This is a genomic window from Pinisolibacter sp. DMC19 (genome assembly GCF_056313985.1).
Window position 1 is genome coordinate 56,705 of record NZ_JBQUZF010000008.1, and the last position, 56,882, is coordinate 113,586.

At 68.7% G+C, this 56,882-nt stretch carries 52 protein-coding genes and 1 pseudogene (2 of these 53 running past the window's edge); 34 read left to right on the top strand and 19 right to left on the bottom strand.

Going from position 1 to position 56,882, the window contains the following annotated elements:
• The 3 genes from torT to ACT53U_RS17420 all read left to right on the top strand — a co-directional run.
• On the top strand, positions 1-587 hold the 3' portion of the coding sequence (gene torT / locus ACT53U_RS17410) for a TMAO reductase system periplasmic protein TorT (RefSeq protein ID WP_476157069.1). Its footprint begins 493 nt before the window's first position; the window shows 587 of its 1,080 coding nt (coding positions 494-1,080); its start codon lies beyond the left edge, outside the window; its stop codon occupies positions 585-587.
• A 67-nt stretch (positions 588-654) separates the two neighbouring features.
• Positions 655-2,169: a sugar ABC transporter ATP-binding protein gene (locus tag ACT53U_RS17415; RefSeq protein ID WP_476157070.1), complete on the top strand. Its 1,515-nt coding sequence runs from the start codon at positions 655-657 to the stop codon at positions 2,167-2,169.
• The gene (locus ACT53U_RS17420; protein WP_476157071.1) at positions 2,166-3,194 is read left to right on the top strand and encodes an ABC transporter permease; all 1,029 of its coding nucleotides are present in this window, start codon (positions 2,166-2,168) and stop codon (positions 3,192-3,194) included. Before ACT53U_RS17415 ends, ACT53U_RS17420 begins: the two co-directional genes overlap by 4 nt.
• A gap of 54 nt (positions 3,195-3,248) precedes the next feature.
• On the opposite strand, the gene ACT53U_RS17425 is transcribed toward ACT53U_RS17420, so the two are convergent.
• From ACT53U_RS17425 to ACT53U_RS17440, 4 genes are all read right to left on the bottom strand, one after another.
• Positions 3,249-4,046 (bottom strand): IclR family transcriptional regulator, encoded by a 798-nt coding sequence (locus tag ACT53U_RS17425; protein WP_476157072.1) that lies wholly within the window; start codon positions 4,044-4,046, stop codon positions 3,249-3,251.
• A gap of 21 nt (positions 4,047-4,067) precedes the next feature.
• Positions 4,068-4,820, bottom strand: coding sequence for an SDR family NAD(P)-dependent oxidoreductase (locus tag ACT53U_RS17430; protein WP_476157073.1), 753 nt, complete (start codon positions 4,818-4,820; stop codon positions 4,068-4,070).
• Entirely contained in the window at positions 4,817-6,028 is a 1,212-nt protein-coding gene (locus ACT53U_RS17435; RefSeq protein WP_476157074.1) for an ABC transporter substrate-binding protein, read from the bottom strand. The genes ACT53U_RS17430 and ACT53U_RS17435 overlap by 4 nt, the downstream gene beginning before the upstream one ends.
• 67 nt (positions 6,029-6,095) lie before the next feature.
• Positions 6,096-6,494, bottom strand: a complete 399-nt coding sequence (locus ACT53U_RS17440) for a cupin domain-containing protein (protein ID WP_476157075.1) — start codon at positions 6,492-6,494, stop codon at positions 6,096-6,098.
• A gap of 94 nt (positions 6,495-6,588) precedes the next feature.
• On the opposite strand from ACT53U_RS17440, the gene ACT53U_RS17445 reads away from it, so the two are divergent.
• From ACT53U_RS17445 to ACT53U_RS17510, 14 genes and pseudogenes are all read left to right on the top strand, one after another.
• Positions 6,589-7,362 (top strand): SDR family NAD(P)-dependent oxidoreductase, encoded by a 774-nt coding sequence (locus ACT53U_RS17445; RefSeq protein WP_476157076.1) that lies wholly within the window; start codon positions 6,589-6,591, stop codon positions 7,360-7,362.
• 4 nt (positions 7,363-7,366) lie between these two features.
• Complete coding sequence (locus tag ACT53U_RS17450; protein ID WP_476157077.1) at positions 7,367-8,137, top strand: ABC transporter ATP-binding protein; 771 nt, start codon at positions 7,367-7,369, stop codon at positions 8,135-8,137.
• Positions 8,134-8,832, top strand: coding sequence for an ABC transporter ATP-binding protein (locus ACT53U_RS17455; protein ID WP_476157078.1), 699 nt, complete (start codon positions 8,134-8,136; stop codon positions 8,830-8,832). Before ACT53U_RS17450 ends, ACT53U_RS17455 begins: the two co-directional genes overlap by 4 nt.
• Before the next feature lie 11 nt (positions 8,833-8,843).
• Positions 8,844-9,722 (top strand): annotated as a pseudogene (locus ACT53U_RS17460) (branched-chain amino acid ABC transporter permease); the annotation flags it as partial.
• Between the two features lie 147 nt (positions 9,723-9,869).
• Positions 9,870-10,718 carry a branched-chain amino acid ABC transporter permease gene (locus ACT53U_RS17465; protein WP_476157148.1) on the top strand — a complete coding sequence of 283 codons (849 nt, stop codon included), beginning with the start codon at positions 9,870-9,872 and terminating at the stop codon, positions 10,716-10,718.
• Positions 10,718-11,083, top strand: a complete 366-nt coding sequence (locus tag ACT53U_RS17470; RefSeq protein WP_476157079.1) for a Dabb family protein — start codon at positions 10,718-10,720, stop codon at positions 11,081-11,083. Before ACT53U_RS17465 ends, ACT53U_RS17470 begins: the two co-directional genes overlap by 1 nt.
• Positions 11,084-11,249: 166 nt before the next feature.
• The gene (locus tag ACT53U_RS17475) at positions 11,250-12,866 is read left to right on the top strand and encodes an ABC transporter ATP-binding protein (RefSeq protein ID WP_476157080.1); all 1,617 of its coding nucleotides are present in this window, start codon (positions 11,250-11,252) and stop codon (positions 12,864-12,866) included.
• Positions 12,867-13,143: 277 nt separating this feature from the next.
• Positions 13,144-13,626 carry a MarR family winged helix-turn-helix transcriptional regulator gene (locus ACT53U_RS17480; RefSeq protein WP_476157081.1) on the top strand — a complete coding sequence of 161 codons (483 nt, stop codon included), beginning with the start codon at positions 13,144-13,146 and terminating at the stop codon, positions 13,624-13,626.
• 23 nt (positions 13,627-13,649) lie between these two features.
• Entirely contained in the window at positions 13,650-14,345 is a 696-nt protein-coding gene (locus tag ACT53U_RS17485) for an SDR family NAD(P)-dependent oxidoreductase (RefSeq protein ID WP_476157082.1), read from the top strand.
• A gap of 1 nt (position 14,346) precedes the next feature.
• Entirely contained in the window at positions 14,347-15,681 is a 1,335-nt protein-coding gene (locus ACT53U_RS17490) for an NAD(P)/FAD-dependent oxidoreductase (RefSeq protein WP_476157083.1), read from the top strand.
• An 84-nt stretch (positions 15,682-15,765) separates the two neighbouring features.
• Positions 15,766-17,403, top strand: coding sequence for a peptide ABC transporter substrate-binding protein (locus ACT53U_RS17495; protein ID WP_476157084.1), 1,638 nt, complete (start codon positions 15,766-15,768; stop codon positions 17,401-17,403).
• A 182-nt stretch (positions 17,404-17,585) separates the two neighbouring features.
• Positions 17,586-18,536 carry an ABC transporter permease gene (locus ACT53U_RS17500; RefSeq protein ID WP_476157085.1) on the top strand — a complete coding sequence of 317 codons (951 nt, stop codon included), beginning with the start codon at positions 17,586-17,588 and terminating at the stop codon, positions 18,534-18,536.
• Between the two features lie 54 nt (positions 18,537-18,590).
• Positions 18,591-19,448, top strand: coding sequence for an ABC transporter permease (locus ACT53U_RS17505; RefSeq protein ID WP_476157149.1), 858 nt, complete (start codon positions 18,591-18,593; stop codon positions 19,446-19,448).
• Between the two features lie 35 nt (positions 19,449-19,483).
• Complete coding sequence (locus tag ACT53U_RS17510; RefSeq protein WP_476157086.1) at positions 19,484-20,815, top strand: NAD(P)/FAD-dependent oxidoreductase; 1,332 nt, start codon at positions 19,484-19,486, stop codon at positions 20,813-20,815.
• A 69-nt stretch (positions 20,816-20,884) separates the two neighbouring features.
• On the opposite strand, the gene ACT53U_RS17515 is transcribed toward ACT53U_RS17510, so the two are convergent.
• Positions 20,885-22,975 (bottom strand): oxidoreductase, encoded by a 2,091-nt coding sequence (locus ACT53U_RS17515; protein WP_476157087.1) that lies wholly within the window; start codon positions 22,973-22,975, stop codon positions 20,885-20,887.
• A gap of 156 nt (positions 22,976-23,131) precedes the next feature.
• On the opposite strand from ACT53U_RS17515, the gene argE reads away from it, so the two are divergent.
• The 13 genes from argE to ACT53U_RS17580 all read left to right on the top strand — a co-directional run bounded on the left by argE (position 23,132) and on the right by ACT53U_RS17580 (position 37,731).
• Positions 23,132-24,286, top strand: coding sequence for an acetylornithine deacetylase (argE, locus tag ACT53U_RS17520; protein ID WP_476157088.1), 1,155 nt, complete (start codon positions 23,132-23,134; stop codon positions 24,284-24,286).
• 142 nt (positions 24,287-24,428) lie between these two features.
• Positions 24,429-25,949: a 4-hydroxyphenylacetate 3-hydroxylase family protein gene (locus ACT53U_RS17525; protein WP_476157089.1), complete on the top strand. Its 1,521-nt coding sequence runs from the start codon at positions 24,429-24,431 to the stop codon at positions 25,947-25,949.
• A 55-nt stretch (positions 25,950-26,004) separates the two neighbouring features.
• Positions 26,005-26,418 (top strand): RidA family protein, encoded by a 414-nt coding sequence (locus ACT53U_RS17530; protein ID WP_476157090.1) that lies wholly within the window; start codon positions 26,005-26,007, stop codon positions 26,416-26,418.
• 5 nt (positions 26,419-26,423) lie between these two features.
• A complete protein-coding gene (locus tag ACT53U_RS17535; RefSeq protein WP_476157091.1) occupies positions 26,424-27,098 on the top strand; it encodes a DUF1028 domain-containing protein in 675 nt (224 codons plus the stop codon).
• 67 nt (positions 27,099-27,165) lie between these two features.
• Complete coding sequence (locus ACT53U_RS17540; protein ID WP_476157092.1) at positions 27,166-28,656, top strand: aldehyde dehydrogenase; 1,491 nt, start codon at positions 27,166-27,168, stop codon at positions 28,654-28,656.
• A 67-nt stretch (positions 28,657-28,723) separates the two neighbouring features.
• Complete coding sequence (locus tag ACT53U_RS17545; RefSeq protein ID WP_476157093.1) at positions 28,724-29,674, top strand: LysR family transcriptional regulator; 951 nt, start codon at positions 28,724-28,726, stop codon at positions 29,672-29,674.
• A 299-nt stretch (positions 29,675-29,973) separates the two neighbouring features.
• Complete coding sequence (locus tag ACT53U_RS17550; RefSeq protein WP_476157094.1) at positions 29,974-30,957, top strand: ABC transporter substrate-binding protein; 984 nt, start codon at positions 29,974-29,976, stop codon at positions 30,955-30,957.
• A 118-nt stretch (positions 30,958-31,075) separates the two neighbouring features.
• A complete protein-coding gene (locus ACT53U_RS17555; protein WP_476157095.1) occupies positions 31,076-31,879 on the top strand; it encodes an ABC transporter permease in 804 nt (267 codons plus the stop codon).
• Positions 31,867-32,730, top strand: a complete 864-nt coding sequence (locus ACT53U_RS17560) for an ABC transporter ATP-binding protein (protein ID WP_476157096.1) — start codon at positions 31,867-31,869, stop codon at positions 32,728-32,730. The genes ACT53U_RS17555 and ACT53U_RS17560 overlap by 13 nt, the downstream gene beginning before the upstream one ends.
• A gap of 52 nt (positions 32,731-32,782) precedes the next feature.
• Positions 32,783-33,811, top strand: a complete 1,029-nt coding sequence (locus ACT53U_RS17565) for a histone deacetylase family protein (RefSeq protein ID WP_476157097.1) — start codon at positions 32,783-32,785, stop codon at positions 33,809-33,811.
• Complete coding sequence (locus tag ACT53U_RS17570) at positions 33,804-35,897, top strand: oxidoreductase (RefSeq protein ID WP_476157098.1); 2,094 nt, start codon at positions 33,804-33,806, stop codon at positions 35,895-35,897. Before ACT53U_RS17565 ends, ACT53U_RS17570 begins: the two co-directional genes overlap by 8 nt.
• A 14-nt stretch (positions 35,898-35,911) precedes the next feature.
• Positions 35,912-36,289 (top strand): cupin domain-containing protein, encoded by a 378-nt coding sequence (locus ACT53U_RS17575; protein WP_476157099.1) that lies wholly within the window; start codon positions 35,912-35,914, stop codon positions 36,287-36,289.
• 215 nt (positions 36,290-36,504) lie between these two features.
• Positions 36,505-37,731 (top strand): flavin-containing monooxygenase, encoded by a 1,227-nt coding sequence (locus ACT53U_RS17580; RefSeq protein WP_476157100.1) that lies wholly within the window; start codon positions 36,505-36,507, stop codon positions 37,729-37,731.
• Between the two features lie 70 nt (positions 37,732-37,801).
• Here the strand turns inward: ACT53U_RS17580 and ACT53U_RS17585 are convergent, their stop codons facing one another.
• The 5 genes from ACT53U_RS17585 to ACT53U_RS17605 all read right to left on the bottom strand — a co-directional run bounded on the left by ACT53U_RS17585 (position 37,802) and on the right by ACT53U_RS17605 (position 41,891).
• Positions 37,802-38,251, bottom strand: a complete 450-nt coding sequence (locus ACT53U_RS17585) for a PaaI family thioesterase (protein WP_476157101.1) — start codon at positions 38,249-38,251, stop codon at positions 37,802-37,804.
• Positions 38,248-38,913 (bottom strand): TetR/AcrR family transcriptional regulator, encoded by a 666-nt coding sequence (locus ACT53U_RS17590; RefSeq protein WP_476157102.1) that lies wholly within the window; start codon positions 38,911-38,913, stop codon positions 38,248-38,250. The genes ACT53U_RS17585 and ACT53U_RS17590 overlap by 4 nt, the downstream gene beginning before the upstream one ends.
• 77 nt (positions 38,914-38,990) lie before the next feature.
• Positions 38,991-39,707: an enoyl-CoA hydratase/isomerase family protein gene (locus ACT53U_RS17595; RefSeq protein ID WP_476157103.1), complete on the bottom strand. Its 717-nt coding sequence runs from the start codon at positions 39,705-39,707 to the stop codon at positions 38,991-38,993.
• Between the two features lie 106 nt (positions 39,708-39,813).
• A complete protein-coding gene (locus ACT53U_RS17600; protein ID WP_476157104.1) occupies positions 39,814-40,857 on the bottom strand; it encodes a zinc-binding dehydrogenase in 1,044 nt (347 codons plus the stop codon).
• A 266-nt stretch (positions 40,858-41,123) separates the two neighbouring features.
• Positions 41,124-41,891, bottom strand: coding sequence for a glucose 1-dehydrogenase (locus ACT53U_RS17605; RefSeq protein WP_476157105.1), 768 nt, complete (start codon positions 41,889-41,891; stop codon positions 41,124-41,126).
• Positions 41,892-42,023: 132 nt separating this feature from the next.
• On the opposite strand from ACT53U_RS17605, the gene ACT53U_RS17610 reads away from it, so the two are divergent.
• The gene (locus tag ACT53U_RS17610; RefSeq protein WP_476157106.1) at positions 42,024-42,497 is read left to right on the top strand and encodes a MarR family winged helix-turn-helix transcriptional regulator; all 474 of its coding nucleotides are present in this window, start codon (positions 42,024-42,026) and stop codon (positions 42,495-42,497) included.
• 144 nt (positions 42,498-42,641) lie between these two features.
• Here ACT53U_RS17610 and ACT53U_RS17615 read toward each other — a convergent pair whose 3' ends face one another.
• The 9 genes from ACT53U_RS17615 to gad all read right to left on the bottom strand — a co-directional run bounded on the left by ACT53U_RS17615 (position 42,642) and on the right by gad (position 53,030).
• Entirely contained in the window at positions 42,642-43,586 is a 945-nt protein-coding gene (locus ACT53U_RS17615; protein WP_476157107.1) for an electron transfer flavoprotein subunit alpha/FixB family protein, read from the bottom strand.
• A gap of 14 nt (positions 43,587-43,600) precedes the next feature.
• Positions 43,601-44,350, bottom strand: a complete 750-nt coding sequence (locus ACT53U_RS17620; RefSeq protein WP_476155962.1) for an electron transfer flavoprotein subunit beta/FixA family protein — start codon at positions 44,348-44,350, stop codon at positions 43,601-43,603.
• A gap of 79 nt (positions 44,351-44,429) precedes the next feature.
• A complete protein-coding gene (gene badI / locus ACT53U_RS17625; RefSeq protein WP_476157108.1) occupies positions 44,430-45,230 on the bottom strand; it encodes a 2-ketocyclohexanecarboxyl-CoA hydrolase in 801 nt (266 codons plus the stop codon).
• A 54-nt stretch (positions 45,231-45,284) separates the two neighbouring features.
• Entirely contained in the window at positions 45,285-46,913 is a 1,629-nt protein-coding gene (locus ACT53U_RS17630) for an AMP-binding protein (RefSeq protein ID WP_476157109.1), read from the bottom strand.
• 38 nt (positions 46,914-46,951) lie between these two features.
• On the bottom strand, positions 46,952-48,133 hold the full coding sequence (gene aliB, locus ACT53U_RS17635; RefSeq protein WP_476157110.1) for a cyclohexanecarboxyl-CoA dehydrogenase: 1,182 nt from the start codon (positions 48,131-48,133) through the stop codon (positions 46,952-46,954).
• 1,051 nt (positions 48,134-49,184) lie between these two features.
• Positions 49,185-49,619 (bottom strand): CHRD domain-containing protein, encoded by a 435-nt coding sequence (locus ACT53U_RS17640; protein WP_476157111.1) that lies wholly within the window; start codon positions 49,617-49,619, stop codon positions 49,185-49,187.
• A gap of 176 nt (positions 49,620-49,795) precedes the next feature.
• On the bottom strand, positions 49,796-49,939 hold the full coding sequence (locus ACT53U_RS17645; RefSeq protein WP_476157112.1) for a DUF3096 domain-containing protein: 144 nt from the start codon (positions 49,937-49,939) through the stop codon (positions 49,796-49,798).
• Between the two features lie 175 nt (positions 49,940-50,114).
• A complete protein-coding gene (locus ACT53U_RS17650) occupies positions 50,115-51,623 on the bottom strand; it encodes an amino acid permease (protein WP_476157113.1) in 1,509 nt (502 codons plus the stop codon).
• A 24-nt stretch (positions 51,624-51,647) separates the two neighbouring features.
• Positions 51,648-53,030 (bottom strand): glutamate decarboxylase, encoded by a 1,383-nt coding sequence (gene gad / locus ACT53U_RS17655; RefSeq protein WP_476157114.1) that lies wholly within the window; start codon positions 53,028-53,030, stop codon positions 51,648-51,650.
• Positions 53,031-53,491: 461 nt separating this feature from the next.
• Here gad and ACT53U_RS17660 point away from each other — a divergent pair, with 461 nt between their 5' ends.
• From ACT53U_RS17660 to ACT53U_RS17670, 3 genes are all read left to right on the top strand, one after another.
• Positions 53,492-53,872, top strand: coding sequence for a SpoIIAA family protein (locus ACT53U_RS17660; protein WP_476157115.1), 381 nt, complete (start codon positions 53,492-53,494; stop codon positions 53,870-53,872).
• A 60-nt stretch (positions 53,873-53,932) separates the two neighbouring features.
• Complete coding sequence (locus ACT53U_RS17665) at positions 53,933-56,458, top strand: plasma-membrane proton-efflux P-type ATPase (RefSeq protein WP_476157116.1); 2,526 nt, start codon at positions 53,933-53,935, stop codon at positions 56,456-56,458.
• 83 nt (positions 56,459-56,541) lie between these two features.
• On the top strand, positions 56,542-56,882 hold the start of the coding sequence (locus ACT53U_RS17670) for an ADP-polyphosphate phosphotransferase (protein WP_476157117.1). The gene runs 529 nt beyond the window's last position; the window shows 341 of its 870 coding nt (coding positions 1-341); the start codon lies at positions 56,542-56,544; its stop codon lies off the right edge, out of view.

Here is a 56,882-nt window from a genome sequence, read left to right on the forward strand (position 1 = left end):
TCTCCTTCTACACGATGGGCTTCCAGACCGGCGCCTATCTCGCCAAGCTGCATCCGGCCGGCGGCAAGCCCGCCAAGGTCGGCTGGTTCCCTGGCCCGGCCGGCGCCGGCTGGGTCGAGGCGGCCAACAAGGGCTTCCTCGAGGCGACCAAGGGCTCGGCGCTCACCGTGCTCGATCCGAAGTACGGCGACACCGGCAAGGAAGCCCAGCTGAAGCTGGTCGAGGACGTGCTGCAGTCGAACCCCGACATCGCCTATGTCGCCGGCACCGCCGTGACCGCCGAGGCCGCTCAGGGTCTGGTGCGCGAGCGCGGCCTCAAGGGCAAGCTCGGCCTCCTCGCCTTCTACATGACGCCCGGCGTCTACGAAGGCATCGAGCGCGGCTTCATCACCGCCGCCCCGGCCGACAGCATGGTCATCCAGGGCCGTATCGCCATCGATCAGGCGGTGCGCATCCTGGAGGGCAAGGAAGTCGTCAAGCACGTCGGCCCGAAGATCTTCGCGGTCGACGCCGCCTCGATCAAGTCGGTGGCCCGCGAGAACATCCTGCCGCCGAAGTCGTTCCAGCCGGTCTTCAAGGTCGACTGATCCGCCCCTCCGGCCGGCGCCGCCCGGCGCCGGCCGCCCCCTTTCGACCACGCCCCGGGAGACGACGATGACCGACTTCGGCCGCCCGCCGCTGGTGGAAGTGCTCCGACTGACCAAACGCTGGCCCGGCGTGGTGGCGCTCGACGGCGTCGACTTCTCCGTCCGGCCCGGAGAGGTGCACGTCCTCTTCGGCGAGAACGGCGCCGGCAAGTCGACGCTGATCTCGATCCTCGCCGGCGTCACCACGCCGAGCGACGGCACGGTGCTGCGCGACGGCGAACCGGTCGCCTTCGCCTCGGTCCGCGACGCGCGCGCCGCCGGCATCTCCGCCGTCTTCCAGGAATTCTCGCTGGTGCCGACCCTGACGGTGGCCGAGAACATGTTCCTCGGCGACGAGTTGGGCACCGGCCCCTTCGTCGACCGCGCCGCGCAGCGCAGCCGCGCCGTCGAACTGCTCGCCCGGCTCGACTTCGCCATCGACCCCGACGCGGTGGTCGCCGGCCTGTCGCGGGCCGAGCAGCAGATGGTGGAGATCGCCAAGTCGCTGCGCTCGGACCTCTCGGTGCTGATCCTCGACGAGCCGACCGCCTCGCTCTCCGACAAGGAGACCGATCACCTCTTCGCGGTGGTCGAGGCGCTGAAGGCGCGCGACATCGGCATCGTCTACATCTCGCACCGCATCCACGAGTTCGCCCGCATCGCCGACCGCATCACCGTGCTGCGCGACGGCCGCCTCTGCGCCACCGTGCCGGCGGCGGGCGTGACCGAGGAAACCCTGCTCGAGCTGATGGCCGGTCGCGCCGTCGGCGAGATCTATCCCGACATCCCGCGCCATCCGGGTGCCGTGCGGCTCGAAGTCGAAGGGCTCGTCGCCCGCTCGATCGACGGCGTCTCCTTCACCGCGCGGACCGGCGAAGTGCTCGGCATGGCGGGTCTCGTCGGCTCCGGCAAGTCGGAACTGTGGCAGGCGGTGCTCGGCCTCGTGCCGAAGAAGGCCGGCCGCATCGCCCTCGGCGAACGCGACGTCTCCGCCGGCTCGGTCGCCGATCTGGTCGAGGCAGGCCTCCACTACCTTCCCCCCGACCGCAAGGAGGACGGGCTGCAGCTCGCCGCCTCGGTCGAGGACAATCTGGTCTTCGGCCTGCTCGACGCGGAAGAGGTCGCGCGTCCGGCCGGTCTGGTGTCGATCGGCTCGGCCCGCCGCCTCGCACGCGCCATCGCCGATCGGGTCGAAGTCGCCCGTAGCCATCTGCCGCGCCTCGTCTCGCAACTCTCCGGCGGCAACCAGCAGAAGGTGCTGTTCGGCAAGGGGCTCGGCCGCGACTTCGACGTCTATGTCTTCGACGAACCGACCGTCGGCGTCGACATGGGCACCCGCGCCCAGCTCTACCGGCTGATCGACGGCCTCGTCCGCGCCGGCAAGGCGGTGATCGTCGTCTCCTCCGACCTCAACGAGGTGATGAACCTGTCGCATCGCCTGCTGGTCTTCGCCGACGGCCGCATCACCGCGGAACTCGAGGGCGACGCGATCTCGGAGACCGAAGTGCTGCGCCATTTCTTCGACGAAAGGACCCCCGCATGAGCCCCATCATCGATGACCGCCCGCCGCTGGGACCGTCCCTGATCGCACCGGTGCGCAGCCTGTTCCTGGCCGTCGGCGTGCTGCCCTTCTTCCTGGCGATCGCGCTCGTCGTCTTCTCGCTCGCCTCGCCGCAGTTCCTCGGGATCGACAATCTCGTCAACGTCGCGCGGCAGTCGGTCTATCTGATCCTGGTGTCGCTCGGGCAGATGCTGGTGCTGATGACCGCCGGCTTCGACCTCGCGGTCGGCACGGCGATCGCCCTGACCTCGGTGGTCTCGGCGATGGTGATGGTCCGGGTCGCGGCCTTCTTTCCGGACGCGGTCGGCGTGGCGATTGTCCTCGGCGCGCTCGCCGGTATCGCCGCGGCGCTGGTGCTCGGCATCGTCAACGGCGTCGGCGTCGCGAAGTTCGGCGTGTCGCCCTTCATCATGACGCTCGGCGTGCAGTCGATCGGCGCCGGCGTCTCGCTGTTCCTGACCGGCGGCGTGCCGATCTCCGGCCTGCCGCCGGAGTTCGCCGACACCTTCGGCTTCGGCCGGGTCCTCGGGCTGCCGGTGCCGGTGCTGGTGGCGATCGTCTGCATCGCGGCGGTCTGGGTCTTCGTCCAGCGCGGCCGGGTCGGGCGTCACATCCTGGCGATCGGTGGCAACCCGAAAGCGGCGCGCCTCTCCGGCATCGACGTGACGCGGACGCTGATCGTCGCCTACTGCCTGTGCTCGTTCCTCGCCTCGATCGCCGGCCTGTTGCTGACGGCGCGGGTGGAATCGGGAGAATCGAACCTCGGCGGCACCATCGCGCTCGAGTCGATCGCGGCCTGCGTCATCGGCGGCGTGTCGCTGCGCGGCGGCATGGGGCGGGTCGAGAACGTCGTCCTCGGCGCCTTCTTCATCGTCCTGGTGCAGAACGGCATGAACCTCGCCCAGATCGGCTCCTACATGCAGATGGTGCTGATCGGCCTCCTCCTGGTCGCCGCCGTGGTCGCCGACCAGATCCGCTATCGCCAGCTACTGGGCGCCCGGTCCTGACGACGACGTCTCGGTCGTCGCCGGCGACCGAGACCGAGGCCCGCGGGCCCCGTCTCACTTGGCGCTGCGTTCGGCGCTGAGCAGATCGGAGATGCGGCGCGAGGCGGTGCCGACGGTCTCGCGGATGGTCTGGAGCGCCGCGCCCTTCGCGGCGTCGTCGGCGACGATGGCGACGAGACTGCCGGCGACGCGACGCTCCGAGGCGAAGATCGGTGCGCCGACGCCGACCAGACCGGGGTCGATCTCGCCGTGGGTGACGATCACCTCCTCGCGGCGGAGCCGCAGGAGATTGGCGCGGAAGGCGTCCCAGTCGTCGCCGAGCCCGGCGGCGGTGATCTCGTCGCGCTTGCGCAGCATCAGGTTGCGCTGCTGATAGGGCGTCAGATGGGCGAGGATCGCCTTCGCCGTGGCGCCGAGGAACATCGGCATCGGACGGCCGCGCTCATAGCTCGAATGGACGTCGGGGTTGCTCCACTCGGTGTGCAGGCACATCACCTTGTCGCGGTAGAAGCCGCAGAGCATCAGGTTGAGGCCGGTCGCATCGGTCGTCTCGCGCATGATCGCGCGGGCGACGCCGACCAGCGGGTCGTGCAGGCGCAGCAGGCGGTCGAGTTCGGCGACGCGCGGGCCGACGCCGTAGCCCTCCTGGTAGGAGACGCTCAACAGACCCGCGTCGGCGAGACACTTCAGATGGCGATAGGCGGTGGCGCGCGAACAGCCGAAGGCGCGCACCACGTCGTCAGCCGTCACCACCATGGAGCCGTCGTCGAAGAGGTCGAGAATGGCCAGCATGCGCTCGAGGCTGCTGCCGGCGCCCTCACCCGCTTCGGTCTTGTCCTTGCGTTCCGTCACCGTCGAACCCTTCGTCCGTCGTCAGTGTATGTGATACCCGCCATTCACCTCCAAGACGATTCCGGTGCAATACGCCGAAAGCCCGCTGGCGAGATACAACGCCGCGCCGGCGACGTCGTCGGGCGTGGCGAAGCGTCCGAGCGGGATCGCCGCGCGCAACGCCTCCTCCTGTCCCGGCGGGAAGCGCCCGATCGTCATCGGCGTCGAGACGATGCCCGGAGCGACGGCGTTGACCCGGATGCCGCGCGGCCCCAGTTCACGCGCCAGCGCCTTGGTGAAGCTGATCAGGCCGCCCTTCGAGGCGGCATAGTGCGAGCCGCCGAGGAGGCCGCCGCCGCGCGAGGCCGACATCGACGCCATGTTGACGATCGCCGCCCCGCCCGCCTTCTCGAGGAAGGGCAGCGCGGCGCGCGTCAGGCGGTAGGTGCCGGTCAGGTTGACGTCGATCATCCGCTGGAAGTCCGCCTCGCGGAGATCGTCGAGGCGGATCGCCCCGACGATGCCGGCGTTGTTGACCAGCGTGTCGAGCCCGCCGAGCCGCTCGGCCGCCGCTGCGATGGCGGCGGCACAGTCGGCCTCCGACGTCACGTCGCAGACGGCGTAGTCGAGACCGTCTGCGAGGTCGGCGACGCCGTCGGGCGCCGCCATGTCGAGACAGACCACGCGGGCACCGTGGCGGGCGAAGGTCTCGGCGATCGCCCGGCCGATACCGGCCGGGTGCGCCGCGCCCGAGACGACCACGCGTCGGCCGTTCAGGAGATCGCCCGTCGTCATTTGGCCACCAGTGGGCAGCCGCCGGCGGCGAGCGGACGGAAGGCCTCTTCGGCCGGGATCGTGCGGAGCACGTGATAGTAGTCCCAGGGACGCTTGGACTCGCTCGGCTTCTTGACCCGGTAGAGGTAGAGGTCGCGCAGCACGCGGCCGTCCTCGCGGATCTTGCCGCCCTTGGTCATGAAGTCGTCGATCGGCGTCGCCTTCATCTTCGCCATGACCGGTCCGGCGGCGTCGGTGCCGACCGCGGCGATCGCCTTCAGATAGTGCATGGTAGCGGCGTAGTCGCTGGCGTGGATCATCGACGGCATCTTGCCGTTGCGCTTGTAGAAGCGCTCCGACCACGCCCGCGTGGCGTCGGTCTGATCCCAGTAGAAGGCGCCGACGAGGTTGACGCCCTGCGCCGCCTCGAGGCCGATCGAGTGGACGTCGGTGATCGCCATGTAGAGCGCGGCGATGCGCTGGCCGTCGTCGCCACCGATGCCGAACTCGCGCGCCTGCTTGATGCTGTTCACCGTGTCGCCGCTGCCGTTGGCCAGGCCGATCACCTGCGCCTTCGAGGCCTGCGCCTGGAGCAGATAGGACGAGAAGTCGGCGCTGGCGATCGGGTGGCGCACCGAGCCGAGCACCTCACCGCCGCGCGCCTTGACCACCGCGCTCGCGTCACGCTCGAGGGCGTGGCCGAAGGCGTAGTCGGAGGTGACGAAGAACCAGGTCTTGCCGCCGTCGGCGACCATGCCCGAGGCCACGGCCGAGGCGTAGGCATAGGTGTCGTAGGTCCAATGGATGCCGTTCGGCGAGCAGCTCTTGCCGGTCAGATCCGAGGTGCCGGCCGAGGTGAAGATCGCCACCTTGTCCATCTTGCGGGTCAGGTCCTGGACCGCCAGCGCGATGGCCGAGTTCGGCACGTCGAGGATCATGTCGACGCCGCCCTGCTCGTACCACTTGCGGGCGGTCGCCAGACCGACGTCGACCTTGTTCTGGTGGTCGGCGGAGACGACCTCGATCGGCTTGCCGAGCACCTTGCCGCCGAAGTCCTCGATCGCCATGCGCACGGCGTCGACGGCGAGCGAGCCGGACAGGTCGGCCATCATGCCGGACTGGTCGTTGAGCACGCCGATGCGGACCACGTCGTCGCCGACCTGGGCCGAGGCCGCCCCCGTCGACAGCGCGAAGGCGAGCGCCGCGAGGGCGGTGGAGCATTTCGTCATGACTTCCTCCCGTGTCGACCGTTTTCGGTCTTGTCGTCTTGTCGTCGAGATGCGGGGACGGCGCGGCTCACTCGAGCGTGGCGCCACCGAAGGCTTCGATGAAGCGGTTGGGCTTCAGGAAGAAGCACAGGACGAGCGCGCCGTTGGGCGCGCGGGCGATGTGGCGATTACCGGCGGGGCGCCAGACGAACTGGCCCGGACCGACCTCGCCCTCGTCGTCGACGATCGAGCCGGAGAGGACCCAGGTCTGTTCGATCTCGACGTGCTCGTGCAGCGGCAGTTCGGTGCCCGGCTCCCAACGGAACAATGCCGTCAGCAGCCCGGTCTCCTTGTCCTGAACGAGAATCTTCATGTCGACCCCGGCGACGGGGGTCGGCTTCCACGGCAGCGCGTCGACCTCGATGAAGCGCGACGCGAGCGGTCCGAGCGCGGCGGTACCCACCAGGCCGGGTGTTTCGAGCGCCATTCTCTCCTCCCGATCAATAATCTCACTATTGGCGACATACGGACAATCGCGTATGGTGAGATTACTGTCAAGAAAAACACGGAGGAGCCGCCACATGGAGAACCGAACGAGGGCCTCACGCTTCGTCGGCCGAACCGCGCTGATCACCGGAGGCGCCGGTGGGCTGGGATTCGCGATCGCGCGGCGCCTGGGCTCTGAGGGGGCGACCATCGTCGTCAACGACCTCGCCGCCGAAGTCTGTGCCGAGGCCTGCGCCCGGCTCGGCGAAGAGGGAATCACCGCCGTCCCGGCGCCCTTCGACGTCGCCGACGCGGGCGCGGTCGAGGCCACCTTCGCCGCGCTCGCCGCCGGCGGGCACGTCGTCGACGTCCTCGTCTGCAACGCCGGCAATCAGGTGCGCAAACCGCTGATCGAACTCAGCCCGGCCGAATGGCGGTCGCTGCAGTCGGTCCATGTCGACGGCGCCTTCAACTGCATGCACGCAGCCCTTCCCGACATGATCGCGCGCGGCCACGGCCGCGTCGTCGTCATGGCGTCGATCGCCGGCGAGGCGGCGATGCCCAACATCTCCGCCTATGCGACGGCCAAGGGCGCGCTGGCGGCGCTGACCCGGGCGGTGGCGGTCGAATACGGCGGTCGCGGCATCACCTGCAACGCGGTGGCGCCCGGCTTCGTCAAGACCTCCTTCACCGCGGCGCTCCAGACCAATCCGGACTTCGCCGCCTTCATGGCCTCCGCGGTGCCGGTCGATCGTTGGGCGACGCCCGACGACGTCGCGCCGCTCGTCGCCTTCCTCGCATCCGACGAGGCGTCCTATGTGAACGGTCAGGTCGTCGCCGTCGACGGCGGCCTGCTCGCGAGGATGTGACGCCATGGCCCAGACATCGACCATCGCCCTCTCCTGCCGCGATCTCGTCCGCAGTTTCGGCGGCTTCCGTGCCGTCGCCGGCGTCTCGCTCGACGTCCGACGCGGGTCCATCCACGCGCTGATCGGCCCCAACGGCGCCGGCAAGACCACCTGTTTCAACCTGCTGACGCGCTTTCTCGACGCCGACGCCGGCCGGATCGAGCTCTTCGGCGCCGACATCACGCGGGAGCGGCCGGAGGCCGTCGCCCGGCGCGGCCTGATCCGCTCGTTCCAGATCTCCTCCGTCTTTCTCGGCATGACCGCACGGCAGAACGTGCGCATGGCATTGATGCAGAAACACGGCCTCGGGCCACAGTTCTGGGCGAGCCCTGCCCGGCTCGCGCCCCTCGACGAACCGGCCCGCGCGCTCCTCGACGAGGTCGGCCTCGGCGACGTCGCCGAAACCCGCGCCGCGCTGCTGCCCTACGGCCGCAAGCGGGCGCTCGAACTCGCCATGACGCTGGCGCTCGAGCCGGCGGTGCTGCTCCTCGACGAGCCGATGGCGGGCCTCGGGCGCGAGGACATCGAACGCTGCGCCTCGCTCGTCCAGCGGCTCGCCGTCGACCGCACCGTGCTGATGGTCGAGCACAATCTCTCGGTCGTCGCCCGGCTCTGCGACCGCATCACCGTGCTGGCGCGCGGCGCGGTCCTCGCCGAGGGCAGCTACGCCGAGGTGTCGAGCGACGCCCGGGTGATCACCGCCTACATGGGCGAACGGCGCGAGGTGACGGCATGACCATGCTGACCATCGACGACCTCCAGGCCTGGTACGGCGAATCCCACGTCCTGCACGGCGTCACCTTCCATGTCGGCGAGGGCGAACTCGTCACGCTGCTCGGCCGCAACGGTGCCGGCAAGACGACGACGCTGCGCGCCGTCATGGGGATGATGGATCGGCGCACCGGCTCGATCCGCCTCGCCGGCACCGAGACGATCGGCCTTCCCGCCCATCGCATCCCCCGCCTCGGGCTCGGCTACTGCCCGGAGGAACGGGCGGTGTTCCGCAGCCTGACCGTCACCGAGAACCTGATGCTGCCGCCGCAGATCGCGCCGGGCGGCCTGTCGCTCGACGAGATCTACACGCTCTTTCCCAACCTGATCGAACGCGCCCGCTCGTCCGGCGGCAATCTCTCCGGCGGCGAACAGCAGATGCTGGCGATCGGCCGGATCCTGCGGACCGGCGCCAAGCTGCTGATCTTCGACGAGCCGACCGAGGGGCTGGCGCCCGTCATCGTCCGCCAGATCGCCGACGCGATCGTCGCGCTGAAGCGGCGCGGCTTCACCATCGTGCTGGTCGAGCAGAACTTCCACTTCGCCACCGAGGTCGCGGATCGCATGTACGTCATGGACCACGGCGTGATCGTCGACGAACTGACCCCGTCCGAAGCCCGCGCCGACGCGCGACGGCTCGAACGACACCTCGGCGTCTGAAAGGAACCTCCATGTTCGACCTGTTCGGGATTCCTGCCAACGCCTTGGCCGGCCAGCTGCTGCTCGGGCTGATCAACGGCGCCTTCTACGCGACCCTGTCGCTCGGCCTCGCCGTGATCTTCGGCATGCTCAACATCATCAACTTCGCCCACGGCGCCCAATACGCCCTCGGCGCCTTCGTCGCCTGGATCCTGGCGACGTACTTCGGCATCGGCTACTGGGGCGCGCTGATCCTCGCGCCGCTGGCGGTCGGCATCGCCGCCGTGGTGCTGGAGCGGACCGTCATCCGCCGCACCTACCGGATGGACCATCTCTACGGGCTGCTGCTCACCTTCGGTCTCGCCCTGATCATCGAGGGCACGCTGCGCCAGATCTGGGGCGTGTCGGGCCTGCCCTACGCCATGCCGGACGCGCTGCGCGGCGGCATCCGCCTCGGCTTCATGTTCCTGCCGTGGTATCGCGCCTGGGCGGTGGTGTTCTCGCTGGTGATGTGCCTCGCCGTCTGGCTGGTGCTGGAGAAGACGCGGGTCGGCGCGGTGCTGCGTGCCGCGACCGAGAACCCCGGCATGGTCAAGGCCTTCGGCATCGACGTGCCGCTGTGGATCACCGTCACCTACGCGCTGGGCACCGCCCTCGCCGCCCTCGCCGGCGTCGTCGCCGCGCCGATCTATCAGGTCAGCCCGCTGATGGGCTCCAATCTGGTGGTGGTGGTCTTCGCCGTCGTAGTGATCGGCGGCATGGGCTCGATCGGCGGCGCGATCGTCAGCGGCTTCGCCCTCGGCGTGATCGAGGGTCTGACCAAGGTGGTGTGGCCGGAAGCCTCCAACTTCGTGATCTTCGTCATCATGGCGATCGTGCTGCTGGTGCGGCCGGCCGGCCTCTTCGGGCGCAAGATCCAGGCGCAGAACGCGATCGCGGCGGAGGCGACGCGGCGCGGCTTCGACGTCTCGCCGAGCGCGCGGACCTGGTTCGTCGCCGCCGTCGTCGTGGCGGCGCTCGTCGCGCCCTATCTGCTCTATCCGACCTATCTCGCCAAGGTGCTGTGCTTCGCGCTCTTCGCCGGTGCCTTCAACCTGCTGCTCGGCTACGTCGGCCTCCTCTCCTTCGGCCACGCCGCCTATTTCGGCGCGGCGGCCTATGCGGCCGGCTGGGCGATGAAGAACTGGGGGCTCTCGACCGAGCTCGGGCTGCTCGTCGGCCTCCTCGCGGGCGCCGGTCTCGGCCTCGTCTTCGGCGCGATCGCCATCCGGCGGACCGGCATCTACTTCTCGATGATCACGCTCGCCCTGTCGCAGGTGGTCTTCTTCGTCGCCGTGCAGGCGAGCTTCACCGGCGGCGAGGACGGATTGCAGAGCGTGCCGCGCGGCCGCCTGTTCGGCCTCGTCCCGCTCGAGGACGCCCATGTCATGTACTATTTCGTGCTGGCGGTCTTCGTGCTCGGCTATGCGGCGATCCTCCGGATCCTGCGGTCGCCCTTCGGCGAGACGATCCGCGCGGTGCGCGACGACGAGCAGCGGGCGTTGTCGCTGGGCATTCCGGTCGCCCGCTACAAGCTCGCCGCCTTCGTCATGTCGGCGGCGCTCGCAGGCCTCGCCGGCAGCCTCAAGGTGCTGGTCTTCGGCGTCGCCTCGCTCACCGACGTCCATTGGCACGCCTCCGGCGAGGTCGTGCTGATGACGCTGCTCGGCGGCATCGGCACGCTCGCCGGGCCGATCGTCGGCGCCGCGGGCTTCGTGTCGCTGCAGAACTTTCTCGCCCCGCTCGGCTCCTGGGTGTTCATCGCCCAGGGCGTGATCTTCGTCCTGTGCGTGCTGTCGTTCCGCGAAGGGCTGGTCGGCCTCGCCGCCCGCGGCTGGAACGCGCTCGCCAACCGCGGGAGGGGCTGATGTTCATGCACGTGGTCCTGATGGAGATCGCGGCGGACGCGGCCTTCCACGCCGAGGTCGAGCAATGGTGCGACCGCGTCCGCCGCGAATGCGACGGCGTCCTCGGCTACGCCTACGGCGAGAACCGAGCCTCGCGCGCCGACGGGCTGAGCCACGCCGTCGTCGCCCATTTCGTCGACGAGGCCGCCCACGACGCCTACCAGACGAGCCCGGCGCACCAGGGTATGAAGGCCTTCATGGCACCGGAGATCCGCCGGATCGTCGTCTTCGACGGCGACGTCGCCGACCTGGTTCGGGCCGTGCCCGGTCGAGAGCCCCGATCGGCGGCCTCGCGTCGATCGGAAGAGAAGGCGCGCGGGGGCTAGGGCCGTCCCGGAGCCGGCTTCCTGCCTCCGGGACCTCCGCCTGCGGGTCCGATCCGACTTTCGGGGCGCGGCAGGGTTCTTGCTAAGCTCCGCGGGTCGGTCGACGGGAGACCCGGTCGTCCGACTGTTCGGCAAGCCGCTTTCGGAAGAGAGGGAGACATCGTCCATGACGCGATCCGCAGTTCTGTCGATCGAGAATCTGACCGTCGCGCTGCCGCGCGAGATGGAACGCCGGCATGCGGTCGAGGACATCTCCTTCGACCTCGAGAGCGGAGAGATCCTCTGCATCATCGGCGAGTCCGGATCGGGCAAGTCGGTGACGGCGTCCGCGATCATGGGGCTTCTGCCGAAGTCGATGAGCGTCGTCGGCGGCGCGATCCGCTTCCAGGGGCACGATCTCGTCGGCGAGGCGGACGACGTGCTGCAGAAGCTGCGCGGGCGCTCGATCGGCATGGTGTTCCAGGACCCGCTCTCCGCACTCAATCCGCTGATGACGATCGGCCGGCAGATCGCCGAGGTCATGGAGGCCCACGGGGTGGGAACGGCGGAGAGCCGCGCCGGCCGGGTCACGGCCCTGATCGAGGAGGTCGGCCTGCCCGATCCGGAGCGGATCCGGCATCAATATCCGTTCCGGCTCTCCGGCGGCCAACGCCAACGGGTGATGATCGCCATGGCTCTGGCGCTCGATCCGGATGTCCTGATCGCCGACGAGCCGACGACCGCCCTCGACGTCACGACCCAGGCGCAGATCCTCGAGCTGATCCGCAAGATCCAGCGCCGCAAGAACATGAGCGTCCTGTTCATCACCCATGATTTCGGCGTGGTCGCCGACATCGCCGACCGCGTCGTGGTGATGGAGAAGGGCCGGATGGTCGAGGCCGGACCGGCCGAGCAGGTGCTCTCGTCGCCGAGCCATCCCTACACGCAGCGCCTGATCGCCGCCGTGCCCAGGCTGGAGACGGGCCGCGAAGAGGCCTCGGCGCACAGGGTCAAGGTGCTGGAGGTCGAAGGGCTCCGCAAGACGTTCAGGGTCTCGCAGGGTCTCTTCGGCCGCTCCCGCGAGGTCTGCGCGCTCGACGACGTCGGCTTCTCGCTCGAAAAGGGCCGGACGCTCGGGGTCGTCGGCGAGTCCGGCTCGGGAAAGTCGACGCTGGGGCGTGTTCTGCTCAAGCTGATCGATGCGGATGCCGGTCGCATCCTCTTCGACGGACGCGACATCGCGGCCATGGCGGAAGACGAGTTCCGCGCGCTGCGCCCCTATGTGCAGATGATCTTCCAGGATCCGTTCGCCTCGCTCAATCCGCGGCAGACGATCGGCCGGATCCTCACCGCCGGGCCGGTCGCCCACGGCGTCAGCCCGAAGGAGGCGCGCACCAAGGCCCTGCGCCTGCTCGAGCGGGTGGGGCTCGGGGCCGGCAGCTACGACCGGTTCCCCCACGAGTTCTCCGGCGGCCAGCGCCAGAGGATCGGGATCGCCCGCGCGCTCATGCTCGATCCGGTCCTGCTCGTCGCCGACGAGTCCGTCTCCGCGCTCGACGTGTCGATCCAGGCCCAGATCCTCGACCTGCTCGACGAGATCCGGCGCGAGACCGGCGTGTCGATGATCTTCATCACCCACGACCTGCGTGTCGCCAGCCGGATTTCCGACGAGATCGCGGTCATGCACCGCGGTCGCCTGGTCGAACTCGGCACCCCCGACCAGATCTTCCTCGCGCCGGAACACCCCTATACGCGCCAGCTCGTCGCCGCCATTCCAGGGCGGCGCTGGGAGCCCGCCGCCTGAGACGGCCCTCCCCTCGAAACCACGATCGCCGTCGACCTCGCAGCACCCGTGTCGCTCATCCGAGCGGCACGGGTGCTGTGCATATGGCGCAATATTGAGCAGATATTCCAGTGGCTGAAAATTATTCGCCAGCGTCGAAAAAATGGTTGCAAATATCCACCATCGTGCAAACTATAAGCACTGTTACATAGAGACGTACCCAGATGTGCAGCCTTCACTCACGCGAAGCCCGCTTCGCGTGCCACGAAAACTCGTGCCTGGAAATCTCCGAAGCAAAATGAGCGACAAGAACAAGCCGCCAGTCTCGATAGACGAAATCGATCTCGACGTTCTGGAAGGAACGCTGAGCTTCTACATCCGTTCGATCAACATCGCCGTGTCCCGCGATCTCGACGAGAGGCTGCACGGTCTCGAGGTGGCGAAGGGGACGGGCAAGATCTCGACGCTGCTCCTGGTCGATTCCCATCCCGGCATCCGCTCCTCCCACCTGGCGCAGCTGACGCTCAAGGACCGCTCCGCCATGGGCCGGATCGTCGACCAGATGGTCGACGCCGGCCTGGTGCGGCGGGAGACCTCGGCCGAGGACAGCCGGGTCCAGGAACTCCACATCACGCCCGAGGGCGCCGCGCTCGCCGTGGAGGTGCGCGCCCGGGTCACCAAACAGTCGGAAGACTTCTTCGCAGGCGTGCCCGAGGCGGAGAAGAAGCTGCTCCTCGACATGCTGCGGCGGACCTATCGCCGGATCGCCGGCCTCGGCTGAGCGCGATCGGAAAGGAAGACGTGATGACGGAAGCGCGTGTCGCCATGATTTCGGGCGCGAACCGCGGCATCGGTGCCGCGATCGCCCGCGAGCTCTCCGTACGAGGGTGGCGCCTCTCGCTGGGGATGCGCCGGCCGGCGCTCGCCGGCGAACTCGATCCCGACCGCACGCTCGTTCACGCCTACGACGCGGGCGAGGCGGGAGAAGAGGCCTGGGTCGCGGCGACCCTCGCGCGCTTCGGGGCGGTCGACGCCCTCGTCGCCAATGCCGGCATCATGATCCCGAAGACGGTGATCGAAGCCGACGACGCCGACCTCGACGCGATGATGGACGTCAACGTGAAGGCGCCGCGCCGTCTCGCCAAGGCGGCCTGGGCGCCGCTCGGGGCCTCCGGGCGCGGGCGGGTGGTGGTGATCGCCTCGCTGTCCGGCAAGCGCGTCAAGTCGTCCGCCGCGTCGCTCTATTCGCTGTCGAAATTCGCCGCCGTCGCGCTCGCCCACGGCATTCGCCACACCGGCTGGGACCTCGGCATCCGTGCCACCGCCGTCTGTCCCGGCTTCGTGTCGACCGACATGGCGCGGACCCTGTCGTCGCGGGCGGACGACGAGATGACGAACCCGGCCGATCTCGCCCGCGTCGTCGCCATGCTCTTGGATCTGCCGAACGAGGCGAGCGTCGCCGAGTTCGCCGTCAACTGCCAGCTCGAGGAGTCGTTCTGACATGCCCGGTCCCCAGGTCGTCCCGGTGAAGGGGGATGATGCCCTGCCGAAGAAGGTCGACGTCGTCGTCATCGGCGGCGGCATCATCGGAACCTCGACTGCGCTCGAGCTCGCGGAGGCAGGCCTCGTCGTCGCCCTCTGCGAGAAGGGCGGCATCGGACAGGAACAATCGAGCCGCAACTGGGGCTGGGTCCGCCTCGCCCGTCGCGACCCGCGCGAAGTGCCGCTGATGGTCGAGGCGCTGCGGATCTGGGCGGGGCTCGATCAACGGATCGGCCGCGACACCGGCTACACCCGGTCCGGCATCGCCTTCTCCTGCGCCACCGACGCCTATCGCGCCGAGATGGAGCGTTGGATCGACCAGAACGCCGCGCGTTATCAGGTCGGCATGCGGATGCTCGACGCCAAGGAGTTCGAGGCCCTCTACCCCGGCACCCGGCTGAAGACCAAGGGGGCGCTCTACGCCCCGATGGACGGCCGCGCCGAGCCGCAGAAGGCGGCCCCGGCGATCGCCGAGGCGGCGCGCGACCGCGGCGCGGCGATCCTCACCGAATGCGCGGTCCGCGGCATCGAGACGGCGGGCGGTCGCATCTGCGGCGTCGTCACAGAACGCGGGTCCATCGCCTGCAGTTCCGTCGTCCTCGCCGGCGGGGCCTGGTCGAACCTGTTCTGCGGCCGGTTCGGCATCGACCTTCCCCAGCTCAAGGTCATGAACTCGGTCATTCGCACCGAACCCTTCGAAGGTGGTCCGGACTACGCCCTGTGGGACGACGACTTCGCGTTCCGCAAGCGTCAGGACGGCGGCTACACCGTCGCGTCCGGCCGGACCAACATCGTCGACATCGTTCCCAAGTCCTTCCGCTACGCCCGCGCCTTTCTGCCCGCCTTCGCCCAGGAATGGCGATCGCTGTCGTTCCGCGTCGGTCCCCGTTTCCTGGAGGAGGCGCGCCAGTCGCGGGACTGGTCGATGGACGGGGCATCGCCCTTCGAGGCCTGCCGCGTGCTCGATCCGACGCCGTCGCAACGGGTCGTCGACAAGGCGATGCGGGCGCTGAAGCGAGCCTATCCGGTGTTCGAGGGCGCCAAGGCTGCGCAGGCCTGGGCCGGATACATCGACGTGACGCCCGACGCCGTGCCGGTGATCTCGGCGGTCGACGCCATCCCCGGCTTCCACATCGCGACCGGCTTCTCCGGCCACGGTTTCGGCATCGGCCCGGCCGCCGGCCGCCTCATGGCCGATCTGGTGATCGGCCGCACGCCTCTGGTCGATCCGAAGGATTTCCGGTTCTCGCGCTTCACCGACGGATCGAAGGTCCGGCCGATCAGCGGTTTCTGATCGACATCCGGAGCGGCGCCGCGGTGCCGCTCCGCTCTCCCGCCACGCTCGCCGACGAGACGACAGACAGAGGAGTTCCTACGCATGAACGACAGGTTCGCCCCCCTCTCCCGCCGCCAGGCCCTCGCCCTTCTCGGCGGCACCGCCGTCGGCGTCGCGCTGTCCGACACCGTCGTCTGGGCGGCGGCAAAGGCCGTCAAGGGCCAGCTGACCATCGCCTTCTCGCAGGAGCCGACGGTGTTCAACCCGCACATGCCGCACATCGAGGTCGACGAAGGCATTCACTTCAGCATCTTCGATCCGCTGTTCGGCATCGACGAGACGGGCAAGTTCACGCCGGCGCTGGCGGTGGAAGTGCCGACGGTGGAGAACGGCGGCATCTCGGCCGACGGTCTGTCCTGGCGCGTCAAGCTGCGCGACGGCGTCAAGTGGCACGACGGCAAGCCCTTCACCGCCGAGGACGTCAAGTTCACGCTCGAACTGCTGGTCGATCCGGCCTTCCGCAGTTGGCGCCGCGCCGGCCACGACCTCGTCCGCGATCTGACCGTCGTCTCACCGACGGAGATCACGTGGCGGCTCGAGAAGCCCTACGCGCCCTATGCCTCGATCCTCGCCTCGACCTTCATCACGCCGAAGCACGCCTTCGCCGGCGCCGCCGACAAGAACAACACGCCGTTCAACAATGCACCGATCGGTACCGGACCGTACAAATGGTCGGAGCGTGTCGCCGGCGACCACATCCTGCTCACCGCCAACACCGACTATTTCGGTGCCGGACCGCACCTGGAGAAGGTGATCTACAAGTACATCCCCGACCTGACCGTCCTCTATACCCAGTTCAAGACCGGCGACGTCGACGTGTCCGGCCTGCAGTGGATCACCCCGGATCACTATGCCGAGGCCAAGACGCTGCCCGGCAAGATCGTTCAGGTCGTCCCGGGGTCGACGGTCGAGTCCTTCACCTTCAACATGGAACGCCCGCAGTTCAAGGACGCGGCGGTGCGCCGGGCGCTCTACCACGCGCTCGACAAGGCGACGATCATCGAGGCGCTCTACTACGGTCTGCCGCGCCCGACCGAGACCTACATGCCGCAGGAGTCGTTCTACTACAATCCGAACCTGCCCAAGCACGAGTTCAGCCTCGACAAGGCCAAGAAGCTGCTCGACGAGGCCGGTTGGAAGGTCGGCGCCGACGGCATCCGCGCCAAGGGTGGAGTGAAGCTCGCCTTCACCAACTCCACCACCGCCGGCAACCACATCCGGGAACAGGTCCAGCAGTTCATCCAGCAGAACCTGAAGTCGATCGGGATCGAGATGACGATCTCCAATCTGCCGCCGGCCGTGATGTGGGGCGACTACTGGATGCTGTCGAAGTTCGATTCGGTCATCGTCGGTCTCGATTTCGTCACCGGCGATCCGGACACCTCGGACTTCTTCCTGTCGACGTCGAGCGCCGGCAAGGGCGGGGCGGGCCAGAACACCTGGCAATATGCCAATCCCGAGGTGGACAAGCTGCTGGCGCAGGGCGCCTCGAGCTTCAAGCCCGAGGAACGCAAGGCCGCCTACCTGAAGATCCAGGAGATCATGCGCGCCGACCTGCCGTTCCTGCCGATGTTCCAGTACGCGACGGTGCGCGGCCGCGCCAAGGGCGTGGAAGGCTTCAAGGCCAACGTCAACACCCGGATCGACACCTGGAACATCGGCGACTGGTCCCGTTCGTGACCCCCCTCTCGTCGTGAGCGCCGGACCGGCGCTCACGACCTCGCCGCCCGCCGCTTCACGCGGTCTCCGGCTGGGGTGACCGGGCGGCGAGGGGCTGCCCGGTGGCGAGGGAAGAGGTCGTCGCTCCCTTCGATCGGGGATCGTGGGAGCCCCGAGATCCAGGCCGAGGACGGAGGCCCATCATGTTGCGCTATCTCGGCGGTCGGCTCTGGCAGAGCCTGATCCTGCTCTTTCTGGTGTCGATGATCGGCTTCGCGCTGCTTCATCTCGCACCGGGCGGCCCCCTGTCGCAGTTCGCTCTGACGCCGGGCATGACCCAGGCGGAGATGAAGCGGATCGCCGCGCAGATGGGGCTCGATCGCCCGCTGCCGGTCCAGTATCTCGACTGGCTGTTCCACATGCTGCAGGGCGACTGGGGGCGATCCTATCGCGACAATCGCCCGGTGATGCAGGTCGTCTTCGACCATCTTCCCGCGACGCTGCTGCTGATGGTGACCGCGACCGCCATCTCGCTGACGGTCGGCGTCCTCGCCGGCATCAAGGGGGCGATCCACCGCAACTCGGTCTTCGACTATGCCGTGACCGTCGGTGCCATGATCGCCCTGTCGATCCCGACCTTCTGGTTCGGCCTCGTCGCGATCTACCTGTTCTCGGTCGAGCTCGCCTGGCTGCCGGCCGGCAACATGTACACGGTCGGCGACGGCTCGGTGCTCGACCATGCCCGCCACCTGATCCTGCCGGCGAGCGTGCTCGGTCTCGTCGACGTGGCGATCTGGAGCCGCTACATGCGCGCCGCCACGCTCGAGGTGATCAACCAGGACTTCGTGCGCACGGCCCGGGCCAAGGGTCTGACGCCCGCCGTCGTGTTGCGGCGTCACGTGATCGGCAACGCGCTGCTGCCGATGATCACGCTCGCCGGCATGCAGCTGCCGGCGATGCTGGGCGGCGCGCTGGTGACGGAAACCGTCTTCACGTGGCCCGGCATGGGGCGGCTCTTCCTCGACAGCCTCGGCTACAGCGACTACCCGGTGGTCATGGGGCTGCTCATGTTCTCGGCCGTCCTCGTGCTTCTCGGGAGCCTGATCGCCGACCTTCTGGTCGCCTTCGTCGATCCCCGCATCCGGCTCGGATAGGAGCGCCCCATGAGTGTCGCAAGCGTCACGCCCGATGTCCCCGCGCCCGACCGGATGCCGCCCGAACGGTGGTGGCGCCATCGCTCGGTGCGCCGTTTCGCACGCCACCGCCTGGCACTGATCGGAGTCGGGATGATCCTCGTCCTGATCGTCGCCTGTGTCTTCGGGCCGCTGCTGCTGCCCTTCGACGATCTCCACATCGATCTGCACGCCCGCTTCGCGCCGCCGATGACCGGAGCCCACGTGTTCGGCACGGATCCGCTCGGACGCGATCTCGCCGCGCGCCTGTTCATGGCCGGACGCATCTCGCTGCTGGTCGGGTTCATGGCGATGCTGATGAGCACGGCGATCGGCTCGATCGTCGGCGTGACCGCCGGCTATCGCGGCGGCTTCGTCGGCACCGTCCTGATGCGGTTCGTCGATGCGATCCTGTCGTTTCCGAGCATCTTCCTGTTGCTCGCCCTCGCGGCCTTCATCAAGCCGAGCCCGGCGATGATCACCGTCATCATCGCCCTGACCAGCTGGATGGAGGTCGCCCGCATCGTCGAGGCGGAGGTGCGTTCGCTGCGCGACCGCGACTTCGTACTCGCGGCCCGCATGCTCGGGCTGTCGAACCGCTGGATCATGTTCCGCGAACTGCTGCCCAACGTCGCCGGCCCGATCATCGTCGCGGCGACGCTGACGATCGCCCGGGCGATCCTGCTCGAGGCCTACGTCAGCTTCCTCGGCTACGGCATCCAGCCGCCGGTGCCGAGCTGGGGCAACATGCTCAACGGAGCCCAGCAGTATCTCGCCGGCGCGCCCTGGCTCGCCATCGTGCCGGGCGTCGCCATCACCATGGCGGTCACCGCCTTCAACTTCATCGGCGACGGCCTGCGCGACGCGCTCGACGCACGCAGCGACGCCGGCTGAACGGGCGCTCCCGCCCGACACGGAGGGTTCCGTTCATGGCTGCCGATCCGAAGTTCTCGCCGTTCGAGACCACCCTCTGGTACGCCACCGCCGCGCCGCCTCCCGACATGCGGCCGCTCGACGGCGATCGCCGGACCGACGTCTGCATCGTCGGCGGTGGTTACACCGGGCTGACGACGGCGCTCGAACTGGCGCGGGCCGGCGTCGGCGTCGTCCTCCTCGAGGCCCGGGAGATCGGCTTCGGCGGGTCGGGGCGCAACGCCGGACACTGCACGCCGACCTTCACCCACTACGAACTGCCCGAGATCCGCCGGATGCTCGGCGAGCCCTGGGCCGAGCGCCTGATCGATCGCCAGACCAAGGCGAACCGCCGCGTCTCGGCGATGATCGAGCACTATGCCATCGACTGCGAATGGCAGCAGAACGGCTACGTGATGGCGGCGGCGACGCCCGGCGATCTGCCGCGGCTGGCCGACAAGGTCCGCGACTACAATGCGGTCGGTGCCGATACACGGTTGATCGACCGCGACGAGGCCGAACGCATCACCGGCAGCCCGCGCTTCCACGGCGGCTGGTTCCACGCCGAGGCCGGCCACCTGAACCCGCTCGGCTATGCCCGCGGTCTCGCCCGCGCCGTTCTCTCGGAAGGCGGCAGCGTCCATCCGGACACGCCGGTCACGGGGATCGATCGCACCGCGGCCGGCTGGCGCGTCGTCACCCCGCGCGGTGCCGTCGTCGCGGACAAGGTGTTGTTCGCGACCGGCGCCTACACGGTCGGCGGCTGGCCGGGGCTCGATCGAACCTTCCGGATCATGCGGGTCTTCGTCGCCGCGACGGCACCGCTGCCGCCGGAGGAGCGTCGCAGCGTGCTGCCGCGCAACACGACCATCCACGACGGCCGCGGCGACATCTACGTCTACAAATACGACGCCGCGGGCCGGATCGTCGCCTCGATGTTCCCGATGGGACGGCGCGGGCGCGATCTCGCCCATACCCGACAGATCATGACCGACCGGTTGAAGTGGCTCCATCCACAGATCCGAGGGCCGATCGAGTGGCCGTTCTTCTGGTTCGGCGAACTCGACATGCAGTCGCGCACCGTCCCGCGCCTCTACGACCTCGCCCCGGGCGTCGCCGCACTGACCGGACTGTCGGGACGCGGCGTGCCGACCGGCAGCATGCTCGGCGGCATCCTCGCCGAATGGGCGCAAGGCGTCCGTGAACAGGACCTCGCTCTGCGCGTCGAGCCGTTCCGCTCCGCTCCGTTCCACATGCGCTTCGCCCCGCAGATGGTGCTGCGATGGCACCGTCTGCGCGACAACGTCCGCGCCCGCGCGGCGGGCGTCCCCCTGCCACCCCATGCATGACCGAGGCGAAGAGCCCGCCCGCGCCCGTCCCGCTCTCGGCGACGACGGCGCGGCCGGTGCCGGGTGTCGTCACCAGGCGAGCGGTCCGTCGTCGAGAGCCGCCACCTCGCGGCGGAAGGGCAGGTCGTCGGGACCGAGCGGAGGGGCATCGAGTTCCTCGGCGAAGCGACGGCCGGCCCAGACCGCCGCGGCGATGGTTCCCGGCGCGAGCGCATCGCCGACACGCGTGACCGAAGCGAGACCGGCGTCCGCCCATTCCGCCCGCCGCGCGAGAAGCTCTTCGGCGAGCCCCTTCTGCGGCAGACGCGCGGTGACCATCACGATCGCGGCGCAGGGGCGGCGCTCCAGCCGGCCGGAATAGACGCAGGCGAGCTCGATCTCGCCGCCTTCCACCCGCGTCGGCAGGCGATGCGGCACGATGGTCACCCCGACCTCGAGGAGGCGGGCCTGCACGCGGTGCTGCTCCATCGTCATCTTCATCCAGGTCGAGGCCTCGCCATTGGCCGTCACCAGCGTCACCTCCCGCCCCTCGCGGGCGAGGAGTTCGGCGAGGATGCCACCCATGTAGTAGTGGTCGTCGTCGAAGACGATCACCGGCCCCGGCGCCGGCCGGCGTCCGGCCATCAGATCGTCGGGCGTGAGCACGTCGACGCCCGCCGCGATCGGCAGCGGCTTCAGCAGCCGGCGTCCGATGCCGTCGGCGCGCCAGCTCGAGCCCGTGGCGATCGCCACATGGGCGAAGCCGAAGCCGAGAATGTCGTCGGCGGTGAGCCGGCTCTCGCGATAGATCTCGACGTTCGCGGTGTCGGCGAGGCGGCCGACGCGGTAGTCGACCACACGACCCCAGGCCGCGAGACCCGGCAGGCGCCGCTCCGCCACCAGCCGTCCGCCGAGATCGCGCGTCGCCTCGGCGAGCGCCACGTCGTAGCCGCGCCGCCCGAGCATCATCGCCGCCTCGAGACCCGCCGGCCCGGCGCCGACGACGAGGACCTTCGCCTCGCTCTCCTTCGGCCGGATGCGCTCGGGATGCCAGCCGCGCCGCCATTCCTCGCCCATCGACGGGTTCTGGGTGCAGCGGATCGGCGTCGTCGTGTGGTCGCCGGCGACGCACATGTTGCAGCCGATGCATTCGCGGATCTCCTCGATCCGCCCCTCCTCGATCTTCTTCGGCAGGAAGGGATCGGCGATCGAGGGACGCGCGGCGCCGACCAGATCGAGGATGCCCTGACGCACCATGCGCACCATCGTGTCGGGCGAGGTGAAACGGCCGACGCCGACCACCGGCCTGGTGGTGAGCTTCTTCACGCCGGTGACGAAGGGCTCCTGATAGGCCTCGTCGGCGAAGCGCGAGGTCTGGCTGTCGTTGTCCCAGCTCGACAGGGTGAGGTCCCAGAGATCGGGCACCTCGGCGAGATGGGAGATGATGTCGCGCGCCTCCTCGGCGTGGAGACCCTCCGGGCCGATCAGTTCGTCGACCGAGATGCGGCAGGCGGCCGCCATGGTGTCGCCGACGGCATCCTTCGTCTCCTCGATCAGCTCCTTCAGCAGACGGCAGCGGTTCTCGAGGCTGCCGCCGTATGCGTCGGTGCGGTCGTTGTAGCGCCGCGACAGGAAGAACATGGCGCCGCCGAAGAGCTTGCCGGCGTAGACGTAAGTGATGTCGTAGCCCGCCGTCTTCGCCCGCAGCGCCGCGGCGCGGTGCCACCGGCGCAGATTGCGGATGTCGGTCAGGTCCATGGCGCGCGCCTGGACCGGGTCGTCATAGACGGAGAAGACCGGCAGATCGGCGGGGCCGAAGGGAATCTCGCGCGAATAGAGATTGGGCGCGTTCATGCCGTTGTGGGCGAGCTGGAGCCCGGCGAGGCTGTCGTGGGAATGGATGGCGTCGGCCATGCGGGCGAGCGCCGGCACGTCCTGATCCGACCAGTTCCTCAGTTCGATGAAGGGGGCGATGTCGCCGGTCGGATGGATCTCGACCTGTTCGGTGCAGACGACACCCCAGCCGCCCTCCGACTTGATGGCGCGCATCGTCGCGAGCGCCGTCGGGTCGCGGTAGCCCATGCCGTTGCAGTGGGGCACCTGATAGAAACGGTTCTTCGTCGTGACGGGGCCGATCTTCACCGGCTCGAACAGGACGTCGTATCGCGGATCACGGGTCATGGGGGCTCCGGCTCGGCTGCAGTACGCGGTTTTCCGGAGCCTAGGAGGCGGCGCCGCGCAGCGAAATTCGCTTTTGCCGAAGCCCTGCTTCGGAAGATCCTCGCCGGGGCGGGCATCGGCCTCTGCTAGTCTCCCCGTGCCTTCCGGAGCCTCCCGATGACCGTCACCTCCCTCGATCTCCTCGATCGTCTCGTCGCCTTTCCGACCGTCTCCTCCGCCTCCAATCGCGATCTCGTCGCCTTCGTCGTCGACTTCCTCGCCGCCCGCGGCATCGAGGCGACGCTGGTGCCGAACGCCGAGGGCACCAAGGCGAACCTCTTCGCCACCATCGGACGCAAGGACCGCGGCGGCGTCATGCTGTCGGGTCACACCGACGTGGTGCCGGTCGAGGGGCAGGCGTGGAGCGGCGATCCCTTCCGTCTGCGCGATCTCGGCGGTCGGCTGACCGGCCGCGGCACCACCGACATGAAGGGCTTCCTCGCCTGCGCGCTCGCCGCCGCCGACCGTGCCGCGACGATGGACCTCGCGACGCCGCTCCATCTCGCCTTCTCCTACGACGAGGAGATCGGCTGCGTCGGCGTGCGCTCGCTGCTCGACGCCATGGCCGCGGCGCCGTTCCGCCCCGAGATGGCGATCATCGGCGAGCCGACCTCGATGCGGATCTCCACCGGCCACAAGGGCAAGACGGCGCTGCGGGCGCTCTGCTGCGGTCGCGAGGCCCATTCGGCGCTGGCGCCGACCGCACTCAACGCCATTCATCTCGCCTGCGCCTATGTCGACAAGATCCGCGCCCGGCAGGAGACCTTCGTCCGCTCGGGTGCGCGCGACGCGGCCTACGACGTCCCCTATACGACGCTCCACGTCGGCAGGATCGGCGGCGGCACCGCGCTCAACATCGTGCCCAACGCCTGCGCGATCGAGTTCGAGTTCCGCAACCTCGCCGAGGACGATCCGGCGGCGCTGCTGGCCTGTCTCGAGGCCGACGCCGAGGCGGTCGCAGCACCCTGGCGGGCGAGCTTCCCCGAGGCGGCGGTGCGGGTCGAGGTGACCAATGCCTATCCGGGTCTTTCGACGCGCGAGGATGAACCGGTGGTCGCCTTCACCCAGGCGCTGACCGGGCGCAACGACCGCGTCAAGCTCGCCTTCGGCACCGAGGGCGGGCTCTTCCGCGAGCGTCTCGCCATCCCGACCGTGATCTGCGGCCCCGGCTCGATGGATCAGGGCCACAAGCCCGACGAATGGGTCTCCCGCGAGCAGATCGCCGAATGCGACCGCTTCATGGACGCGCTCCTCGCCCGCCTCGCGGCGTGAGGCAGGCCGAAGACCGCTGCTTCGGATCTTTTGAAGCAGTGAGCCGGAAACGAATATTTTCCTCGCGTCGGGCGAGGCGACAGGATCGTCGGGACGAGGGAGCGGCGACGAGACCGCTCCCCGCGCATCCCGAGGGACCGGCATGATCCGCACCGGCGACGAGTATCTGGAATCGATCCGCGACGGGCGCGAGGTCTTCGTCGACGGCGAACGGGTGAAGGACGTCACCACCCACCCGGTCTTCGCCCCCATCGTCGGCGTTCGCGCCCGCATCTACGACATGCAGCGCGACGCCCGCACCCGCGACGTCATGACCTTCACCCTCGACGGCGAGGTCAACGCCATCGGCAACAAGCTGCCGATCACCCGCGAGGACTGGTGGGACAAGCGCCGCGCCACCGACTGCGTCTTCGACGAGATCGGCGGCGTCGTCACCCGCGTCGGCGACGAGACGATCGGCGAGATGTGGTCGCTGTTCGACGGCCAGGACATTCTCAACGAGGTCGATCCGCGCTTCTCGGCCAACATCCGCACCCACATCGACAAGGTTCTGCACGAGGACCCCTTCCACGTCTCCGCCAACACCGACCCGAAGGGCGATCGCTCGCGGGCCTTCGGCGAGCGCGATCCCGACATGCTGCTGCGGGTGGTGAGAGAGACCGACGCCGGTGTCGTCGTGCGCGGGGCGAAGTTCGAGACGGCGGCTCCCTACGCCAATCAGGCCTTCACCAAGCCGACCATCGTCGATTGGGGCGACAGCGACCAGTCCGACCATGCGATCGGCTTCGTCTGCGATCTCGGTTCGCCGGGGCTGAAGTTCATCTGCCGCTCGGGGTTCGCCGGGGTGGCGCGGCCCGAAGACGCGCCGCTCTCCTCCCGCTTCGACGAGGTGGAGGCGCTGGTGGTCTTCGACGACGTGCTGGTGCCGTGGGAGAACGTCCTCTTCTATCGCCACACCCGCGCGGCGATGTTCATCCGTGCGACGCTGCATCGCTATTCCGCCTTCGCCTTCCTCCAGCGCCAGCTCCGCCATGCCGACATGCTGATCGGAACGGCACTGTTCGCGCTGCGCCAGAGCGGCGTCGATCGGCTCCAGCCGGTCCAGGAGAAGCTCGCCGCGATGGCGGTGTGGCGCGAGAGCATCGAGGCGCATCTGACCGCAGCGGTGACGCTCGCCGAACGCTCGCCGAGCGGGCTGATGATGCCCAATCAGTCGCTGCTCTATGCCGGCCGGGCGACGGCCTGCGCCCGCCTGCCCGAGATGGTCGCGCTCGCCCGCGAGCTGTGCGGCGGCCAGATCGCGTTGACGCCGAGTGCCGCCTCCTTCGCCTCGCCGGAGACCGGCCCCTGGCTCGAGCGCTACTATTCGTGGAACGAGGAATGGCACGCCGACGATCGGCGCCGCCTGATGGCCTTCGCCCGCGACCTGATCGATTCCGGATACGCCGGCCATCGGCTGAGCTTCCAGCTCTTCGCCCAGTCACCGCCCCACGCCCATCTCGCGGCGGTCTATCGCACCTTCGACTGGGACGGCCCGCTCGACTTCGTCAAGGCGGCCGCCGGTCTCTCCGACCGCGTGCTCGGACCGAAGACCCGGCAGACCGCCGACAGCGACGTGTCGCGCTGGTTCGATCCCTCGCCCAATCCCCGCGCCGCCGAGTGAGGCGTTCCGCCTCCGTCGCCGGCTCCTCGTCACGCCCACATTCGAGGTATTCTCGATGATCCACCGCCGCATCCGTCCGTTCAACACCGCGAAGACCTATCCCGAGCAGAAGCTCGACAACGATCTCGCCCAGGCCGTGGTGGCGCGCGGGACGACCATCTTCCTGCGCGGCCAGTGCCCGCAGGATCTCGACACCGCCGCGGACGTCGGCATCGGCGATCCCGTCGCCCAGACCCACAAGGTGATGCAGAACATCCGCCAGCTCGTCGAGGAATCCGGCGGGCAGATGGAACACGTCTGCAAGCTGGTGGTCTATCTGACCGACGTCCGCCATCGCGAGGCGGTCTATCGCACCATGGGCGAATACATCCGCGGCGTACATCCGGTCTGCACCGGCCTCGTCGTGGTGGCGCTCGCCCGCCCGACCTGGTTGGTCGAGATCGACGCCACCGCCGTGATCCCGGACTGACGGCGATGACCTTCTCGATCGCCGCGCGTTGCGCCAAGACGGGCCGCTTCGGCCTCGCCATCTCCTCCTCGTCGCCGGCGGTGGCGGCGCGCTGCGCCCATCTGCGCGCCGGCGTCGGCGCCGTCGCCTCGCAGAACGTCACCGATCCGCGCCTCGGCCCCGCAGCACTCGATCTGATGGCGAAGGGGGCCTCGGCCGCCGCCGCGCTCGAGGCTCTGGTCGCCTCCCGCGCCGACATCGGTTTCCGCCAGCTCACCGCGATCGACGTGCAAGGGCGGACGGCGGTCTTCTCGGGCGCGGGAACGCTCGGCACCCATGCGACGGCGGAGGGCCGCGACTGCGTCGCCGCCGGTAATCTCCTCGCCGGGCAGACGGTTCCCGCGGCGATGACGGCGGCCTTCGAAGCCTCGCAGGGCGATCTCGGCGACCGCCTGATCCTGGCGCTCGCGGCCGGTCTGGCGGCCGGGGGCGAGGCCGGACCGGTCCATTCCGCCGGCCTCACGATCGTCGACGCGGTCGACTGGCCGGTCACCGACCTGCGCGTCGACTGGGACGACGACGATCCGATCGGCCGCCTCGCGGCGCTGTGGGATCTGTGGAAGCCGCAGGCGGCGGCCTATGTGCAGCGGGCCTTGAGCCCGGACGCCGCACCGAGCTACGGGGTTCCCGGCGACGCGTGACGCCGGGGCACCCACACGAGACGAACCATCGGCGTCCCCCGACGCCCCGAGGGAGCAGGAAGAGACGATGACCGAACGCAGCCGTGACGACTGGCAGGCCGCCGCCCGAGCCCTCGACGTGCGTACCCGCGCCTTCATCGACGGCGCCTTCGTCGATGCCGTCTCCGGCGAGACCTTCGACTGCGTGAACCCGGCGACGGGCGAGACGCTGGCGAAGATCGCCGCCTGCGACGCCGCCGACGTCGACCTGGCGGTTGCCGCCGCCCGCCGCAGCTTCGAGGCCGGGGTGTGGTCGCGCACCGACCCGGCGCAGCGCAAGGCGGTACTCCTGAAGCTCGCCGACCTGCTGCGCGCCAATCTCGAGGAACTGGCGCTGCTCGAGACGCTCGACAGCGGCAAGCCGATCCGGGACACGGTCTCGGTCGACGTCCCCGGCTCCGCCGGGATCGTCCAGTGGTACGCCGAGGCGATCGACAAGATCTACGACGAAGTGGCGCCGACCGCGCCGGGCAATCTCGCCGTCGTCCGACGCGAGCCGCTCGGCGTCGTCGGTGCGGTGGTGCCGTGGAACTTCCCGCTCGACATGGCGGTGTGGAAATGCGCCCCGGCGCTCGCCGCCGGCAACTCGGTCGTGCTGAAGCCGGCCGAACAGTCGCCGCTGACGGCGCTGCGGCTGGCCGAACTGGCGTTCGAGGCGGGCGTGCCCGCCGGCGTCTTCAACGTGGTGCCGGGCTTCGGCCCGACCGCCGGCAAGGCGATCGGCCTGCACATGGACGTCGACTGCGTGACCTTCACCGGCTCGACCGAGGTCGGCAAGCTGTTCCAGATCTACGCCGGCCAGTCGAACCTCAAGCAGGTCTGGATGGAGTGCGGCGGCAAGAGCCCCAATCTCGTCTTCGCCGACTGCGACGATCTCGATGCCGCCGCCGACATGGCCGCCTTCGGCATCTTCTACAATCAGGGCGAAATCTGCTCGGCCAACTCCCGGCTCCTCGTCGAGCGCTCGATCGCCGAGGTCTTCGTCGCCAAGGTGATGGAGCGCGCCCGCGCCGTCCGCCTCGGCGATCCGCTCGATCCCGAGACCACCATGGGCGCGCTGATCGACGAGCGTCACGCCGATCGCGTCGCCGGCTGGATCGACGAGGGAAAACGCACGGCGCACCTCGCCTGCGGCGGCAATCGCGTCGTCCGCGGCGCCAGCCGCGCCTTCGTCGAGCCGACCGTCTTCACCGACGTGGCGCACGACCTGCCGATCGCCCGCGAGGAGATCTTCGGCCCCGTTCTCGTGGTCATGCCCTTCGACGACGAAGAGGAGGCGATCGCCATCGCCAACGACACGATCTACGGCCTCGCCGCCTCGGTGTGGACGTCGAACCTCAAGCGCGCCCATCGCGTCGCCGATCGCCTGAAGGCGGGCACCGTCTCGGTCAACACCGTCGACGCGCTCTCCGCCGCGACGCCCTTCGGCGGCTTCAAACAGTCCGGCTACGGCCGCGATCTGTCGCTGCACGCCTTCGACAAGTTCACCGGGCTCAAGACCACCTGGATCCGGTATTGAGAGCGAGGGCGGATCCCGCCCGTTCGAGTTGCTCGCGCGACGCCGCCGAAAGGAGTAGACGACGGTCATGCGCTACACGCTTCGGCAACTCGAGTATTTCATCGCCGCAGGCGAAACCGGTTCGATCACGCTCGCCTCGGAGCGGATCAACATCTCGCAGCCGTCGATCTCGACCGCGATCAGCCACCTCGAGCAGGAGCTCGGCGTCCAGCTCTTCGTCCGCCATCACGCCCAGGGCCTGTCGCTGACGCCGGCCGGACGGCGTCTGCTGGCCGAGGCGAAGCATCTCGTCGAGCAGGCCGAAGGGCTCTACACGGTCGCCTCCGAGGCGACCGACCAAGTGCGCGGGCAACTCTCGGTCGGCTGCATGGTGACGCTGGCGCCGATGATCATGCCCGAGCTCGCCCACGGCTTCACCTCGGCCTTTCCCGCGGCGCAGATCCGGATGCAGGAGGCCGATCAGGAACGCCTCCTCGAAGGGCTCCGCCGCGCCGAGATCGACGTCGCCGTCACCTACGATCTGCAGATCCCCGACGGCATCGACTTCGTGCCGCTGGCGAGCCTGCCGCCGCATGTGGTGGTGAGCGAGGCCCATCCCTTCGCCCGCCTGTCGGCCGTCGGTCTCCAGGACCTCGTCGACGAACCGCTCGTCCTGCTCGATCTGCCGATCAGCCGGGAATATTTCCTCGCGCTCTTCCTCAAGGAGGGGGTGCAGCCGAAGATCGCCTGGCGCTCGTCGCATCAGGACGTGGTGCGCACCATGGTCGCCAACGGCTACGGCTACACGCTCGCCAACGTCCGCCCGCGCTCCGATCACGCCCTCGACGGGCGTCGCGTCGTCCGCGTGCGGCTGTCGGGCGACCACCGCCCGATGGTGATCGGCATCGCCACGCTCGCCGGCCTGCGCAAGTCCCGCCTGCTCCAGGCCTTCGAGAGCCACTGCGCCGCCTTCGTCTCCGACGCCTACATCCCCGGCATGGTCGCCCCGGCCATCGACCGCCGCGTCAAGAAGCCCTGAGATCGCCCCCCGTCCGGCGCGCCTGCCCCCGATTTCGGGGCGCGGCGGGGCTCCGTTCGCGCCCGCATCGGGGTCCGGAAGATTGCTTAGGCCGAGCCGAAGCAGAAGGCCTGAAAAGACTATTTTTGCCGAAGAATGCGGCGTGATTAGCTCTTCATCGGAGTTGATCTACGGGGTTTCACGGAGACGCCGACGGCCGGAAAACGGCCTTCGCAACCCTCCCCGCCCCGTCGATCGCGCACCAATCCCCGGCGTCGGCCGCCCCGGCCGATCCCCGTGCCCGACGGAGATCCGTACCGATGATCCAGAAGCCTCTGCGTACCGCGACCCTGCTGGCCGGCCTCGCCGCCTCGCTCGCCTTCACCGTCCCGGCCGAAGCCGGCAAGATCCGCCTCGGCATGACCACCTGGGTCGGCTACGGCCCGCTCTTCCTCGCCCGCGACCTCGGCTACTTCAAGGAGGCCGGCGTCGACGTCGAGCTGAAGACCATCGAGGAGAGCGCCATCTACATGGCCGCCGTCGCCTCCGGCGACCTCGAAGGCATGGCATCCACCGTCGACGAGGTGATGAAGTGGCGCTCGCCCGACTTCTGCTTCAAGTCGGTCCTCGCCCTCGACGACAGCCACGGCGGCGACGGCGTGCTCGCAGCCAAGGACATCAAGTCGCTGAAGGACCTGAAGGGCAAGGAAGTGGCGATGAACGAGGGCTCGGTGTCCCAGTTCTGGTTCAACATCCTGCTCGCCAAGGAAGGCATGACCGAGAAGGACGTCAAGGTCTCCAACATGACCGCCGACGATGCCGCCGCCGCCTTCATCGCCGGCCGCGTGCCCGCCGCCGTCACCTGGGAGCCGCATCTGGGCGAGGTCCGCAAGTCGGGCAACGGCAAGGTCCTGATCGACTCCACCGCCACCCCCGGCGCCATCGTCGACACCGTCGGCCTCAAGTGCTCGGTCATCGAGAAGCAGAAGGACGACGTCGCCGCCTTCGTGAAGGCCTACTACCGCGCCATCGACTATCTCAAGGCCAATCCCGAGAAGTCCTACGCGATCATGGCCAAGGGCGTCGGCGGCTATCTGTCGAAGACCGAGGACCTCGCCGATGCGGCGAAGGGCGTCCACTTCTACGACAAGGCTCGCAACGTTGCGTTCTTCGGCGCGGCCGACAAGGGCGAGGCCGCCGATCTCATTCGGCTGGCCAACGACATCTGGGGCGGCAAGGGCATGATGAAGATGAAGGTCGACTACTCGACCCTCGTCGACGCCTCGTGGGCCACCGCCAAGTGAGGCATCGCCCCTGATCCCTCGCCGGTCGACCTCCTCGGCCGACCGGCGAACGACCGGGAGCCCGCGGGCTTCCGCCCCTTCCGCCCCGACCGGTCGCCCACACCGAGAGGAGACACCCATGAGTTCTCGGCGCACGCCCTGGGTCCTGATGACGACGCCCTTCCGGGACATCTCCCGGCGGGCGGTTCTGATCACCGGGATCGTCGTCTGGATCGCGGTCGTCGCCGGCTGGGAGATCGTCTCCCATTCCGGCCTCGTCCCGACCATGTTCCTGCCCGCGCCCGAACGGGTCTGGGCGGCCGGCGAACGGCTTCTGGCCGACGGCAGCCTGATCGTCCACACGCTGGCGAGCCTCCAGGTGGTGCTGCTCGGCTTCGTCATCTCCTCGATCGTGGCCGTGCCCATCGGTCTGTGGATGGGCAGCTACCGCGCCGTCCAGGCGGCGATCGAGCCGCTGGTCAACTTCATGCGCTATCTGCCGGTGACCTCCTTCGTGCCGCTGCTCATCCTGTGGATCGGCATCGGCATCCAGCAGCGCGTCACCGTCATCATCCTCGGTACCTTCTTCCAGCAGGTGGTGATGATCGCCGACAGCGCCCGTGCGGTGCCGCGCGATCTGATCAACGCCTCCTACACGCTCGGCACTCGCCGCAACGAGGTCGTCTGGCACGTGATCTTCCCCGCGGCGCTGCCGGAAATCCTCGACACGCTGCGCGTCACGCTCGGGTGGGCCTGGTCCTATCTCGTGGTGGCCGAACTCGTCGCCGCCTCGTCGGGCCTCGGCTACATCACCATCAAGGCCATGCGCGGCTTCCAGGTCGACGTGATCTTCCTGGCGATCGCCACCATCGGCGTGCTCGGCCTGATTTCCGATCTCCTCTTCCGCTTCCTCCGCCGGAGGGCCGCACCATGGGCCGAATGATGATCGACACCCGACACGCCGCACCGGTCGACGAGACCGCCGTCGAGCTCTTCCCGCGCCATCATCGCCGCCCCGGCGACGATCCCGCCCGGCTCGCCATCGAGAACGTCACGCTCCGCTACGGCGGCGAGCGCGGCACCCTCGCGGTCGACGACGTCTCGTTCGACGTCGACAAGAACGAGTTCTGCGTCATCGTCGGCCCGTCGGGCTGCGGCAAGTCGAGCCTGCTCTATCTCGCCGCCGGCCTGACCGAGGTGACCGCCGGCGACATCCGCGTCGACGGCCGCGCCGTCAGCGAACCCGGTCCCGATCGCGGCATGGTCTTCCAGGGCTACACGCTGTTTCCCTGGATGACGGTCAGGGCCAACGTCGAATACGGACCGAAGCGCAAGGGCCTGGGCAAGGCCGAGCGCCGGGCGATCGCCGAACGCTTCATCGAGGAGGTCGGCCTCGCCCCGTTCGCCGACGCCTATCCCTCGCAGCTCTCCGGCGGCATGAAGCAGCGCGTGGCGCTCGCCCGCGCGCTCGCCAACGATCCCGACGTGCTGCTGATGGACGAGCCCTTCGGCGCGCTCGACAGCCAGACGCGCGGCACCATGCAGAAGCTGCTGCTGCGGGTCTGGGAGCACACCCAGAAGACCGTGCTCTTCGTCACCCACGACATCGACGAGGCGATCCTGCTCGGCGATCGGGTGGTGGTGATGACGGCGCGTCCCGGCCGCATCAAGGCCGAGATCCCGGTCCGGTTCGAGCGTCCGCGTTCGATGGATCTGGTGCTCGAGCCCGAGTTCATCGCACTGAAGCGGCGTATCCTCGGTCTCCTCCACGACGAGATCGACGAAGACCACTGAGCGAGTATCGCGGCTCGTCGGCCGCGGACCGGCGTCGATCGGGAGATCTCTCGTGCTGACCATCCATTCTCCCCACCACGCGCTGCGCGCGGCGACGACGGAGCTCGCCGGCGGGCTGCTGGTGCGCCCCTTCGAGTGTCCCGAACGCGTCGCCTTCGTGCTCGACCGCCTGGCCGAAACCGGGCTCGGGGACATCGTCGAGCCGCGCGACTTCGGCCTCGAGCCGATCCTGCGCGTCCACGACGGCGACTTCGTCGACTTCCTCGCCCGCGCCTGGGACGACTGGAAGGCGAGCGGCGCGCAAGGCGAGGCGATCCCCATCGTCTGGCCGGCACGGCGGATGTCGACCCGGGTTCCCCGCGAGATCGGCGGGCGGCTCGGCCACTACGCCCTGGCGGCCGAAACCTCGATCTCCGACGGCACCTGGGAAGCCGCGCGCGCCTCGGCGAACGTGGCGCTCGAGGCGACGGAGCGGGTGCGGGCGGGCGACCGGGCTGTCTTCGGCCTCTGCCGTCCGCCGGGCCATCACGCCGCCCGCGACATGTACGGCGGCTACTGCTTCCTCAACAACGCCGCCATCGCCGCGCAGCGGCTGCGCGACGGCGGTGCGGCGCGGGTGGCGATCCTCGACGTCGACTTCCATCACGGCAACGGCACGCAGGACATCTTCTTCGACCGCGGCGATGTGTTCTATGCCTCGATCCACGGCGACCCAGCCGAGACCTTCCCCTATTTTCTCGGCCATGCCGACGAGATCGGGATCGGCGCCGGCGAAGGCTCCAATCTCAACCTGCCGCTCGGCCCCGGCACGGGCTGGGACGTGTGGGGCGGCGCGCTCTCCCACGCGCTCGACCGGGTGGTCGCCTTCGGCGCCGATGCGCTGGTCGTGTCGCTCGGGGTCGACACCCACGAGGCCGATCCGCACGGCTTCTTCCGGCTGACGAGCGACGACTTCCTGCGGCTCGGCGCGCGGATCGGTCGGGTCGGGTTGCCGACGGTCTTTCTGATGGAAGGCGGCTATGCCGTCGCCGAACTCGGCGTCAATGCCGTCAACGTCCTCACGGGGTTCGAGAATGCCTGAGACCACGCCCTACGGCGGCCGATACGACATCCTGTTCGAGCCGGTGAAGATCGGCCCGCTCACCGCGCGCAACCGCTTCTATCAGGTGCCCCACTGCAACGGCATGGGCTACCGCGATCCGACCGCGCTCGCCCACATGCGCGGGCTGAAGGCCGAGGGCGGCTGGGCGGTCGTGTGCACCGAGCAGGTCGAGTTCCACCACACGTCCGAGATCACCCCCTTCATCGAGCTGCGTCTGTGGGACGACCGCGACATCCCGGCGCTCGCCCGCATGGCCGACAAGATCCACGAACACGGGTCGCTCGCCGGCATCGAACTCGCCTACAACGGCATGAACGGGCCCAATCTCTATTCGCGCGAGGTACCGATGGGTCCGGCGCATCTGCCGGTCGCCACCTTCACCTACGATCCGGTGCAGGCCCGGCGGATGGATGCGACCGACATCCGCAACCTGCGGCGCTGGCACCTCGAGGCGGTGAAGCGGGCGAAGCGCGCCGGCTTCGACCTGATCTACGTCTACGCCGCCCACGCGCTCGGCTTCCTGCACCACTTCCTGTCGCGTCGTTTCAACGACCGCACCGACGAATACGGCGGCTCGATCGAGAACCGCGTGCGCCTGTTGCGCGAGATCGTCGAGGAGACCAAGGACGCGGTCGGCGACACCTGCGCCGTGCCGGTCCGCATCTCGGTCGACGAGTTGCTCGGCAACGGCGGGCTCGAGGTCGCCGAGGTCGAGGACATGATCGGCCTCGTCGGCGATCTGCCCGATCTGTGGGACGTGACGCTCGCCGGCTGGGAGAACGACAGCCGCACCTCCCGCTTCGCCGAGGAAGGCGCGCAGGAGCCCTTCATCTCCGGCATCCGCCGGCTGACGTCGAAGCCGATCGTCGGGGTGGGGCGCTACACCTCGCCCGACCGCATGGTGAGCCTCGTCAAGAAGGGCATCATGGACATGATCGGCGCGGCGCGACCGTCGATCGCCGATCCCTTCCTGCCCAACAAGATCCGCGAAGGCCGGCTCGAGGACATCCGCGAGTGCATCGGCTGCAACATCTGCGTCTCCGGCGACTTCACCCAGTCGCCGATCCGCTGCACCCAGAACCCGACCATGGCCGAGGAATGGCGCAAGGGCTGGCATCCGGAGCGGGTGAAGCCGAAGGGCTCCGATCAGTCGGTGCTGATCGTCGGCGCCGGCCCCGCCGGCCTCGAGGCGGCACAGGTGCTCGGCAAGCGCGGCTACGACGTGACGTTGGCGGAGGCCGGGACCGAACTCGGCGGCCGCGTGGTGCAGGAGGCGAAGCTCCCCGGTCTCGCCGCCTGGATCCGGGTGCGCGACTGGCGCAAGCTCCAGCTCGACCAGTTGCCCAACGTCGAGATCTTCTTCGACAGCCGGCTCACCGCCGAGAACGTGCTGGAGTTCGGCTTCCCCCGCGTGGTGGTGGCGACCGGTGCGACCTGGCGGGCCGACGGCGTCGGTCATCGCCACACCCGGCCGATCCCCATCGCCCCCGGCGCGCGGGTCTTCTCGCCCTCCGACGTGATGGCCGGACGTCTGCCCGAAGGCGGCTCGGTCGTCGTGTTCGACGACGACCACTACTACATGGGCGGCGTCATGGCCGAGCTGATGGCCGAGAAGGGGTTCAAGACCACCTACGTCACCCCGGCGTCGGAGGCCTCGACCTGGACCCGCAACACGATGGAGCAGCACTTCATCCAGACGCGGCTCCTCGAAAAGGGCGTCGAGATCCGCGCCTTCGCCTCGCTCGACGCGGTCGAGCCGGGCGTGGCGGTGACCTCCTGCGTCTTCACCGGACGCGAGACCCGTCTCGAGGCCGATGCGGTGGTGCTGGTCACCGCCCGTCTGCCGAACGAGGCGCTGGTCCTCGACCTGAAGGCGCGCGCCGCCGACTGGGCCGACGCGGGTCTCGCGAGCGTCACGGCGATCGGCGATGCGCTCGCCCCGGCGACCATCGCGCATGCCACTTACGCCGGTCGCCGCTACGCCGAAGAACTCGACACGGCGCCGCTGCCGGAGGGCGCCCTGCCCTTCCGCCGCGAGATCGCCGAACTGCTTCCCCTCGATTGAAGGACCTCCGACCCATGTCGCTCACCGCCTTCCGTCTCGCCGATCCGGTCCCCGCACTCGACGCCTGGGGCGCGCCGGAGGATATCGGCGCCACCACGCTCGAGGGGCCGATCGCCTGTTCCGGCGTCTTCACGCTGGGCGGGCCGACGACCCCGGTCTTCGGCGGGCTCTATGCCGCGACCCGTGGCCGCTACCGCGTCGTCTACGCCTTCGACGAACACGCGACGCTGGTCGAGGGCACGCTCGCCATCACCGACGAGGCGACCGGCGCCACCACGGTCTACGGGCCCGGCGACGGCTGGATCGTCGCCGCCGGGACACCCGTCGTCTGGGAGATCCGCTCCGAGCGCATCGTCAAGAGCTGGCTCGGCGTGATGCACGCCGCCGCCTGATCCGTCGTCCCCGTCTCTGCCGAAGCGCGACGCCGCCGCTCCCTCGGCGGCGAACGGGAAGCCTTGTCCGCGTGAAGGTCGACGTCTGGTTCAGGAAAACAGAAGCACCGAAGAAGAAAACAATATTTTCCAAAAGCGACGGTGAATTCTAGAAAATCCCCACACACCGCCTTTCGAGGCCGCGTTTCCACCCAGAATCTGAGAGGTTGTCGCACATGTCGGTCGAGACGATCGAGACACTCATCATCGGCGGCGGTCAGGCCGGTCTGGCGATGAGCGAGCAGCTGGGCAAGAAGTCTCTGCCTCACCTTGTGGTCGAGCGTAACCGGATCGCCGAGCGTTGGCGCTCGGAGCGCTGGGATTCGCTCGTCGCCAACGGACCGGCGTGGCACGACCGCTTCGCCTCCAAGACCTTCGACCACATCGATCCGGACGGTTTCGCGCCCGCCTCGATGATCGTCGACTATCTCGAGGAACATGCCCGCGAGATCGGCGCGCCGGTGCGCTGCGGCGTGGAAGTGAAGCGCGTGACGCGCAAGACCGACGGTTCGGGCTTCGTCGTCGAGACCTCCGCCGGCACGATCGAGGCGAAGAACGTGGTGGCGGCGACCGGCCCGTTCCAGAAGCCGATCATTCCGCCGGTGGTGCCGGAAAGCGCCGGCGTCGTGCAGATCCACTCGGCCCACTATCGCAATCCGCAGCAGCTGCCGGAGGGCGCGGTGCTGGTGATCGGCGCCGGATCCTCGGGCGTGCAGATCGCCGACGAGCTGCGCAAGGCCGGCCGTCGGGTGCATCTCTCCGTCGGCCCGCACGATCGCCCGCCGCGGCGCTATCGCGGCCGCGACTTCGTCTGGTGGCTCGGTGCGCTCGGCATGTGGAACGCCGAGGCCGTCACGCCCGGCATGGAACACGTCACCATCGCGGTGTCGGGCGCCGACGGCGGCCACACCGTCGATTTTCGCCGCCTCGGCCACGACGGCATCGTGCTCCACGGCATGGCAGAAGGCTTCGCCGACGGCACGATGCGCTTCGCCCCCGACCTCGCCGCCAACATCGCGGGCGGTGACCGTAGCCTCTTTTCGATGCTCGACGCCGCCGACGCGCACATCGCCAAGGAAGGGCTCGACCTGCCGGAGGAGCCGGAGGCGCGGGTGGTGATCGACGATCCCGACTGCGTGACGAACCCGATCCTCGCGCTCGACTTCGCCGCCGCCGGCATCGGGTCGATCGTCTGGGCGACCGGCTACGGCCTCGACTTCGACTGGCTCGAGGTCGGCGCGTTCGACGACAAGGGCCGCCCGATCCACCATCGCGGCATCTCGCCGGAGCCGGGTCTCTACTTCCTCGGCCTCGCCTGGCTGTCGCGGCGCGCGTCGCCCTTCATCTGGGGCGTCTGGCACGACGCGGCGCACCTCGCCGAAGACATCGCGGCGCGGCGCTGATCGGCCGTCTCGGCCTTCGACGGGGGGCATTGAGCCTCCCGTCGCGCGGGTAGCGTCGGCGGATCGGCCGTCAGCTCCGGGGCCAACGCCCGGTGAAGCTGCCGGCGGCGAGAACCTCGGCGGGATCGTCGGGGTCGTAGGCGATGGTGATGTGATAGGTGCCGGTGGCCCCCTTGTGGGTCACCTCCCGGGCCCGGGCATAGATCGTGGTGCCGAACTTGGTCGGCCGGAAGAACGACAGATCCGACCCCGTCGTCATGATGTAGCCGCGGTGCCAGGCGGCCGCGCCGAAGGCGAGATCGGCCAGCGTCCACAGCGCACCACCGTGGCCGGTACCGTGGGCATTGAGATGTTCGTGGCGAACGGCCATGGCGAGCAACGCCGTGCCGGCGGCGATCTCGACCACCTCGATCCCCAGCGGAGCCGAGAACGGGTTGCGGGCGAAGAGATCGGTGATCGCGGCGACCAGTGCCGGGTCGCTCGGCGCGATCGGCCGGTGCGAGGGGCGGCCGGACGTCATCGGCCGGCCTCGGCGCCGCGCGCCGCCTCGATCTCGTGCCAGCGTTCGGCGCCGGCGGGGGTCGCGAGGCCGGCCATGACGACGTCGAGGTCGGCCGCGACATGGGCGTCGAGGTCGGTGCGGCCCTTGAAGTACCAGCTCTTCGACGCCCAGCGGTGGGCGATCATCACGATCTGATGGGTGACGACGTCGAGCTTGCGGACGAGGCCGGCCCTCATGCGGGCGACCAGGGTCTCGACGACGATGTCGGAGACTTCGCGCTCGCGATCCTGGACCAGCAGACGCCGATCGGGCGTGAGCAGATGGGCCGAACGATAGGCGATCACCGTCGCGGCACGATGGCGGTCGACGATCCGCGTGAAGGCGTCGATCAGGCGCACCAGGCACTCCAGCGGATCGACGACGCCCTCGATCGCCGCCGGCAGCTCGAGGCGGTGATCCTCCAGCACCCGCAGCAGGACCAGCAGCAGCACGTCCTCCTTCTCGCGCACGTAGAGATAGACCAGCCCGGAGGAGAAGCCGGCGCGTTCGGCGATGTCCTTGATCGTCGTGCGGCGGAAGCCCTGTTCGGCGAAGAGATCGGTCGCGGCGGCGACGATCTGCGCCCGCCGCTTTTCGACGAGATCGAGATCTTCGACGACGGAGGTGACGTCGGGCTTCATGGGGCGGATCCATCGGTTGGTGGGGGCCGTGGGCGGCCGCTCGATGACATCGATACAGTCGTCACTCGTCGTCGCGCTCAACGGTTCAGGAAGTCGGCCACCCGCTTCTCGGTGCCGGGCTTCATCATCAACACTCCGATGCCACCGATCTCGGCCTCGGCGCCTTCCGCCGACATGCGGTCGGCGATGCGGATGCAGGACTTGGCGACGGTGATCGCGTCGACCGAAAGGCCCGCCGCACGGCTCGCGACGTTGTTGGCCACCTCGGCGAAATCGACGGCATGGGCGGACCACTGGACGAGTCCCACCCGTTCGGCCTCTCGACCGTCGAGGAGATCGCCGGAGAGGATGATCCGGGCGGCCAACCCGGCGCCGCACAATGCGGTGAGGCGCTGCGTTCCGCCGGCACCGGGGAGCAGGCCGACCTTGGCCTCGGGCAGACCGAGCTTGGCGTGGTGTGCGGCGATGCGCAGGTCGCAGGCGAGCGCCAGCTCGAGACCGCCGCCGAGCGCATGGCCCTCGATCTCGGCGATGGTCACCTTGGGCAGCGCGGCGAGGCGATCGAAGGTGCGATGGAACGAGCGCACCGTCTCGACCATCGCCGAGGCTCCCTCCTCGTGGCCGACGCGCGTGCCGACGAGACGCAGGTCGGCGCCGGCGCAGAAGACGCGTTGGTCCGAGCGGATGCGCAGCACCGCGATGTTCGGATCGGCCTCGACCACGGCGAAGGCGTCGAGAAGCGCGGCCAGCGTGGCGTCGTCGATGGCGTTCATCGGCGGACGGCAGAGCGTCAACGTGGCGATCGGACCCGCGACGTCGAGCGAGACGCGTCGGGACTGGGGATCTCGGGGAGCGGAAGTCATTCCTGGCAACCTCATGGAGAGCGGGTCGAGACGCGTTTCACGAATCCAAGTCGACGACGATCTTGCCGAACTGGCGGCCGGCCTCGAGGCGATCGAGCGCGGCGTGGACGTCGGCGAGGGCGAAGCGGCGATCGATCGGCGGGCGGAAGAGGCCGCGCTCGCAGACCGCCAGGAGCGCGCGGAACTCCTCGAAGTTGCCGTGGGTCGAGCCGAAGACCTGCAACTGGCGGATGAACAGGCGGCGCAGGTCGGCCGGCGGCATGTCGCCCGACGTCGCACCGCAGGTGACGATCCGCCCGCCGCGCACCAGCGACTTCAGAGCCGCGCCCCACACCGCCTCGCCGACGTTCTCGATCACCACGTCGACGCCGCGTCCGCCGGTCAGTTCCATCACCCGCTCGGCGATCGGCTCACGCGAACCGTCGATGCCGGCGTCGGCGCCGAGGGTCTTCGCCCAGGCGAGCTTCTCGGGGTCGCGCGAAGTGACGACGGCGCGGGCGCCGATCATCTTCGAGAAGAGCAGCGCCGAGGCGGAGACCGCACCGCCGATGCCGAAGATCAGCACCGTCTCGTGCGTCTTCAGGGCCGCCTTGCCGAAGACCATGCGCCAGGCGGTGAGCGGCGCCGTCGACAGTGCCGCCGCCTCGGCCCAATCGAGCGAGGTCGGTTTGGCGAAGAGGTTCTCGACCGGTACGCAGACGAATTCGGCGAGCGTGCCGTCGCGGTGCTCACCCATGAACTTCATCGAGGTGCACAGCACATGGTCGCCGGCGAGGCAGAATTCGCAGCGGCCGCAGCCGATGCCGGGATGGATCACCACGGCGTCGCCGGCCTTCAGGCGGCGTTCGTCGGCGTCGACCTCGACCACCTCACCGGCACCGTCGAGCCCCATGATCTGCGGCAAGGCATGGGTTATGCCTGCGCCGCTGTCTCGCATGTAGAGATCGACGCGGTTCAGGCCGGCGGCGCGGATACGCACCAGCGCTTCGCCGGGCCGCCGTCGCGGGACGGGTCGCGTGCCGATCTCGACCACCTCGTTGCCGCCGTGCCCGACGATCGTCACGGCTCGCATGAACGTCATGCCCCTCCCCCCGAACGCATGGACGGTCGGCTCCACGCCTCCGCCCTCCCCTGGATCGCGTCCGCTTCTTCGGCGGATCGCCGGTTGCCGCCGCGGCGCACTTGATCGCCCCGACGGCATGTGTCATTGCGGGATCGGACCTCGCGCCGTTCGGCGCCAATTCGTCGATCCCGCCGATGTTCATCCGGATCCGCCGCTCTCCGTCCGCGCGACACACGACCGACCGGTCGAGCATCGTCGTTCGGCGCCGATCGTCCGGCCGGCCGTCAACCGACCATCGAGAGGCCGCCGGAGACCGAGATCACCTGGCCGGTGACGTAGGACGCCGCGTCCGAGGCGAAGAACAGGATCGCCCCCGGCAGATCCTCCGGCTGGCCGATGCGACCGAGCGGGATGGAGCGGCGGAACGCTTCGGCGAGCTTCTCCGGGTTGCCGGCGCCCTTCTTGTAGTCCTCGAAGAGGGCCGTCTCGGTCGGGCCGGGACAGACGACGTTGAAGGTGATCTGGTCGCGGGCGTGTTCGCGGGCGAGCGTCTTGGTGAAGGCGACGAGCGCGGCCTTGCAGGCGGCGTAGACGGCTTCGCCGGACGAGCCGACACGCGCCGCGTCCGACGCGATGTTGACGACGCGGCCGGCCTTGCGGGCCGCCATGCCCGGCAGAACCACGTGGTGCATGTTGAGCGCGCCGACGAGGTTGATGGCGATCAGGCGATCCCAGTCGGAGGCGGTCGTCTGCAGGAAGGGCTTGAAGACGTCCCAACCGGCATTGTTGACCAGGACGTCGATCGGGCCGAATTCGGCTTCGGTGGCGGCGACCGCCGCCTCGACGCCGGCCCGATCGGTGATGTCGCAGGCATGGGCCCGCGCCGTCCCTCCGGCCGCGACGATCTCGGCGACGGTGCGCTCGGCGGCGGCGAGGTCCCGGTCGTAGACCGCCACTCTGCCACCGGCCGCCGCAAAACGGCGGCAGGTCGCCCCGCCGATTCCACCACCACCACCCGTGACGACGATCGTCTTTCCCGCAAAATCTGCCATGTCGGTTTCTACCCCGTGAGAACAATATATCAATGCTATGATACAATTACTATCGTGTCAATGCATTGATATATTCGTTCGAGATCCTATCCTCGGGTCCTCCGGACGCCCCCCAGCCAGCGAGTGCCGCCGATGAACGACCCCGTGACCCGATCCGAGAAGATCCGCTTCGAGGTGGCCAACCGCTTGTTCTTTCGGCTCTATCAGTGCTCTAACCTGATGCACAAGAACGGCACGCGGCACATGGGCGACTTCGGCGCGACGACCCAGCAATGGGCCGTTCTGGGCGCGCTCGCCCGTCCGCTGGTGCACGAGAAGGGGATGTCGGTGAAGGAACTCATCGAGTTCCTGCTGCTCAGCCGGCAGAATCTCACCGCCGTGCTCGATCGGCTCGAGGCGCGCAAGTGGATCGAGCGGGTCAAGGACCCGGAGGACGGCCGCGCCCGCCTCATCCGCCTCTCGGAGGAGGGAAATCGGGTGTGGGCCTCGATGCAGGGGCCGATCGAGGCCTTCTACACCGACGCGCTGGCGGAGCTGAGCGACGCCGAGCAGGTCCAACTGCATCAGTTGCTCGACCGGCTGAAGATCGGGCTCGAGGCGGTGTGAGGTCGGAAAAGCCCGCGCCGGAGCCCGGCCTGAACGCTCTGTGCGTCATGCCCCGTCGAGCGGCGCCGGGCTCGGTGAAGCCCCGACACCACCGTCGGTGAGCGCAGGTCCGTGAGAGCCGTCCCCGAGGCGGCCGTGACGGGCTCAGGGCCCGCGCTTGGCCAGTTCCGCCGCGAGTTCCGGCAGGGCCTGGAAGATGTCGGCGACGAGGCCGTAGTCGGCGACCTGGAAGATCGGCGCCTCTTCGTCCTTGTTGATCGCGACGATCACCTTGCTGTCCTTCATGCCGGCGAGGTGCTGGATCGCGCCGGAGATGCCGCAGGCGACGTAGAGCTCGGGGGCGACGACCTTGCCGGTCTGGCCGACCTGCCAGTCGTTCGGCGCGTAGCCGGCATCGACCGCGGCGCGCGACGCACCGATCGCGGCGCCGAGCCTGTCGGCGACCGGCTCGATGTAGATGCCGAAGTTCTCGCGGTTGGCGATGGCACGGCCGCCCGAGACGATGATCTTGGCGCTCGTCAGCTCCGGACGGTCGGACTTCGACAGTTCTTCGCCGACGAAGGACGACAGCGCCGGATCGGCCGGAACCGAGACCGCCTCGATCGCCGCGGCGCCGCCCTTGGCCGTCGCCTGGAACGACGCCGTGCGCACCGTGATCACCTTCTTGGCGTCGGACGACTTCACCACCTGGATGGCGTTGCCGGCATAGATCGGACGCTCGAACGTGTCGGCGGCGACCACCTTGGTGATCTCGGAGATCTGCGACACGTCGAGGAGGGCTGCGACGCGCGGCAGCACGTTCTTCGCCGTCGTCGTCGCGGCCGCGACGATCGCGTCGTAGGGACCGGCGAGGGCGACGATCAGCGCCGCCATCGGCTCGGCGAGCTGATGGTCGAGGTGGGCGGCTTCCGCCGTGAGGACCTTGGCGACGCCGGAGAGGGTCGCGGCCTCCGCGGCGATCGCGCCGACGCTGCTGCCGGCGACCAGCACGTGCACGTCGCCACCGATGGCGGCGGCGGCGGTCAGCGCCTTGGCGGTCGCGTCCTTGAGGGAGACGCCGTCGTGTTCGGCGATCAGGAGAACGGTCATGGTTCGGGTCCCTCTCAGATGACGCCGGCTTCGTCGGCGAGCTTGGCGACGAGTTCGGCGACCGAACCCACCTTGACGCCGGCCTTGCGGGCGGCGGGCTCGCGCGTCTCGAGGACGGCGAGGCGCGGCGTGGCGTCGACGCCGTAGTCGGCGGGCGACTTCTCGTCGATCGGCTTCTTCTTTGCCTTCATGATGTTGGGCAGCGAAGCGTAGCGCGGCTCGTTGAGGCGCAGGTCGGTGGTGACGATCGCCGGCATCTTCAGCGACACGGTCTGCAGACCGCCGTCGACTTCGCGGGTGACCGCGACGGTGTCGCCGGAAACCTCGACCTTCGAGGCGAAGGTGCCCTGGGCGAGACCGGTCAGCGCCGCCAGCATCTGGCCGGTGGCGTTGGTGTCGTCGTCGATCGCCTGCTTGCCGAGGATGACCAGGCCGGGCTGTTCGGCCGCGACGATGCCCTTGAGGATCTTGGCGACGGCGAGCGGCTCGACGGCGCCCTCGGCCTTGACCAGGATGCCGCGGTCGGCGCCCATGGCGAGACCGGTGCGCAGCGTCTCCGACGCCTGCGCCGGGCCGATCGAGACCACCACGATCTCGGTGGCGATGCCCTTCTCCTTCAGGCGGATCGCCTCTTCGACGGCGATCTCGTCGAACGGGTTCATCGACATCTTGACGTTGGCGAGATCGACGCCCGAACCGTCCGGCTTCACCCGGATCTTCACGTTGTAGTCGACCACCCGCTTCACGGGCACGAGAATCTTCATGGGGTCGCTCGTCGTCTCGGGAAATGGAAAGTGCGGGGCCCGACGGGAGGATGGGCCGAGCCCCGCGCGCGGGAAGGGCTCAGCCCTTCTTCACGTAGTGGCGGCGGAAGTCGGGCTTGCGCTTCTCGCGGAAGGCGACGCCGCCCTCCTTCGACTCGTCGGTGTCGTAGTAGAGGCTGAGCGCCGCCATCCCCATCGACGAAATACCGCGAATGCTCTCGGTGTCGGCGTTGAACGACCGCTTGGCCAGCGCGATGGCGGTCGGCGAACGCTCGACCAGCTCGGCGCACCAGCGATCGACCTCGGCGTCGAGTTCGTCGTGCGGAACCACGGCGTTGACGAGACCCATCGCCAGGGCTTCGGCCGCGGTGTAGCGCCTGTTGAGGTACCAGATCTCGCGGGCCTTCTTCTCGCCGACGCAGCGGGCGAGATAGGCGGTGCCGAAACCCGGGTCGACCGAGCCGACCTTGGGGCCGACCTGGCCGAGCTGGGCCTTGTCGGAGGCGATCGACAGGTCGCAGATCGTGGCGAGCACGTTGCCGCCGCCGATGGCGAAGCCGTTGATGCGGGCGATCACCGGCTTCGGCACGTCGCGGATCAGGCTCTGCAACTCGTCGATCGGCAGACCGATGGTGCCGCGGCCGCTGTACTGGCCATCGTGGGAGGCGGAGGACTGGTCACCGCCGGTGCAGAAGGCCTTGTCGCCGGCGCCGGTCAGCACGATCACCGAGATCGAGCGATCCCAGCCGGCGGTCTGGAAGGCGTGGATCAGTTCCTCGACCGTCTCGGCGCGGAAAGCATTGTACTTGTCCGGCCGGTTGATGGTGATGCGGGCGACGCCCTCCGGCCGCACTTCGTAGAGAATGTCCTGATAGTCCATGAAACGAACTCCTGATCCCGGCGAGCCGCCGGCGTCGTGAAGAAGACGGATCGCTCAGGCCGTGCCCTTGGCCATGTCGCGCAGCTTGAATTTCTGGATCTTGCCCGACGGCGTGCGCGGAACGTCTTCGACGATCTCGAGCCGCTCGGGGATGTACTGGATCGCCATCTTCTGCTCCTTGAGATAGGCGACCATCTCGTCGAAGGAGAAGGTCGCCCCGGGGCGCAGGATGACGTAGGCGCAGGCGCGCTCGCCGAGGCGGGCGTCGGGAAAGCCGACGATGGCGACGGTGGCGACGGCGGGATGCTTGAACAGCATGTCCTCGACCTCGACCACGGGGATGTTCTCGCCGCCGCGGATGATGATGTCCTTGGACCGGCCGGCGATGCGGATGTAGCCGTCGGCGTCCATGCGGGCGATGTCGCCGGTGTCGAACCAGCCTTCGCGGTCGATCTGGGCGAGGCCCGGACGCTTCATGTAGCCGATGAAGTTGGAGCAGCCGCGTACCTGGAGCTGGCCCTCCTCGCCGACGGGCACGGCACGGCCGGCGGGATCGACGACGCGAACCGCCATCCCGGGCAGCGGGCAGCCGTCGGTGGAGGTGACCTTCTCCTCCGGATCCTCGAGACGGGTGGTGGTGACGGCGCCGTTCTCCGACATGCCCCAGGCCGAGATCACCGCCGCGCCGAGCGCCCGGCGGGCCTTGGTGACCAGCGGCCGCGGGATCGGCGCGCCGGCCGAGACGAAGATGCGCAACGTCGGCGTCGACGTTCCCGTGGCGATGCAGTGGTCGGAGAGATCGTTGAGGAAGGGGGTGGCGCCCATGGTGAAGGTCGCCTGCTCCTCCGAGATCTGTTTCGCCATGGTGGCGGCGACGAAGACGTCCTGGAGGACGGCGGTGGCGCCGAGCATCGCCGGCAGCACGAGGCCGTACATGAAGCCGAGCTGGTGAGCCATCGGCGACGGCATGTGGATGACGTCGCCCTCGCCGAGATGGAGTCGATCGGCGAAGGGCACGAGATTGGAGAGCATGGTGTTGGAGGTGTGGCTCACCCCCTTGGGCTCACCGGTGGTACCGGAGGTGTAGAGGAGCTGGATCACCGCATCGGCCGACAGTCGGCGCGACCGCAACGCCGCGCGTTCGGCCTCGGAGGCGTCGTTGGCGATCAGGCGATCGAAGGATTCCTCGCCTTCGCCGTCGACCACCACCACATGGGCGAGCGTCGGCACCTGCGCCTTCACCGCCAGGGCGATGGCGCGATGGTCGACGGTGCGGAACTTCGCCGGGACGACGAGGACCTTGCTCTCGGCGAGGCCGAGCATGAAGGTCAGCTCGCGTTCGCGAAAGATGATCATCAGCGGGTTCGACACCGCGCCGAGCTTGAGCGCGGCGAGATGCAGCACCGTGAACTGCCACCAGTTGGGCAATTGGAACGAAACGACGTCGCCTTCGCCGACGCCGCGGCGGGCGAGGCCGACGGCCACGTGATCCGACAGCCGGTCGAGATCGGCGTAGGTCAGGCGCGTCTCGTCGGCCTGTTCGGCGCGGGTGGCGATCACCGCGACCTTGCCTCCGAGGTGGGCGACGTTGCGTCGGAAATGATCGAGCAGTGTCTCGTCCCGCCACTGGCCCGCGGCGATCATGGTTTCGCGCCGCGCCGTCACTCCGAGATCGTTGGACATCGTTTCTCCTCCCTGGCGCTCTCGCGGCGCCTCGTTTCTCAGGCTGCCGCGGCGCGCAGCGCTTCGCGGGCGATGATGAGCTTCATGATCTGGGCGGTGCCGTCGCCGATCTGCAGGCCGAGCACGTCGCGCATCCGTTGCTCGAACGGCAGGCCGACGTCGTAGCCGGCGTGACCGTGCAGCAGCAGACAGGTGTTGACCACCTCGTAGGCGAGCTTCGGCGGCCACCACTTGCACATCGCCGCCTCCTTGGTGTGGGGCAGCCCCGCGTCCTTGGCGGCGAGGGTCTTGAAGCAGAGGAGCCGCGCCGCCTCGACGAGGGTCTCGGCCTCGGCGAGCGGGAAGGTGACGCCCTGATTGTCGCTGAGCGGCCTGCCGAAGGCCTTGCGCTCCTGGACGTATTTCCACGTCTCGGCGAGCGAGACGCGCGCCACCGACAGGCACTGCAGGCCGATCAGCGCACGCGAGAAGTCGAAGCCCTGCATCACCTGGACGAAGCCCGAACCCTCCCGGCCCAACATGTGGGTCGCCGGCACGCGGACGCCGTCGAAGAAGATCGACCCGCGGCCGATGGCGAGCTGGCCGAGATCGTCGAAACGGGTGGTCGAGATGCCCGGCGCCTTCATGTCGACGAGGAAGGCCGAGATGCCGTGGGCGCGGGATTCGACCGTGCCGGTGCGGGCGAAGACCACCGCCCAATCGGCCTGGTCGGCCATCGAGATCGAGGTCTTCTCGCCGGTCAGCACCCAGTGATCGCCGTCGCGCACCGCCTTGAGGCGCAGCGAGGCGGCGTCCGATCCGCCCTGCGGCTCGGTGAGCGCGATGCAGAGCAGCACCTCGCCGGCGACGACCTTCGGCAGAAGGTCGGCCGCGATCTCGGGCGCCGCATGGCGCGACAGGATGGCGCCGCAGAGCGACGAGAGGAGCTGGACGTAGCCGACGTTGAAGTCGCCCTCGGCGATCGCCTCGAGCACCACGCCGGCGGTGACGTGGTCGACGCCGAGACCGCCGTAGGTCTCCGGGAACTCGACGCCGATGAGACCGATCTCGCCCATCTGCCGACGCAGCGCGATCGGAACGGTCGCCGCCTTCTCGCGAGCCTTGTAGGTCGGAGCGAGGACGTCGGCGGCGAAGCGCGCCGCGGTTTCTCGGAAGGCGAGTTGGTCCGCGGTGAGCGCGAACTGGGGCGTGGATGCGATGGAAGCGGCCGGATCGGTCATGGTCGTCCCGTCTCGATGGCGTCGTTGCGCAGAAGGGATGGCCACCGTGGCCGGGCGCGGTCGTGCCGGATCCGTCCGGACCCTCGCTCGATCGCTCCACCCTTCGATTTTATATAAATGCATTGTCGTAGTTCGTGGTGACCATATGGCGGTCGAATTTTCGTGTCAAGGTATTGCTATATATTTTCGATCGACCATGGTCCGACCGCTCTTGTCGGGGTGCGGCTCGAGATTGGGGAGACGTCCGCGTCGCACGCGACCGGTCGTGATTGACGGCCCGACCGCAGCCGCCTCCCCGTCGCTGACCTGCGACGGCTGGTGGGACGAGCAGGAGCAGGCGGACCGCGCCGCCAGACCGAAAGCGTCGAGCCTCCGACGAGCCCGTCACAGGGCCCACCGACACGTCCGCACGAGCCGTGGAGGGGGCGAGACACTTCCGCATGGCGGGCGAAGAGCAGAAATGCCCACGATGTCGAGGGTCGGTGGCGGTGTGTGCAGTCGAGCGCGAACCGGTCTCGGAATTCCCTGCTCGCAGGGAACTCCGGCCGACCTTGGCGTGCGAAGACCCGCCACGGCAACAAAAGAAACCCAATTCGTCAATGGGATATCGAGAATATTCCCGGCGCCCGCGAGCCGAGAGGGCGCCGGCGGATTCGGGGACCGGCCGGCGCGTCGATGCGACGGAACAAGGAGGGTGCGGCCCGGGCCAACCGGCACCGTCTCGGTGCCTCGATCGAGCGGTGGCTCGGATCGGTGCCCGCGATGGAATACCACCGCGTCGCCCGTTCACCTCGACGTCCACACGGCCCCACGGGCGATCATGCCCGAACCGGGGCGCGACCGCCTGACGAAAAGGCGAGATCCGACACACACTCCCCCGCGGGCACGGCCGGGACCTCCCGCTCGTGCCCGTCGGCATTTCGGAACGGCGACGAGGCCGTCGGTGACGACCCCGTCAGGCGCGCCGGCCCGACCCGACGGGGCCGCGATCACGCAAAAAAGCGACCGGGGAACCGATCTTGTCCCCCGGTCGCGCAGCGTCAGACGGCCGTCACTGGGCCTTGACGACCTGGCCGCGGATCTCGCCGTTCGGATTGGCCGCGGTGTGGATGTTCAGATAGAGCTTGCCGGCCATCAGGTCGGCGGCCTGGGACTCCGTCAGCGTCGCCTTGCCCGAGAACGGACTGGCCATCGCGTCGACCGGAACCTCGACGCCGGCGGACTTGCCCTTGTCGGCCGGGCCGTGGAAATGGGCGGCGGTGGCGGGGCCGGACAGAGCCGAATAGGTGCCCTTCCACGTCGCCGTCTTGGTGGCAGCGTCATAGGTCACTTCGGCGGTGCCCATTCCCTTGGACGTCACCGCCGGAACCTCCTCGGCGCCCGACAGGGTCGCCTTGAACATGACGGATTCGGCGAAGGCGGGGGTGGCGACGAGAACACCGGCGAGCGCGAGGCCCGCGTACAGGGGGGTGTCGAAGATCTTCATCGGGTGGTTCCTTCCGACGACACCGAAGGCTCGCGGGTGCGGGCATCGGTGTCGTCCGTGATGGGTGGACACCGGTCTTCCGATCGTCGGCAGTGGAAGTCGCCACCGCCATGCTCGATCGGATCCGGCGACGATCACGCCACGGATCCACCGCACGCGGCAGGATCGGAATGTACTCAGCGCAGCAGGCCGAGACCGAGAATGCCGGAAACGATGAGGAAGGCCGCGACGATGTAGTTCAGCAGGCGCGGCATTATGAGGATCAGCACGCCGGCGATCAGGGACACGACCGGCTGCAGGTGGGTGAAATTGATGGTCATGGGGCGTTCTCCTCGGCAACGACGGATGGTCGTGATTCGTGACGGATCGGGAACCGGTCGCCCGGCGACGTCCGCCGTCGGGCGCAGTCTCTCGGCACCATCTCCGGTTCGTCCGATCGGACGAAGACCGAGGACGGCGCGAACGCCGCCGGCATCGCAGACGACACCGGGCCGCTCAGGCGGCTGGCGTCGGCGGGGCGGTGGCCGCGAGGCCCGGGTTCGGCAAGATCGGCGCCACCACCCGCCAGGATGCCTGTTTCATCGTTCCGATCAAGAGTGGCAGCCCGGTGAAGATCACCGCGCCCGCCACGACCAGGGCGACATAGAGCGTCGGACTTCCGATCGGCAGCTGCGTCGGCGGGAAGAAGCCGACGACGAAGGAGAAGGCGACGCCGGCGAAACCGATCCCGGCGATCCACCACATGCCGGCATTGCCGCCCGGCACGCGGTAGCGGCGCTCGAGATCGGGTTGCGAGTAGCGCAGGCGGATCGCCGCCGCATACATCAGCATGTACATCATCAGATAGAGCGTGATGGTCATCGCGGAGAGCATGAAGAAGGCGACGCTGACGTCGGCCATCACGAAATAGGCGAGCGCCAGGATGGTGACGATCACGCCCTGGACGATGAGGATGTTGATCTGCACGCCGTTCTCGTTGGTCTTGGCCAGGATGGGGGGCAGTTCACCCTCCTTCGCCGTCCACAGCAGGCCACGGCTCGGGCCGCTGATCCACGACATCACGCCGCCGATCCCGCCGAACGCCAGAAGCACGCAGACGATCGGCGTCGCCCAGGCGATCCCGAGCCGCGTGAAGATCTGTTGGAACGCCTTCATCAGACCTTCCTGGAGATTGATCTCCTGATTGGGCAGGACGGTCGCCACGGCGAACGAGCCCAGGGTGAACAGGAGAATGATCACCACCGACGAGATCAACATCGCCATCGGAAACTGCCGCTTCGGCGCGGCCATCTCGTTGGCGTGCACCGCATGCACCTCGACGCCGGCGAACAACAGGATGATCCCGGCGAGGAAGGCGATGTCGCCCATGCCGGTGATGTGCGGGAAGTAGCGCGGATGCGCGTGACCGCCGGTCATCGACACGACGGCGGGCGCATCGCCGGCAACGGGATGCAGCATGGCGATGGGATTGCCCTGGGCGATCCAGATCACGGCGAGCACCATGATGATCACGCCCGGCAGCACGGTTCCGGCGAGAAAACCCCAACTCGTCACCTTGGCGATCACGCCGACGCCGCGCAGCGTGATCAGCGTCGCCGCCCAATAGGCGACGATGCAGAACACGCCGACATAAGTGCCGTTGTTCGCCAACTCCGGCCGTCCGACGACATAGGCGACGGCGGCGGCGGAGAAGGCGAGCACGGTCGGATACCAGACGACGTTCTGGATCCACTGCAGCCAGATGGCGACGAAGCCCCAGCGCGAGCCGAAGGCCTCCTTGACCCAGGTGTAGACACCGCCGCCCCTGTCTCCGAAGGCACCGCCGAGTTCGGCCGAGACCAGGGCCGCGGGGATCAGAAAGATGAAGGTGGCGAAGGCGACGTAGACGAACAACGTCAGCTGTTCCTTCGCCATCATCGGCAGCCCACGCAGGCTGACGACCGCCGCGGAGGTCATCATCGCCATGCTGAAGGTCGAAACCAGGGACTTCTTTGACAAGGTCATCACGACCTCCCGAATGAGCTGGGTTCAGTGATGGAAGGTCGGACCGGCGCCGGAGCGGCGAACCGGGTTGTCGCGGAAATGGTCGAGGGCGCGCCGGAGGTCGTCCAGCAGCAGTTGCGCCAGATCGCGGCTGACGCCATGGCGGATCAGGACGCGCTGGATCACCGTCTCGCCCCGGTCGGCCGGCAGCGGATAGGAGGCGATCAGCCAGCCGCGCATGCGCACGCGCTCGGAGAGGTCGTAGAGCGTGAAGCCGTGGTCGCGATCCGGCTTCAGACGGTAGCAGACGAGCGGCAGCGCCCCCTTGCCGTCGTAGACCAGCTCCAACGGCCCGAGTACGGCGATCTCGGCCGCCAGCCATTGGGCGGTGTCGGCGCAGGCCTGTTGGATCCGGGTGTAGCCGGCCCGGCCGAGCCTCAGGAAATTGTAGTACTGCGCGACGATCTGCCCGCCGGGCCGGCTGAAGTTGAGCGCGAAGGTCGGCATGTGGCCGCCGAGATAGTCGACGTCGAAGATCAGCTCCTGGGGCAGTTGATCGGCGTCGCGCCACACCACCCAGCCCACGCCGAGCGGCGCCAGGCCGTATTTGTGACCCGACGCGCTGATCGACTTCACCCGCGCGATCCGGAAGTCCCACGTGAGCTCCGGTTGAATGAACGGGGCGACGAAGCCGCCGCTCGCCGCGTCGACGTGGATCGGGATGTCCCAGCCGGTCTCCGCCTCGATCGCGTCGAGCTCGGCGGCGAGCGCCTCGACCGGCTCGTAGATGCCGGTGAAGGTCACGCCGAGCGTGGCGACCACGCCGATCGTGTTCTCGTCGCAATGGACGCGCAGATCCCCCGGCGTCAGCCCGAGGGCATCGCCCTTCAGCGGCACCTGCCGGATCTCGACGTCGAAATAGCGGGCGAACTTGTCCCAGCAGATCTGCACCGGACCGCAGACGAAATTCGGCCTGTCCCAGGGCTTGCCGGCTGCGATCCGCCTCGCCTTCCAACGCCACTTCAGCGCCAGCCCGCCGAGCATGCAGGCTTCGCTCGAGCCGGTCGTCGAGCATCCGACCGTGGTCTTCGCCTGCGAGGCGTGCCAGAGGTCGGCGATCATGTGGACGCAGCGGCTCTCGAGTTCCGCCGTCTGCGGATACTCGTCCTTGTCGATCATGTTCTTGTCGACCGCTTCGCCCATCAGCCGCCGCACCTGCGGTTCCGACCAGGTGGTGCAGAAGGTCGCCAGATTCTGGCGTGAATTGCCGTCGAGCAGCAGTTCGTCGTGGACGAGGCCGTAGATCGCCTCCGCAGACGAGGTCGTCTCGGGCATTCGAAACCGTGGAAGGCGGAGATCGGCGGCCTCGCTCACATAGGTGTCTTCGATGGCGAGCCGGGCGGCGAGATCGATCTCGTGCAGTGCCATTGTGATCCCTCGAACTGGGGAACGGCGTCGGAAGAGCCCGAAGTCGTTCGGGAGGCTCAGATGGGTCACCATCGATGGATGCATCGAGACGCGTCACCGGAGCGGGCGAGTGGTGAGGGTGGGCAGGGCGATCGCCCGTCGACAGCATCGGAATCTACGCAGGTCCCGCAGCGGGCCGATCGCCTCGGCAGACCGCTTCGATTCGGTCGAAAACGAGGGTCCCCGTTCGTCATCGTGCGAACACATATGGGGAGGCCTGCTGGGGTCGGCGTCCGGGATCTCGTCGATCGGGTAAGCGCTCGGCAACGCGACACGTGAGGCCTCGGCCGCTTCTTCGACGCCGGCGATCGAAGTCCCCTTTCGGGAGACCGAGACGAAGATGCGGCCGGAGAGAAGGGCCGACCCGGTTTGGCCGCCGCTGCGATCGCTCCGCGGCCACCCGATGGAGGAGGATCACGACCATGTTCGAACCCGTCTCCGGATTACCCGACGACGTGTTGGCGATCGAAGCGATCGGCACGATCACCCACGAAGACTATCGCGACGTGCTGATCCCCCGCGCCGAAGCCATGATGGCGAAGGGACCGATCCGGGTCCTCTATGTCGTCGGCCCGGCCTTCGAGCGTTTCGAGGTCGGCGCCCTGTGGGACGACGCCCGCTTCGGCCTCGCCCATCTGCGCGGCTTCGAAAAGGTCGCGGTGGTGACCGATCTCGCGTGGCTGCGGACATCGATCACACTGTTCCGGCCGTTCATTCCCTGTGTGGTCGAGTTGTTCGCGGTGGCCGATCTGGCGGCTGCGAAGGAATGGATCACGGCCGAGATCGGACCCGCGCGGTCCTGACGACGCCGACCGCCGGCGCCCGAGCCCCGCGTCGACGCAGTGACAGAAGGAACATCCGAGATGGCATCCGATCGCGTCACTGCCCGCCCATCCGTTCGAGACGCCGCTTCCGAGCCGCCGGCGAAGGCCGAGACCGACGAGGCGTCGAAGTCCGTCGCGATGCCCGCCCTGTTCGAGCGGCTGGCGTCCTCGCCGGACGGCCTCACCCAGGCCGAGGCCGAGGCGCGGCTCGCCCGCTACGGGCCGAACGCACTGCCGGAGGAGAAGACCAACCCGCTGTTGAAGTTCCTCTCCTACTTCTGGGGTCCGATCCCCTGGATGATCGAAGGGGCGGTGATCCTGTCGGCGGTGGCGCGCCATTGGCCGGATTTCGGCATCATCCTGCTGCTGCTCGTCGCCAATGCCGTGGTCGGCTTCTGGGAGGAACATCAGGCGGGCAACGCCATCGCCGCGCTCGCCGCCAAGCTGGCGATCCGGGCGCGGGTCAGACGCGACGGCGCATGGGGCGAACGCACCGCCCGCGAACTGGTGCCGGGCGACGTCGTCCGTCTGCGCCTCGGCGACATCGTTCCGGCGGACGTGCGCCTGCTCGACGGCGACCCGATCGACGTCGACCAATCGGCGCTGACGGGCGAATCCCTCCCGGCGACGCGCGCGCCCGGCGAGGCGGTGTTCTCCGGGTCGATCGTCCGCCAGGGCGAGGTGGGTGCCTTCGTCTATGCCACCGGCGCCGACACCTATTTCGGCAAGACCGCGCAACTGGTGCAGGAGGCCCACACCGTCAGCCACTTCCAACGCGCGGTGTTGAAGATCGGCAACTACCTGATCGTCCTGGCGATCGCGCTGGTGGCGATCATCGTCACCGTCGCGATCCTGCGCGGCGATCCGATCCTCACCACGCTGCAATTCGCGCTGGTGCTGACGGTCGCGGCGATCCCGGTGGCGATGCCGACCGTCCTGTCGGTGACCATGGCGGTCGGCGCGCGCCTGCTCGCCAAGCAGCAGGCGATCGTCACCCGCCTGTCGGCGATCGAGGAACTCGCCGGTGTCGACATCCTGTGCTCGGACAAGACCGGCACCCTGACCCGCAACGAACTGACGCTGGGCGAGCCGTTCTGCGTCGACGGCATCGATGCCGAGCAGCTCGTCGTCGACGCCGCGCTGGCGTCGCGGGCCGACGACAAGGACACGATCGATCTCGCGGTGCTGGGTGGGTTGAAGAGCGACCGAGCCCTGGACGGTTATCAGGTCGTCCATTTCCAACCGTTCGATCCCGTGCACAAGCGCACCGAAGCCACGGTGGAGCGCGACGGAACGCGCTTCAAGGTCACCAAGGGCGCACCCCAGGCGATCCTGGCCCTGGCGGCCGATGCGGCCACGGTGACGGCCGCGGTCGATGCGGCGGTCGACGGCTTCGCCGCGCGCGGCTTCCGGTCGCTCGGCGTGGCACGGGCGGACGGCGACGGACCTTGGCGCTTCCTCGGCGTGCTGCCGCTGTTCGATCCGCCCCGCGACGATGCCGCCGCGACCATCGCCACCGCCCGAAAGATGGGCGTCGCGGTCAAGATGGTGACCGGCGACGCGCTGGCCATCGCCCGGGAGACCGCCGCGAAACTCGGCATGGGCACGAACATTCTCGATGCCGGCGGCTTCGGCGACACCAAACGCCGGGAAACGGCGGCGCTGGCGGAAACGATCGAGAAGGCCGACGGCTTCGCCCAGGTCTTCCCGGAACACAAGTTCCACATCGTCGACGTTCTGCAGCAGGGCGGCCACATCGTCGGCATGACCGGCGACGGCGTCAACGACGCGCCGGCGCTGAAGAAGGCCGATTGCGGCGTCGCCGTCTCGGGGGCGACCGACGCGGCGCGGGCGGCGGCGGCGATCGTGCTGACGACCCCGGGCCTGTCGGTGATCATCGATGCGATCGAAGAGAGCCGCAAGATCTTCCAGCGCATGAACAGTTACGCGATCTATCGCATCGCCGAGACCCTGCGCGTCCTGCTGTTCATGACGCTGTCGATCCTGATCTTCAACTTCTATCCGCTGACCGCGGTGATGATCGTGATGCTGGCCCTGCTCAACGACGGCGCCATCCTCGCCATCGCCTATGACGACGTGCGCTACAGGGACAGGCCCGAGGCGTGGAACATGCCCGTCGTCCTCGGGGTGTCGACGGTCCTGGGCGTGACCGGGGTCGTGTCGGCCTTCGCCCTCTTCTATCTCGGCGAGCGGGTGTTCCATCTCGACCGGGCCCATGTCCAGACCCTGATGTACCTGAAGCTCTCGATCGCCGGCCATCTGACGATCTTCCTGACCCGCACGCGCGGACCCTTCTGGACCGTCCGGCCGGCGCGAATCCTGTGGGCGGCGGTGTTGGGCACGCAGATCCTGGCGACGCTGATCGCGGTCTACGGCGTGTTCATGACGCCGCTCGGCTGGGGCTGGGCGCTGTTCGTGTGGGCCTACGCCCTGGTCTGGTTTCTGATCAACGACAGGGCGAAACTCCTCGCCTATCGGATCTTCGATCCTGCCGGCAACCGCGAGGCGGCGGCGATGACGGCACGTGCGGCGGCCACGCCGTGAGGCGCTCGGGCACGAGGACGGACGTGGATCCGGCCTCGCGCCCTCACCATTCGAGCGCCGAGATCGGCGCGGAAAGGAGCATCATGAAGATCAAGACGAAGGACTTTCTCGTCCGAGAGGGAAAAGACGTCGACCTCGGCAAGTGGCCGACCCGGATCGACCCGGTCTACCGGTCGAAGAAGGACTACGAGGCGGCGCTGGCCGATCACGTCGCGCAGCTGAGCGCACAGCAGCAACTGCTCTACGCGTCCAATCGCCATGCCGTTCTGCTGATCTTTCAGGCGATGGACGCGGCGGGCAAGGACGGCGCCATCGCCCACGTCATGTCCGGTGTCAACCCGCAGGGGTGCCAAGTCTTCAGCTTCAAACATCCGAGCCCGACCGAACTCCAGCACGACTTCCTGTGGCGCACCACACGCGACCT

Excerpts from the sequence above, each read along its gene's own strand:
- ACT53U_RS17515 (WP_476157087.1), bottom strand. The coding sequence starts at position 22,975 with ATGACCCGTGATCCGCGATACGACGTCCTGTTCGAGCCGGTGAAGATC.
- ACT53U_RS17540 (WP_476157092.1), top strand. The coding sequence starts at position 27,166 with ATGACCGAACGCAGCCGTGACGACTGGCAGGCCGCCGCCCGAGCCCTC.
- ACT53U_RS17545 (WP_476157093.1), top strand. The coding sequence starts at position 28,724 with ATGCGCTACACGCTTCGGCAACTCGAGTATTTCATCGCCGCAGGCGAA.
- ACT53U_RS17485 (WP_476157082.1), top strand. The coding sequence starts at position 13,650 with ATGACGGAAGCGCGTGTCGCCATGATTTCGGGCGCGAACCGCGGCATC.
- ACT53U_RS17510 (WP_476157086.1), top strand. The coding sequence starts at position 19,484 with ATGGCTGCCGATCCGAAGTTCTCGCCGTTCGAGACCACCCTCTGGTAC.
- ACT53U_RS17650 (WP_476157113.1), bottom strand. The coding sequence starts at position 51,623 with ATGACCTTGTCAAAGAAGTCCCTGGTTTCGACCTTCAGCATGGCGATG.
- gad (WP_476157114.1), bottom strand. The coding sequence starts at position 53,030 with ATGGCACTGCACGAGATCGATCTCGCCGCCCGGCTCGCCATCGAAGAC.
- ACT53U_RS17560 (WP_476157096.1), top strand. The coding sequence starts at position 31,867 with ATGGGCCGAATGATGATCGACACCCGACACGCCGCACCGGTCGACGAG.
- ACT53U_RS17620 (WP_476155962.1), bottom strand. The coding sequence starts at position 44,350 with ATGAAGATTCTCGTGCCCGTGAAGCGGGTGGTCGACTACAACGTGAAG.
- ACT53U_RS17430 (WP_476157073.1), bottom strand. The coding sequence starts at position 4,820 with ATGACGACGGGCGATCTCCTGAACGGCCGACGCGTGGTCGTCTCGGGC.
- ACT53U_RS17525 (WP_476157089.1), top strand. The coding sequence starts at position 24,429 with ATGATCCGCACCGGCGACGAGTATCTGGAATCGATCCGCGACGGGCGC.
- ACT53U_RS17660 (WP_476157115.1), top strand. The coding sequence starts at position 53,492 with ATGTTCGAACCCGTCTCCGGATTACCCGACGACGTGTTGGCGATCGAA.
- ACT53U_RS17495 (WP_476157084.1), top strand. The coding sequence starts at position 15,766 with ATGAACGACAGGTTCGCCCCCCTCTCCCGCCGCCAGGCCCTCGCCCTT.
- ACT53U_RS17610 (WP_476157106.1), top strand. The coding sequence starts at position 42,024 with ATGAACGACCCCGTGACCCGATCCGAGAAGATCCGCTTCGAGGTGGCC.
- ACT53U_RS17480 (WP_476157081.1), top strand. The coding sequence starts at position 13,144 with ATGAGCGACAAGAACAAGCCGCCAGTCTCGATAGACGAAATCGATCTC.
- ACT53U_RS17470 (WP_476157079.1), top strand. The coding sequence starts at position 10,718 with ATGTTCATGCACGTGGTCCTGATGGAGATCGCGGCGGACGCGGCCTTC.
- ACT53U_RS17475 (WP_476157080.1), top strand. The coding sequence starts at position 11,250 with ATGACGCGATCCGCAGTTCTGTCGATCGAGAATCTGACCGTCGCGCTG.
- ACT53U_RS17600 (WP_476157104.1), bottom strand. The coding sequence starts at position 40,857 with ATGACGTTCATGCGAGCCGTGACGATCGTCGGGCACGGCGGCAACGAG.
- ACT53U_RS17450 (WP_476157077.1), top strand. The coding sequence starts at position 7,367 with ATGGCCCAGACATCGACCATCGCCCTCTCCTGCCGCGATCTCGTCCGC.
- ACT53U_RS17555 (WP_476157095.1), top strand. The coding sequence starts at position 31,076 with ATGAGTTCTCGGCGCACGCCCTGGGTCCTGATGACGACGCCCTTCCGG.
- ACT53U_RS17580 (WP_476157100.1), top strand. The coding sequence starts at position 36,505 with ATGTCGGTCGAGACGATCGAGACACTCATCATCGGCGGCGGTCAGGCC.
- ACT53U_RS17605 (WP_476157105.1), bottom strand. The coding sequence starts at position 41,891 with ATGGCAGATTTTGCGGGAAAGACGATCGTCGTCACGGGTGGTGGTGGT.
- ACT53U_RS17645 (WP_476157112.1), bottom strand. The coding sequence starts at position 49,939 with ATGACCATCAATTTCACCCACCTGCAGCCGGTCGTGTCCCTGATCGCC.
- ACT53U_RS17535 (WP_476157091.1), top strand. The coding sequence starts at position 26,424 with ATGACCTTCTCGATCGCCGCGCGTTGCGCCAAGACGGGCCGCTTCGGC.
- ACT53U_RS17575 (WP_476157099.1), top strand. The coding sequence starts at position 35,912 with ATGTCGCTCACCGCCTTCCGTCTCGCCGATCCGGTCCCCGCACTCGAC.
- aliB (WP_476157110.1), bottom strand. The coding sequence starts at position 48,133 with ATGACCGATCCGGCCGCTTCCATCGCATCCACGCCCCAGTTCGCGCTC.
- ACT53U_RS17615 (WP_476157107.1), bottom strand. The coding sequence starts at position 43,586 with ATGACCGTTCTCCTGATCGCCGAACACGACGGCGTCTCCCTCAAGGAC.
- ACT53U_RS17490 (WP_476157083.1), top strand. The coding sequence starts at position 14,347 with ATGCCCGGTCCCCAGGTCGTCCCGGTGAAGGGGGATGATGCCCTGCCG.
- ACT53U_RS17445 (WP_476157076.1), top strand. The coding sequence starts at position 6,589 with ATGGAGAACCGAACGAGGGCCTCACGCTTCGTCGGCCGAACCGCGCTG.
- argE (WP_476157088.1), top strand. The coding sequence starts at position 23,132 with ATGACCGTCACCTCCCTCGATCTCCTCGATCGTCTCGTCGCCTTTCCG.
- ACT53U_RS17455 (WP_476157078.1), top strand. The coding sequence starts at position 8,134 with ATGACCATGCTGACCATCGACGACCTCCAGGCCTGGTACGGCGAATCC.
- ACT53U_RS17630 (WP_476157109.1), bottom strand. The coding sequence starts at position 46,913 with ATGTCCAACGATCTCGGAGTGACGGCGCGGCGCGAAACCATGATCGCC.
- ACT53U_RS17570 (WP_476157098.1), top strand. The coding sequence starts at position 33,804 with ATGCCTGAGACCACGCCCTACGGCGGCCGATACGACATCCTGTTCGAG.
- ACT53U_RS17590 (WP_476157102.1), bottom strand. The coding sequence starts at position 38,913 with ATGAAGCCCGACGTCACCTCCGTCGTCGAAGATCTCGATCTCGTCGAA.
- ACT53U_RS17415 (WP_476157070.1), top strand. The coding sequence starts at position 655 with ATGACCGACTTCGGCCGCCCGCCGCTGGTGGAAGTGCTCCGACTGACC.
- ACT53U_RS17585 (WP_476157101.1), bottom strand. The coding sequence starts at position 38,251 with ATGACGTCCGGCCGCCCCTCGCACCGGCCGATCGCGCCGAGCGACCCG.
- ACT53U_RS17420 (WP_476157071.1), top strand. The coding sequence starts at position 2,166 with ATGAGCCCCATCATCGATGACCGCCCGCCGCTGGGACCGTCCCTGATC.
- ACT53U_RS17550 (WP_476157094.1), top strand. The coding sequence starts at position 29,974 with ATGATCCAGAAGCCTCTGCGTACCGCGACCCTGCTGGCCGGCCTCGCC.
- ACT53U_RS17665 (WP_476157116.1), top strand. The coding sequence starts at position 53,933 with ATGGCATCCGATCGCGTCACTGCCCGCCCATCCGTTCGAGACGCCGCT.
- ACT53U_RS17505 (WP_476157149.1), top strand. The coding sequence starts at position 18,591 with ATGCCGCCCGAACGGTGGTGGCGCCATCGCTCGGTGCGCCGTTTCGCA.
- badI (WP_476157108.1), bottom strand. The coding sequence starts at position 45,230 with ATGGACTATCAGGACATTCTCTACGAAGTGCGGCCGGAGGGCGTCGCC.
- ACT53U_RS17640 (WP_476157111.1), bottom strand. The coding sequence starts at position 49,619 with ATGAAGATCTTCGACACCCCCCTGTACGCGGGCCTCGCGCTCGCCGGT.
- ACT53U_RS17440 (WP_476157075.1), bottom strand. The coding sequence starts at position 6,494 with ATGGCGCTCGAAACACCCGGCCTGGTGGGTACCGCCGCGCTCGGACCG.
- ACT53U_RS17530 (WP_476157090.1), top strand. The coding sequence starts at position 26,005 with ATGATCCACCGCCGCATCCGTCCGTTCAACACCGCGAAGACCTATCCC.
- ACT53U_RS17500 (WP_476157085.1), top strand. The coding sequence starts at position 17,586 with ATGTTGCGCTATCTCGGCGGTCGGCTCTGGCAGAGCCTGATCCTGCTC.
- ACT53U_RS17435 (WP_476157074.1), bottom strand. The coding sequence starts at position 6,028 with ATGACGAAATGCTCCACCGCCCTCGCGGCGCTCGCCTTCGCGCTGTCG.